This is a genomic window from Streptomyces sp. NPDC059788, from assembly GCF_042732265.1.
Lineage (GTDB): Bacteria > Actinomycetota > Actinomycetes > Streptomycetales > Streptomycetaceae > Streptomyces.
Map to the genome: position 1 here is coordinate 56,277 of NZ_JBHWHY010000035.1, position 52,420 is coordinate 108,696.

Annotated in this window: 43 protein-coding genes and 3 pseudogenes (1 of these 46 running past the window's edge); 28 read left to right on the forward strand and 18 right to left on the reverse strand. The window is 71.5% G+C overall.

From position 1 onward, the window contains the following. Together ACFV57_RS28220 and ACFV57_RS28225 are read right to left on the reverse strand one after the other, a co-directional pair. On the reverse strand, positions 1-161 hold the beginning of the coding sequence (locus tag ACFV57_RS28220) for a hypothetical protein (RefSeq protein WP_385238059.1). It extends 478 nt beyond the left edge of the window; the window shows 161 of its 639 coding nt (coding positions 1-161); its start codon is at positions 159-161; the stop codon falls past the left edge of the window. A gap of 328 nt (positions 162-489) precedes the next feature. Next, positions 490-789 carry an FG-GAP repeat domain-containing protein gene (locus ACFV57_RS28225; RefSeq protein ID WP_385238061.1) on the reverse strand — a complete coding sequence of 100 codons (300 nt, stop codon included), beginning with the start codon at positions 787-789 and terminating at the stop codon, positions 490-492. Between the two features lie 411 nt (positions 790-1,200). Here ACFV57_RS28225 and ACFV57_RS28230 point away from each other — a divergent pair, with 411 nt between their 5' ends. Then, positions 1,201-1,533, forward strand: coding sequence for a hypothetical protein (locus tag ACFV57_RS28230; protein ID WP_385238063.1), 333 nt, complete (start codon positions 1,201-1,203; stop codon positions 1,531-1,533). Between the two features lie 64 nt (positions 1,534-1,597). Here the strand turns inward: ACFV57_RS28230 and ACFV57_RS28235 are convergent. The 3 genes and pseudogenes from ACFV57_RS28235 to ACFV57_RS28245 all read right to left on the reverse strand — a co-directional run. Next, a pseudogene (locus ACFV57_RS28235) lies at positions 1,598-2,696 on the reverse strand (IS30 family transposase). A gap of 169 nt (positions 2,697-2,865) precedes the next feature. After that, complete coding sequence (locus ACFV57_RS28240) at positions 2,866-3,126, reverse strand: hypothetical protein (RefSeq protein WP_385238065.1); 261 nt, start codon at positions 3,124-3,126, stop codon at positions 2,866-2,868. A gap of 140 nt (positions 3,127-3,266) precedes the next feature. Then, positions 3,267-3,452: pseudogene (locus ACFV57_RS28245) on the reverse strand (toxin Doc); the annotation flags it as partial. Between the two features lie 555 nt (positions 3,453-4,007). Between ACFV57_RS28245 and ACFV57_RS28250 the strand changes: the two are divergent. Together ACFV57_RS28250 and ACFV57_RS28255 are read left to right on the forward strand one after the other, a co-directional pair. After that, entirely contained in the window at positions 4,008-4,574 is a 567-nt protein-coding gene (locus ACFV57_RS28250) for a VOC family protein (protein ID WP_385238067.1), read from the forward strand. Between the two features lie 1,216 nt (positions 4,575-5,790). Next, positions 5,791-5,892 (forward strand): annotated as a pseudogene (locus tag ACFV57_RS28255) (IS5/IS1182 family transposase); the annotation flags it as partial. Positions 5,893-6,053: 161 nt separating this feature from the next. On the opposite strand, the gene ACFV57_RS28260 reads toward ACFV57_RS28255, so the two are convergent. From ACFV57_RS28260 to ACFV57_RS28280, 5 genes are all read right to left on the reverse strand, one after another. Then, positions 6,054-6,371, reverse strand: coding sequence for a hypothetical protein (locus tag ACFV57_RS28260; RefSeq protein ID WP_385238068.1), 318 nt, complete (start codon positions 6,369-6,371; stop codon positions 6,054-6,056). A gap of 99 nt (positions 6,372-6,470) precedes the next feature. Continuing rightward, on the reverse strand, positions 6,471-6,827 hold the full coding sequence (locus ACFV57_RS28265; protein ID WP_385238070.1) for a toxin-antitoxin system YwqK family antitoxin: 357 nt from the start codon (positions 6,825-6,827) through the stop codon (positions 6,471-6,473). Positions 6,828-6,833: 6 nt separating this feature from the next. Next, positions 6,834-13,472 (reverse strand): toxin glutamine deamidase domain-containing protein, encoded by a 6,639-nt coding sequence (locus ACFV57_RS28270; RefSeq protein ID WP_385238072.1) that lies wholly within the window; start codon positions 13,470-13,472, stop codon positions 6,834-6,836. 352 nt (positions 13,473-13,824) lie between these two features. Continuing rightward, a complete protein-coding gene (locus tag ACFV57_RS28275) occupies positions 13,825-14,346 on the reverse strand; it encodes a hypothetical protein (RefSeq protein ID WP_385238074.1) in 522 nt (173 codons plus the stop codon). Between the two features lie 129 nt (positions 14,347-14,475). Beyond that, the gene (locus ACFV57_RS28280) at positions 14,476-14,895 is read right to left on the reverse strand and encodes a hypothetical protein (RefSeq protein ID WP_385238076.1); all 420 of its coding nucleotides are present in this window, start codon (positions 14,893-14,895) and stop codon (positions 14,476-14,478) included. Positions 14,896-15,198: 303 nt separating this feature from the next. Between ACFV57_RS28280 and ACFV57_RS28285 the strand changes: the two genes are divergently transcribed. The 11 genes from ACFV57_RS28285 (at position 15,199) to ACFV57_RS28335 (ending at position 30,983) form a co-directional block, all read left to right on the forward strand. Next, positions 15,199-16,212: a helix-turn-helix transcriptional regulator gene (locus ACFV57_RS28285; protein WP_385238078.1), complete on the forward strand. Its 1,014-nt coding sequence runs from the start codon at positions 15,199-15,201 to the stop codon at positions 16,210-16,212. Positions 16,213-16,480: 268 nt separating this feature from the next. After that, positions 16,481-17,719 (forward strand): multidrug effflux MFS transporter, encoded by a 1,239-nt coding sequence (locus ACFV57_RS28290; protein WP_385238080.1) that lies wholly within the window; start codon positions 16,481-16,483, stop codon positions 17,717-17,719. A gap of 174 nt (positions 17,720-17,893) precedes the next feature. Beyond that, the gene (locus ACFV57_RS28295) at positions 17,894-19,123 is read left to right on the forward strand and encodes a cytochrome P450 (protein WP_385238082.1); all 1,230 of its coding nucleotides are present in this window, start codon (positions 17,894-17,896) and stop codon (positions 19,121-19,123) included. A 202-nt stretch (positions 19,124-19,325) separates the two neighbouring features. Next, a complete protein-coding gene (asnB, locus tag ACFV57_RS28300) occupies positions 19,326-21,152 on the forward strand; it encodes an asparagine synthase (glutamine-hydrolyzing) (protein ID WP_385238083.1) in 1,827 nt (608 codons plus the stop codon). A gap of 164 nt (positions 21,153-21,316) precedes the next feature. Then, complete coding sequence (locus ACFV57_RS28305; protein ID WP_385238085.1) at positions 21,317-22,588, forward strand: DegT/DnrJ/EryC1/StrS family aminotransferase; 1,272 nt, start codon at positions 21,317-21,319, stop codon at positions 22,586-22,588. Positions 22,589-22,597: 9 nt separating this feature from the next. Next, entirely contained in the window at positions 22,598-23,689 is a 1,092-nt protein-coding gene (locus ACFV57_RS28310) for a ParB/RepB/Spo0J family partition protein (protein WP_385238086.1), read from the forward strand. Between the two features lie 130 nt (positions 23,690-23,819). Further along, a complete protein-coding gene (locus ACFV57_RS28315) occupies positions 23,820-24,080 on the forward strand; it encodes an acyl carrier protein (protein WP_385238088.1) in 261 nt (86 codons plus the stop codon). Beyond that, positions 24,077-25,771, forward strand: coding sequence for a (2,3-dihydroxybenzoyl)adenylate synthase (locus tag ACFV57_RS28320; protein WP_385238089.1), 1,695 nt, complete (start codon positions 24,077-24,079; stop codon positions 25,769-25,771). Before ACFV57_RS28315 ends, ACFV57_RS28320 begins: the two co-directional genes overlap by 4 nt. 133 nt (positions 25,772-25,904) lie before the next feature. After that, entirely contained in the window at positions 25,905-26,663 is a 759-nt protein-coding gene (locus ACFV57_RS28325; RefSeq protein WP_385238091.1) for a thioesterase II family protein, read from the forward strand. Positions 26,664-26,724: 61 nt separating this feature from the next. Beyond that, complete coding sequence (locus ACFV57_RS28330) at positions 26,725-27,924, forward strand: FAD-dependent oxidoreductase (protein ID WP_385238092.1); 1,200 nt, start codon at positions 26,725-26,727, stop codon at positions 27,922-27,924. Beyond that, entirely contained in the window at positions 27,921-30,983 is a 3,063-nt protein-coding gene (locus ACFV57_RS28335; protein ID WP_385238094.1) for a type I polyketide synthase, read from the forward strand. The genes ACFV57_RS28330 and ACFV57_RS28335 overlap by 4 nt, the downstream gene beginning before the upstream one ends. A 48-nt stretch (positions 30,984-31,031) precedes the next feature. Here the strand turns inward: ACFV57_RS28335 and ACFV57_RS28340 are convergent, their stop codons facing one another. After that, positions 31,032-31,568, reverse strand: a complete 537-nt coding sequence (locus ACFV57_RS28340) for a CGNR zinc finger domain-containing protein (RefSeq protein WP_385238095.1) — start codon at positions 31,566-31,568, stop codon at positions 31,032-31,034. A gap of 58 nt (positions 31,569-31,626) precedes the next feature. Between ACFV57_RS28340 and ACFV57_RS28345 the strand changes: the two genes are divergently transcribed. The 6 genes from ACFV57_RS28345 to ACFV57_RS28370 all read left to right on the forward strand — a co-directional run bounded on the left by ACFV57_RS28345 (position 31,627) and on the right by ACFV57_RS28370 (position 39,407). Continuing rightward, positions 31,627-33,009 (forward strand): MFS transporter, encoded by a 1,383-nt coding sequence (locus ACFV57_RS28345; RefSeq protein ID WP_385238097.1) that lies wholly within the window; start codon positions 31,627-31,629, stop codon positions 33,007-33,009. A 282-nt stretch (positions 33,010-33,291) separates the two neighbouring features. Then, complete coding sequence (locus tag ACFV57_RS28350) at positions 33,292-34,317, forward strand: pyridoxal-phosphate dependent enzyme (protein ID WP_385238098.1); 1,026 nt, start codon at positions 33,292-33,294, stop codon at positions 34,315-34,317. A 3-nt stretch (positions 34,318-34,320) separates the two neighbouring features. Further along, the gene (gene epsC, locus ACFV57_RS28355) at positions 34,321-34,956 is read left to right on the forward strand and encodes a serine O-acetyltransferase EpsC (protein ID WP_385238100.1); all 636 of its coding nucleotides are present in this window, start codon (positions 34,321-34,323) and stop codon (positions 34,954-34,956) included. Positions 34,957-35,246: 290 nt separating this feature from the next. Continuing rightward, positions 35,247-36,551, forward strand: a complete 1,305-nt coding sequence (locus ACFV57_RS28360) for an MFS transporter (protein ID WP_385238101.1) — start codon at positions 35,247-35,249, stop codon at positions 36,549-36,551. A 197-nt stretch (positions 36,552-36,748) separates the two neighbouring features. Continuing rightward, the gene (locus tag ACFV57_RS28365) at positions 36,749-38,110 is read left to right on the forward strand and encodes a hypothetical protein (protein WP_385238103.1); all 1,362 of its coding nucleotides are present in this window, start codon (positions 36,749-36,751) and stop codon (positions 38,108-38,110) included. A 262-nt stretch (positions 38,111-38,372) separates the two neighbouring features. Next, positions 38,373-39,407 carry a UDP-N-acetylmuramate dehydrogenase gene (locus ACFV57_RS28370; protein ID WP_385238104.1) on the forward strand — a complete coding sequence of 345 codons (1,035 nt, stop codon included), beginning with the start codon at positions 38,373-38,375 and terminating at the stop codon, positions 39,405-39,407. Here ACFV57_RS28370 and ACFV57_RS28375 read toward each other — a convergent pair. The 3 genes from ACFV57_RS28375 to ACFV57_RS28385 are packed head-to-tail and all read right to left on the reverse strand — an operon-like array spanning position 39,394 to position 42,382. Continuing rightward, positions 39,394-40,236 (reverse strand): ABC transporter ATP-binding protein, encoded by an 843-nt coding sequence (locus tag ACFV57_RS28375; protein ID WP_385238106.1) that lies wholly within the window; start codon positions 40,234-40,236, stop codon positions 39,394-39,396. The genes ACFV57_RS28370 and ACFV57_RS28375 overlap by 14 nt on opposite strands. A 35-nt stretch (positions 40,237-40,271) precedes the next feature. Further along, positions 40,272-41,375: a FecCD family ABC transporter permease gene (locus ACFV57_RS28380; RefSeq protein ID WP_385238107.1), complete on the reverse strand. Its 1,104-nt coding sequence runs from the start codon at positions 41,373-41,375 to the stop codon at positions 40,272-40,274. Continuing rightward, positions 41,375-42,382, reverse strand: a complete 1,008-nt coding sequence (locus ACFV57_RS28385; RefSeq protein WP_385238109.1) for a FecCD family ABC transporter permease — start codon at positions 42,380-42,382, stop codon at positions 41,375-41,377. The genes ACFV57_RS28380 and ACFV57_RS28385 overlap by 1 nt, the downstream gene beginning before the upstream one ends. A gap of 131 nt (positions 42,383-42,513) precedes the next feature. Here ACFV57_RS28385 and ACFV57_RS28390 point away from each other — a divergent pair, with 131 nt between their 5' ends. From ACFV57_RS28390 to ACFV57_RS28415, 6 genes are all read left to right on the forward strand, one after another. Continuing rightward, positions 42,514-43,515, forward strand: coding sequence for an ABC transporter substrate-binding protein (locus tag ACFV57_RS28390; protein WP_385238110.1), 1,002 nt, complete (start codon positions 42,514-42,516; stop codon positions 43,513-43,515). 104 nt (positions 43,516-43,619) lie between these two features. Continuing rightward, entirely contained in the window at positions 43,620-44,459 is an 840-nt protein-coding gene (locus tag ACFV57_RS28395) for a helix-turn-helix domain-containing protein (RefSeq protein WP_385238112.1), read from the forward strand. A 226-nt stretch (positions 44,460-44,685) separates the two neighbouring features. Continuing rightward, positions 44,686-44,880: a hypothetical protein gene (locus ACFV57_RS28400; RefSeq protein ID WP_385238113.1), complete on the forward strand. Its 195-nt coding sequence runs from the start codon at positions 44,686-44,688 to the stop codon at positions 44,878-44,880. A 76-nt stretch (positions 44,881-44,956) separates the two neighbouring features. Next, positions 44,957-46,072, forward strand: a complete 1,116-nt coding sequence (locus ACFV57_RS28405) for a DUF2637 domain-containing protein (protein WP_385238115.1) — start codon at positions 44,957-44,959, stop codon at positions 46,070-46,072. Positions 46,073-46,304: 232 nt separating this feature from the next. Next, positions 46,305-46,385 carry a tryptorubin family RiPP precursor gene (locus ACFV57_RS28410; protein ID WP_385238127.1) on the forward strand — a complete coding sequence of 27 codons (81 nt, stop codon included), beginning with the start codon at positions 46,305-46,307 and terminating at the stop codon, positions 46,383-46,385. 48 nt (positions 46,386-46,433) lie between these two features. Beyond that, positions 46,434-47,489 carry a cytochrome P450 gene (locus ACFV57_RS28415; RefSeq protein ID WP_385238116.1) on the forward strand — a complete coding sequence of 352 codons (1,056 nt, stop codon included), beginning with the start codon at positions 46,434-46,436 and terminating at the stop codon, positions 47,487-47,489. Between the two features lie 16 nt (positions 47,490-47,505). Here the strand turns inward: ACFV57_RS28415 and ACFV57_RS28420 are convergent, their stop codons facing one another. Both ACFV57_RS28420 and ACFV57_RS28425 read right to left on the reverse strand, forming a co-directional pair. Next, positions 47,506-48,162 (reverse strand): hypothetical protein, encoded by a 657-nt coding sequence (locus ACFV57_RS28420; protein WP_385238118.1) that lies wholly within the window; start codon positions 48,160-48,162, stop codon positions 47,506-47,508. Positions 48,163-48,311: 149 nt separating this feature from the next. Next, positions 48,312-48,554: a hypothetical protein gene (locus tag ACFV57_RS28425; protein ID WP_385238119.1), complete on the reverse strand. Its 243-nt coding sequence runs from the start codon at positions 48,552-48,554 to the stop codon at positions 48,312-48,314. A gap of 418 nt (positions 48,555-48,972) precedes the next feature. On the opposite strand from ACFV57_RS28425, the gene ACFV57_RS28430 reads away from it, so the two are divergent. Together ACFV57_RS28430 and ACFV57_RS28435 are read left to right on the forward strand one after the other, a co-directional pair. Further along, on the forward strand, positions 48,973-50,238 hold the full coding sequence (locus tag ACFV57_RS28430; RefSeq protein WP_385238121.1) for an aromatic acid exporter family protein: 1,266 nt from the start codon (positions 48,973-48,975) through the stop codon (positions 50,236-50,238). A 114-nt stretch (positions 50,239-50,352) separates the two neighbouring features. Beyond that, positions 50,353-51,327 carry an iron-containing redox enzyme family protein gene (locus ACFV57_RS28435; RefSeq protein WP_385238122.1) on the forward strand — a complete coding sequence of 325 codons (975 nt, stop codon included), beginning with the start codon at positions 50,353-50,355 and terminating at the stop codon, positions 51,325-51,327. On the opposite strand, the gene ACFV57_RS28440 is transcribed toward ACFV57_RS28435, so the two are convergent. Continuing rightward, positions 51,307-51,621 (reverse strand): CDGSH iron-sulfur domain-containing protein, encoded by a 315-nt coding sequence (locus ACFV57_RS28440; protein WP_385238124.1) that lies wholly within the window; start codon positions 51,619-51,621, stop codon positions 51,307-51,309. The two genes, ACFV57_RS28435 and ACFV57_RS28440, sit on opposite strands and share 21 nt — an antisense overlap. Next, positions 51,602-52,264 carry a HemK2/MTQ2 family protein methyltransferase gene (locus ACFV57_RS28445; RefSeq protein WP_385238125.1) on the reverse strand — a complete coding sequence of 221 codons (663 nt, stop codon included), beginning with the start codon at positions 52,262-52,264 and terminating at the stop codon, positions 51,602-51,604. Before ACFV57_RS28445 ends, ACFV57_RS28440 begins: the two co-directional genes overlap by 20 nt. Positions 52,265-52,420 lie beyond the last annotated feature (156 nt).

Sequence of the window (52,420 nt, forward strand, 5' to 3'; positions counted from 1 at the left end):
GGCTTCGCGCTCAGGTCGCCGATCCCGGACTGGCTGCCGCAGCAGTCACAGATGGCGGAGGTCGGCCAGCCGTCCTCCCAGAAGGTGTCGTCGTAACCGCACATACGGCAGAACTCCTCGGAGCCGACCGGCGCGCCCGACGTCGTCTCAGTGTCCGGCATCTTCAGCGCCACTCCTCGGGGATGTTCTGTATCTGTCGCAGAAGAGCTCGTCCTTCGGGCGGCGGTGGAGCGCTGCCCAGGGGCACTCGCCCGACCCAGTATCCGCGAAGCTCACCGGATCTCTCGCCGTAGTCCGAGCGCAGCCGTCCGAGAACTTCGACCGGCAGGCCGTCGAGCAGGCAGGCCATGCGCGGAGCGCCGTTTCCAGCGTCGAAGACGACCGGGATGTCCGCATCGCCGTCAAGCACAGCCGGACCCCGGCCTGGGGGCGCCGGCCAGCGCTGCGGTCCTTCGTGCCCGTCACGAAGGACCGCTTCAGTGCGCCCGGTCAGGAGGCGGTGGGCCACATGGCGGGCCCGGAGCCGAGGGAGCCCTTGCCGTCGCCGACGTACAGGTGGAGGCTGCGGTCGCCCCAGCGGGCGGCGATGTCGGCCTTGCCGTCGGTGTTGAAGTCGCCGCCGATGAGCTGCGTGTAGCCGCCCCAGGTGCCGTCGTGCGTCCACAGTTCCCGGCCGTACCGCAAGGTGCCGTCCGGCTTGGCGTAGAAGGCGTGCAGGTTGCCGTCGTTCATCACGGCAGCGACGTCGGTGCGGCCGTCGTTGTTGAAGTCGGCGGAGGTGTCCTGCACCGTCTGCAGGGAGAACTGGGCGCTGTGCAGACGGTCGGGGACCCACTGGTCCTTGGTGCGGCCGTAGCCGCTCGCGGTGAGTTCCTCGCCCTGGCGCAGGGCAGCGGTGCCGACCGGGGCAGGGGTGATGCCAGTGGCGGGTTTGGCGAGCTTGGCCAGGACCAGATCTCGGTCGTTGCGGGGGACCAGTGCGACTACGTCCGTGACGCTGCCGCCGTCCTTGCTCAGGTCACAAGGTCGTGCAGAGGAAAAAGGGCCCAGTCGAGGCCTGGGAGCTCGAAGACGGGAATATCAATTACCGCAACTTCAGCACGTCAGGCGGTAAGATGGACCCGACCATCGACTTCAGCGTCGACCTCCAGAAGGAATTCGGACTGAAGCGTTACCACGTAAAACACTGAGAAGACCGGAATGTCGACAGAAGATGTATACGAAGAAGAAATCGAATACCTCGTCGAGTATGCGGAAATGACCCCCGTGTACTTCATCCCGGTCCGAGATGCAGCCAAAAATATCGCAGGGAAATGCCGCACCGAAGCGCAGTTGCAAAGCATCACCCTGCAGCTGATCAGCGACATGCTCGACCGGGGGGTGCAGGTCGGTGACCTCGGCTCCCACGAGGATGAGGATTTTGTGCCCTGGACCCTTCCCCGGGACCAGGCCCTGCATAAAATTGCCTCAGAAATGAAGCAGTACGATGATCCGCTGGACTTCGTGAACATCTGCTGGTTCGCAGCCGTCTGAGCTAACAGATCACGGCGCCCCCTCCTAAGGTGGCGAATTCGAGGGGGCGTTGCAACACTTCTGGTCAGCTGGCTAGATCCAGTAGCTTAGCGAGACGCTCGGCTGGGGTTTCCCAGCCGGGCGTTGTGCGTGGGCGGCTGTTGAGTTCGGCGGCGACGGCGGCCAGGTGCTGGGTGGCGTGGGCCGACAGGTCAGTGCCTTTGGGGAAGTATTGCCGCAGCAGGCCGTTGGTGTTCTCGTTCGATCCACGCTGCCAGGGGCTCGCCGGGTTGCAGAAGTAGACCGGGATGTTGGTGGCTGTGGTGAAGTCCCGGTGAGCGGCCGTCTCTGAGCCTTGATCCCAGGTCAAAGAGCGCCAGAGGTGCGGTGGGAGACCCTGCACGGTCGTGGCCAGCGCGTCTCGGTTGGGGGTGGTGGCACTGTGGCCGTGGGGAAGGTGCACGAGCATCACCTATCGGGTGGCCCGCTCGACCAGTGTGCCGATGGCGGACCGGCCGTCCTTGCCGATGATGAGGTCCCCTCCCAGTGCCCGGGGATCGCGCGGTCCGCGGCCTTGAACGTAGTGGGCCTGGTAGATCGTCTGGTGGGGACACGTGCATCTCCGGCCGGTCGGGGAAGCGTGCCCGCAGAGCCTGGCAGATCTGCTCGGGGCCCCACCGCATCATGAGATGGCCCCGGATGAAATCCCGCAGCTCAGCGTTCTGACCGATCTTTCCCGGCTTCGGCCGCACTCGCCGTGCTTCCGCACGGCGATGGGCCTCGAAGGGCCGGTAGGCCCAGCCGCCCCTGGGCATGGGGCGGCGGTTGCGTCGTATCTCCCGGCTGACCGTGGAGGGGCTGCGGCCCAGTCCCGCCCCGATCTGGCGGATCGACGCTTTCTCTCGCAGCCGGTCGGCGATGTGGGTGCGCTCGGACTCGGTCGGATAGCGAGACGCCGGAGCCGGTTCCTCAGCGATCACAAGAGGAGGAACCGGCCTCCGGCCACCAGGCGGGGAGTGCCGGCCGTTGCGCCACCGCTCACCGGTACGCAGGTTGATACCGACCGTCCGCGCGGCTTCCCGCGTGCTGTAGCCCTGTTCCATGAGCTGGAAGTATGCGGCCCGCTTTCGGACCAGCCTCTTCCCACCCCCGGCCTCCCGGTTCTTCCGGATCTCGAAGTCCATCGCACCCCTTCATCTGGGGTGTTGCGACGACCACTGGAACTCAAGGGTTCGGGAGGGGGCGCCGCCTTCTTCTTTGCTGCACGACGGCCCTCAAGGGCAGCGGCTTCTTGGCCCAGGCCGTAGACGGTGTGGCCCGCCGCTGCTGCCAGAGCTCTCCGTCAGCTCGTGATCACCCTGAGGTGCTGTGCCGGTCAGGCCGGAAGGCGATGCTGTAGGGGACGGATTCGGCCCAGTCCAGCACCGGTTGCGGCAGGTCTTGCCGGAACGGCTCCTGGCCGTCCTGCGAGACGACGCTGAGCTGACAGGTGTCGATCTCTGCCGCGTCCAGCGGCCGCCCGCCGATGTCGGTCGGCGGGAGTTTCTGGGGCAGCCGGTCCGTCACCGCCGTGCCCAGAATCGCGGCCTCGCGTGGGTGCTGCCTCCATGGCACCGATGACGGCTTGGAAGGGAACCAGGCGGGCCTCTCGGATACGGACGCCCAGGCGAGCCGCGGTCCGGCCCCATGATCTGGGCACGCAGTCCGAGACGAGCGCAGCGTTGGGTGACGGCTGCAGCGTTCGGCAGATTCGGTCAGATGCGCCAGGTGTGCAGGCGGTCCGCCGCCGCGGGCAGCTTGACCTCTCCGTCCCGGATCTCGCGAATCAGGTCGGACAGCGCGCCGTACGGCGGGTCGATGCCCTGGCCCGACTGTCCCGTGTACTGCGCGGCGACGATCGCCGCGAACAGGCTGTGGCGGTTGGGCAGCGGTTCGAGGCGCGGGTGGTGAGCACCTGGCCGTGGGAGTGCATGACCACCCAGGACGCCATCGTCGGGGGACTGCCCGGACAGGCCGTCGAGCAGATCGCCGGGCGACTGGTCGACGCCGCGAGCGTCAGGTACCTGGGCGAACCGGCCACCGAGGACTCGGGCGTGCCAAAGCTGCAGGCCTTCGCCGAAGGCCCCGGCTCATCCGGCACATGGAGCACTGGCGCTGGCACAAGGTTCTGATCGTCCGCGTGGCCAATCCGACCATCGGCCGCAGCTGAGCGCGCGAGCAGCACCACCCGGGTCAGCCAAGCGGACGCCAGGCACCGCATGTGCAGTCACCTGTCGACAACGAACTGGACGCAGCGTCCTGCCGGGCCGCGGCGGGGGCCGCGGCCGGGGTGCCCGACCTCGCTTTGGCAGTTCGTTGGCGCTGGCACCTCACCCGCGAACATGGCCAAATTTGATTTAACGTTCAACCTGCCCTGGTGGCATGCTGCTCAGGGCGGCGCCAGCCAGCCCGGCGCCCGGCCCAACACCCCGTATACGTACAGGAGATGACCCGACATGCCGCAGACGCAGACGCAGCCCCGGCCTCACGCGCAGGCCCAGTCCCTGCCCCTCCGACTCCATCACCACGCCTGGATCACCGACGACCAGGAAGCCAACCGCCGCTTCTACGAGGACGTGATCGGCCTGCCTTTGGTGGCCACGTGGACCGAGTGCGAGGTGATGGCCGGCGTCGAGCGCGCCTACAGTCACACTCTCTACGGCCTGGCCGACGGCAGCGCGCTCGCCTTCTTCCAGTTCGCCGACCCCAAGGACCAGGCGGAATTCAGGACCAGCATCAACACAACTCCCATGCGTCACATAGCCTTCAAGGTCGAGGCCGGTGCACAAGAAGCCATCCGCGAGCGCATCGACGCAGTCGGCTCGGCGGACGCGAACCCCCATGTGATCGACCACGGCTTCTGCGTCTCGCTGTACGTCACGGACCCCAACGGGCTGATCCTGGAGTTCGCCGTCGACCACCCCGACGTGGAGAAGATCGACGCCGAGCAGCGCACCACCGCACACACCGACCTCGCCCGCTGGCTCGCCGGAGACCACACCAGCAACAACCGCTGGCGCTGATCTGCACCCTGCGGCGCCGGGGCGGGTACTGGCCTGCCGCTCAGCCCCGTGCCGCCAGTATTCGGCTCAGGCAACCGCTCCAGGTACCGCACAGGACCGGCTGTCCGAAGGCCTCCGGGACCGTCTTCGGGGACCACCCCCGCGTGCGCGGGGACCACGGCGCCGCACGGGCATGCGACGCGGATTTTCTGGGACCACCCCCGCATGCGCGGGGACCACGGCGTCGGCGCGGAGACGTTCGCGGCCCAGCAGGGACCACCCCCGCGTGCGCGGGGACCACGGGTCACCGCACTGGGCGTCCGGGCGCCGCGCGGGACCACCCCCGCATGCGCGGGGACCACACGCGCTACGCGCGACGTCCCCAGCATGGCGCGGGACCACCCCCGCATGCGCGGGGACCACAGATGCGCCAGCGACGCCTCGTCGAACAGGTCGGGACCACCCCCGCATGCGCGGGGACCACGATGTCCACTGCGCCGTTGCGGACCTCGGTGAGGGACCACCCCCGCATGCGCGGGGATCACGCGCCTCGGTCAATCGCCGCGTGCGTCACACCGGGACCACCCCCGCATGCGCGGGGACCACAGGGCGCGACCAGTGGTTTCACCCGGTGGGCTGCGGGGTTTTACTTACTTTCGAGAACTCCGGCATATCCACCCGAAGGGTTCCTTCTAGAGGGAAGCACAGTGACCTGATCACGCTACTACGCGCAGACGACCCCAGCGCCGCGTCGTCGCCGGGACAGCCGGGGGCCGAGGAGCCAGCCGACCGGACCGGTGACTGCGCTCGGCCCGCCGGGCGCTGCTTCGCCCGCCAACACGGGCACAGCATCCACCAGTTCTACGGCCGCACGGCCTCGCGGAACAGGAAGCCCATGGCGCGAAAAACATAGCTCCGCCCGCCGGGCCGCTCAGCAGCGCCACACCGGGCCCGCCGCAGCGCAGGCAAAGCACCGTCCGCCCCGCCCCCCTCCGGCCACCGGCGACGACACCCCCGGCCTTAAACAGGGCCTGCACACCGGCATCGAACAGCCACCGCCACCGCCCAGCCCGGAACCACCCGGGCCGCCAGGCCAGCTCGCCCTGTCCTCAGTAAGCTCCAGCGTGCCTCCCGGCTGAGCCTGCGCAGCCTGGGCGAAGCCACCTGGGCCATGGCCGTCACCAGCAGCGGCACCTTAGACGTTGTCCTATGTGGTGAGGCGGAGTGGTACCTCAGCATGGGTCAGGGGGCGTGGAGTTGGATCGTTCCGGACGGGCTGTGGGAGATCGCGAAGCCGTTGCTTCCGCCGTCAAGAGTGCGGCCGCAGGGTGGCGGAACGCCGGCGCTGGAGAAGGCCGGTAAGGGATCCTGAATTTCGGTTCAGCGCTGGCGCTGGTAGTGCTCGTCCTGGTTTGCGATACACGGCAGGGTGAGGGGCATCAAGGCCGCGGCATCGCAGCCTGCCGCGGTGTCGAGGAATGGTGTTGGCGTGTGGTTTTGTCAGGAATCGGTGGGGAGTTGGCTGCGGTACAGGGCGATGGCTGCTTCCGGGGGGAAGTTGGGGACGGTGGTTGTTTCGCCGGTGTCCTTGGCTACGACGATGTTGGCGCCGCCGGGCGGGGGCGGCATCGGCGGGGCTGTCGGGTCCACTGGTTCGGTGGGCGGGAAAGTGGCGTAGACGAGGTAGCCGATGTCGAATTCGTGGACGTGCATGGGGGCGGGTGAGCCGTCCGCCAGCCGTGGCTGGGCGTATCGGCTGCGGACGATGGCGAGCGCTTCCTCGGCGGTGGCCGGGGGAGTGCTCGGGGGGACAGGCATGTCCTGCGCCATGAAGGTTTCCGTCCTGTTCAGTGCGATTGCCGTACGGGCGGGCGCCCCCGGTCGCTGAAGCAGGCCGGGGGCGCCTGACATCGGTGGTCAGCCCGAGAACGTTCTGTCCTCGGTGAGGTTGCCTTCCTTGTCCCACTTCTGGCGGCTTGCTCGCCTGCCTCGCTCGTTGAACACGGTGTGTTCGGCGAGTTGGCCATTGGGATACCACTTGCGCCAGTCGCCCACGGCCAGGCCGTACCGGGTAAGTCCTTCCAGCTTCATGGTTCCGTCCGGATACCACGCGAATTGCGGACCGGACGGAACTCCCTCGTGGTAGGAGACCAGGCTGGTGATTCGGCCTTCCTGGTCGCGGGAAACGACTTCGCCTGTGACGAGGCCGTCTTCACACAGCACGCGCGCGGCATCATCCCGGTACGTGTCTTCGTATTCGATGCGTACGGTCATTCCGTGTCAGTCCGTTTCGGGGGGTAGTTCGCTGTCCCTGCGCCGGTAGTCACCAATTGTATACTGATGGCGCCCGGCGTAGCTGGGCACATCCCGGAGAATGCCGTGACAGTTCGGGCAGGCCGGCGCCGATTGGCCGGGGAGGTGAATTACGGCTCCCCTGGTCTTCTTGTTTTTCGAAATGGCCTCTTCGATCCAGCGCGGGTCGAACCGCATATCGCTCAGGGCATCACGGCTCAGCGGAGGCGGTGTGGAGCTGTCTCCGTGTTCCGCACGCCAAGCCTGCTCCAGCTGTCGCTGCCGGGCCCAGAGGAGTTCATTCACGGCCTTGACTTCGGCGTGCCGCAGCGGTTCGTCGAAATAAGCCCGACCGATGAGGGCCATCTCCTCCTTGATTACATTCCCGTTCTCGTCCCGCGCCGCCTTGCCGTCCGGACCGAGCCGGTCGCCGATACGGACCTCGTCCTCGCTCTTCATGATCGGATGCACCCAGGCGGCCATGCCGAGGTAGTTGTCCCGCAGGAGCGGGTGCAAATTCTCGGGTTCGATCAGATCGCTCGCGAGGCCATTGAGGCCCTCGGTGATCATTCCGGTGCGGCGGTCAATTGCCAGCGCGGAACAAGGTCCTTCCAGGTTGGCATCCCGCATAAGGGCATGCTGGCGTGCCCGTTCCTCGGACATTTCCTGAATGTATTCGCTGACGGATTTGCCGTCGATGCTGGTGATCAGGCCGTCTTCGTTGACCTTCACCCGGTCGGTGTCGCTGAGGTCGAGCTGCTCCACCAGCCCGCCACGGCTCTTGTCGTCCACCCCGGAATCCAGGTCACGGGTGTCAGGGGTTTCGCCGGGGTCGACGGGGTCGGGGAAATCGGGCTGGGGGTCCACGCGGACATCACCGGCCGACGGCGCTTTGAAGCGCTCGGCCGGGTCCTGTTGCTCGCTCCGGTCGTCGTCGCTGCCGTCGTGATGCTGGTCGTGGCCTTGGTCGTCGTTGCGCTGGTCGTCGTGGCCCTGGTCGGGGTCGGGCGGGTTCGGGTGCTCGCCTGCGGGGTCCGTGGGTTCGGGCAGTGGGTCGTTCTTGTTTGTGTGGTCAGGGGATTTGTGGTCGGCGCCCGCGGGTTCGACTGGGCCTTGCGGGTCGGGGGTCGTGGGGTGCAGCGGTGGTGGCACCTGCGCGGCTGTTCCGTCATCGCTTGTCTCGGCGGCGGGCCTGCCGTACATCATCGGGTTGGGGCTGTTGCGCAGGTGATCGGCGAGGTACTGCGAAATACTCGCGCCGCGATGCGCGGGCACACTTTCGCGGTTGCTCGGCGAGGAGTCCGACGTCTGCCCTTCGGATGGCGTGTGCTGCGGATTGGTTGTGTCGTCGGCGGTCGGGGAGTGGTCCGTGACGTCAGCGGTGTTGTCGGCGGAGGTGTCCGGAGTCTGGTCTGAGGACTTGTCCGGAGTGTTTTCCGGAGCCTTTTCCGCGGTCTTTTCGGCAGACGAGGTGTTGGGGTCGGTCCCGGTCGGCTCGGTAGTGGAGTCCGGCTTGCCGTCGGCCTGCTCGGAGGAAGTGCCGTCGGGCTTCTCCACGGCTTTGTCGGCGTGGAGCGGCTGACGGTCGGCGTCGAGCGGGATGTGCCAGACGTGCTCCGCATTCGAGATGTGGAGCGGGTCCGTGCTGACGGCCCCGGTCTGGGTGTCCACCCAGATGATCTTGCCGTGGTGATTGACCGCGTTGAAGGCGTGACCGCCACCGTTGTTGGGCCAGGCGACCTGCACGATGGCCGCCGCGCCGTGGCCGGCTTGCTGGAGATCGTGTGCGATCCGCGCGGCGGTGTGGGGATCGTCGCCACGACCGGTGTACGTGTGGCGGGCGCCGCTCCAGCGGATCTGGTTCTCGTTGGCGTTGTTCTCGGGGGACCAGGTGTCCGGGGCGCCGTCTGCCGTGGTGTCGGGCGTACGCGGTGCGGAGACCTGGGGGTTGCCGTACCAGGTCTCCAGGAAGGAGCGGGAGCAGTCGGCGCAGTTGTTGCCGCGACCGGAAACCTTGTTGCCGCCGTCGTTCTGCAGCTGGCCCCATGGCTCGAAGGGGTTGGCGAAACGCTGCGGCGTGCCGTCGGGGTTCCGCGGATGGGCGTCCGCCAGCAGTTGCTGGTCACTCGGGTCAGGCGGCAGGAGACCGCCGGTGTCCTGGTTGAGGTCGCCCCGGATGGCGTTCAGGGAGTTGGGGTCGGGATTGGGGTCGGGGCCAGGGTTGGGGTCGGGGTTGGGGGCGGGATGAGGGGTGGGGTCCGGGTTCGGGGCCGAATGCTCGTTTTGCGGATGCGGCTCGGTCTGCTGAGTCGGCGCCTGGTTCTGCTGTGATGTCTGCTCGGGAGTGGGCGTCTGCTGCTGGGGCGGCGTTTGCTGCTGCTGAGGGTGGGAGTTCGTAGTGGGCTGCTGCTGCTGGTGGTGGTCTGGTTGTTGTTGTGGTGTCTGCTGGTTGTGAGGGGCTGGTTGGTGTTGGTGTTGGTTTTGGTGAGGGGCGGGCTGTGGTTGTGGCTGGGTTTGTGGTGTGTGCTGCTGGTAGGGCTGGGGGGACGGGCCCGGCTGTTGCTGAGGCTGGATATATGGGTTGGGCTGTTGTTGGTGGGGTTGCGGCTGGGGGTGCTGCTGGGGGTAGGGCTGCGTCTGGTGTGGTTGTTGCTGGTATGGGCCTGGCTGGTGCGACTGGTGCGACTGGTGCGACTGGTGCGGCTGTTGGGGGTGGTGCGGGCCAGGCTGCTGGGGCTGGTAGGGCTGCTGTTGGGCGTATGGGTTCGGTTGCTGTGCGTAGGGCTGTTGGTGGTGCGGTTGCTGCTGGTACGGCCCCGGTTGCTGGGCGTACGGATTCGGCTGCTGGTACTGCTGCTGCGGGTACGGGCCCGGCTGGTGTGACTGCTGCTGGGGGTATGGCTGCTGCTGGGGCTGCTGATACGGGTTGTGTTGTTGCGGTTGCGGTTGCGGTTGCGGCTGGTGTGGTGATGGCTGGGGGGCGGGGGTCTGGGCCTGGCCAGGGACGTACGGATTGCGGTTGGCGTCGAGGGTCAGGTGCCAGACGCGGTCCGCGTGGGTGTGGATGGGCTGCTGGCTGATTTGCCCGGTCTGACTGTCAACCCAGACGACGCGGCCGTGGTGATTGACGGCATTGAAGACATGCGCGCCACCGCCTGAACCGTCGGCGTTCTTCGGCCAGGTGACGAGGACGGCAGCGCCGGCGCCGTGCCCTGCCTGGCGGAGCTCGTCGGCGATGCGGGCATAGCTGTTCTGCGCGTTGTGCCCGGAGTCGCGGAAGGGGGTGCCCGCCCAGTCCATGATGTTCTGGGCGCCGTCCCGTTCACCGCTGAACCGGTCGAGGTTGCCGTTCTGGTCCTTGTCGAAGGTGCGCGGTGCGGAGACCTGGGGGTTGCCGTACCAGGACTCCAGGAACGAGCGGGTGCAGTCCGCGCAGTTGTTGGAGCGCCCGGGCACGTTGGTGCCGCCGTCGTTCTGGTGGAAGGCCCAGGGCTGGAACGGGTCCGGGTGCAGTTGCGGGGTGCCGTCGGGGTTGCGCGGGATGACGTTCAGCAGCGCTTGTTGGTCATGGGGGAAGGGCGAGTACAGGCCGTTTGGTTGGTGGTTGAGGCTGTTTCGCACGTCCTGGTAGTTCGGGCGCGGTGGGTGCTGGGGTGGCAGTGGCTGCTGCTGTTGGTATGGCTGCTGATATGGCTGGTGCTGTTGAGCTTGAGCTTGAGCTTGGTTTTGGGCGTGGTGGGGCTGATACGGCTGCTGGTACGGCCCTTGGTGCGGCTGCTGAGGGGCTGCCTGCTGCTGGTTCGGGTAGTGCGGCTGCGGTTGTTGCGGCTGCTGGTAGGGGTTGGGCTGGTGGTTCTGCAGGGTGGGCTGGTGCGGCTGCTGATGGGGTGCGGCCTGATGGGGCTGCTGGTACGGGGGGTTGGGCTGCTGGTACGGATTGGGCTGGTGGGGGCCGGGCTGGTGCGGTTGTTGGTGAGGGTGGGGAAAGTTCGGGTGCGGTGCGGCGGGTTGTTGGGCCTCCGGCCGGGGCCGGTCACGGTCGGGGCGTGACGGTTGCGGGCCTGCCGCGTCGGGGTGTGTCCCATCGGGGTGTGGCCCGTCGGGCCGGTGGGAGCCCTGGGGCTGGGGGTTCGGCTGGGAGGCTTGGGCATGCTGACGGGCGTCCGTACGGGAGGCGTCGGAGGCTGGAGAATCGGAGTGCGGAGTGCCCCGTTCCGGGCGCGGATGACCGTGGTCCGAAGGGGTGTGGTCGTCCCGTTCCGGCTGTGTGCGGTCGGCCGGGGTGGGGCCGTCCAGGCGCGGGTTGTGCGGCGGGGCTTCGGGACGGGGCTGCTGGGTTTGGGCGTGGATGACCTGCGAGCCGTCGGGGCGGCGGTTGTCGCGCGGCGGGGTGGTGGGGGTGTCACGGCGCGGGCCGTCCGGACGCGGGGTGTACGGGGGACGATCCGGCCGGGGCTGTTGCGCGGCGTCCTGGATGGGGCGGCGGCCGTCGGGGCGTCGGTCGGCTTGCGGTGCGGTGTTGGCGTTGGAGGGTGTGCTGCTGCGGGACGGGGTGGAGTTCGCAGGGGTGGGGCCGGCCTGGGGCGGCATGGCGGTCGGCATGCCCATGGCTGGTCCCGCATTCTGCGGGGTGTTCTGCTGGGGGGCGGGTGCCGGGCCCGCATCCGGGGTGGGTGTGGGGGTGCGGGTGGGCGGCGGGGCGGTTGCGGTGTCCGCGGACTGGGTGATCAGTTCGGTGTCGTCCCGCATATGGGGCATGGGGTTGCCCGGTGCCGGGTCGCGCTGCTGTATGGGCTGGCCCGAGGACGGCGAGTGCTGTACGGGGGCGCCCTGGGGCGGTGCGCTGACGTGTGGCGTGGCGGGACGGCCGCTGCCGGTGCCGCTGGAGCCGTTGTCGTCGGGGGTGGAACTGGAGCCGTCGTTGCTCGGCGGGTTGCCGCTGATGGGGTCCGGTGCAGAGGGTGCAGAGGAGGCAGGTCCGGGGGAGGGCGTGGTGGTGGGGGTGTCGTGGCGCGGCGCGGATTGGTCCGACGTTGAACGGTCCGGGGCCGGGCCGGCGTCGGGCGCCGGAGCGGGGGCGGGTGCCGCGTCCGGATGGGTGGGGGGTGGCGGCCCCGGTGCGGGCTGAGTGGAGAGGTTGTCGGGGTTGGGGCGCGCGTGGTCCGGGGTCGTGTCCGGGGCGGGCTGGGTGGTGACGTTGTCGGAGGTGGGGCGGGCCGCCTCCGGGGTGTGGTCCGGAGCCGGTTGGGTGGTGAGGTTGTGGGGGTTGTTGTCCGGGTTCGGGCGTGCGGAATCCGGGGTGTGGTCCGGGGCCGGCTGGGTGGAGACGGCGTCCGGGGCAGGGCGGTGGGAAGCAGAGTCCGGGGCGGCGCCGGAGTCATTGCGGGCGGAGGCGGTGTCGGGGCGTGTGTCGCCTGCGTCCGGGCTGTGCCGGTCGGCTCCCTGGTAGCCGGAGTCGAAAGGCGAGCGCTGGTCCGGGGGCGGCAGTGGCTGTGCCGTGGGGCGGGAGGGCGTGCCGTCTGAGCCGTTGGCGCCGGAGTGGCCCGTTCCGGAGGACGCACCGGCACCGGACGGGTGGGAGCCACCGTCCGCACCGCTCCCACCGGGCCCGCCGGAGTCCGAGCCGGACCCGGCATGCGTACCGGACCCGGGGCCCGAGCCGCCCGCACCCGTACCCGAGCCGGGACCCGAGCCCGACCCGGAACCGGAACCCGACCCAGAACCGGAACCCGACCCGGACCCGGAACCAGCCCCCGAGCCGCCGCCGCTGCCACTACCGGAACCGGAACCGCTCCCCGAGCCGCCACCGCTCCCCGAGCCGCCACCGCTCCCCGAGCCACCGCCATCCCCCGAGCCGCCCCCGGTTCCGCCTCCGCCGCCGTCATCGCCATGGCCGGCGGCGGAGTCCAGGCCGTGGCGGGCACGGCGCCCGGCGCGGCTGCCGGCGCCGTCGCGCAGGGATTCGCCGAGGGTTTCGCCGGTGTTCTTCAGCGCGTCCTTGCCGGCCTCGACGCCCTTCTTGGTGGTGCGTCCGAGGTCATAGCCGTTCTGGGCGCCGAAGTTCTGATTGACGGTCTGCGCGATGAGGTCGGAGGCCATCGCCTCCAGCGCGGAGATGACCGGTTCCTTGGCCGCCTCCATGATGGCGTCCAGGAGTTGTTTGGCGACCTCTTTGAGGATGCGGCGCACGATCTCGCGGGTGGCCAGAGTACCGGCGGCGGCGCCGATTTCGGACAGGCCCAGGGTGAAGGGGGCGGCGGCCTGGGCGGCGATGATTTCGGCAGCCAGGATGACCAATTGGGCGATCACGGCGATTTTCATGCCGACGACCAGAGCGGCGGCGGCTTCCAGGGTGAAGGCGATGATTTCGGCGGCCTGGCGGGCGTCGTCGAAGTAGCCGGAACCGTCGGCGAACTTGTCCCAGGTCTTGCTGAAACCTTCGATGGAGTCGCCGGCGTTCTCGGACAGGACGTTGGCGGCGGCGCTGTTTCCGCGGGTCTGGTGGCCGGCGACATCAGCGGCGAACTGGCGCCAGACCTGCGCGCATTCGATGAGCTTGTCCTCGTCGGCATGCGGCCAGTTGAAGCCGAGCATGTCCAGGACCCATTCCAGCGGATCCGGCAGCATGAGAGACAAGGTGGAGCTCCCCCGTGAAAGTACGTGAAGGTACGTGAAAGTGCGGGTACGGCCGGCCGGTGAACGGTGACCGGCGGCAGTGATCGTGCTTGACGGCGATGCGGACAGCGGCGGCGACGGCGTGGCGGACAGCGGCGATGACAGCGAGGCGGACAGCGGTGAGGCGCGGGACCGTGAGCGGTGGAGGCGGTGGGGCTGCTGCCCCGCGCGGCCGAAGCTGCTGCCCCGCGCGGCCGAAGCTAGCCCGTAACCCCCGTACCACCACCCGGCCCAAGGCTCGGCCGGCCCGTGAACTCGGTCCGCCCGCGGACTCACTCGGCTCGCGAGCCTGTCCGCCTCACCCTCAGTGCGGCCTGGGCCCTTCCAGCCGCGAGACCAACTTGTCCGACCCGCCCGCCTGCGGGTTGGGCACGTGCTGCTTGATCAGCGACTCGCTGAAGTCCTCGGACTCCGCGTAGTTCTTCGACATCGAGGTCAACGCCTTGCCGATCTCCTGGAGCTTCGAGGACAGGTGCCCCATCGACTCGTACATGCCGTCGCGTACGCCCTCGTAGACGACGCCGAACTTCTCGCCGATCTCGTCGTCGCCCCACGGCGGCATGTCGGCCTTGCTGGCGAACGACGTCAGCCCGCTCGTGAACTGCTCGCCGAAGGACTTGTCCGGCTCCTTCTGCCCGCCCGCCGGCGGCGTGCCCGGCGGACCCGCGCCCAGGGCGCTCAGCCCGTCCATCAGCCGCTTGACCGAGTTCTGAAAGTCCTCGCCCAGCTTCACGAAGCTGGTGCCCTCGGCCTTCAGCGACTCCGTATCCGTCTGGAAACCACCCGCGCCGCCCATGACGTCCCCCGTCGTAGTGCTCGTCTGCATTCGGTACTCGATGTGTTCTGCCCGGCCGAGCCTACGGGGGCGTGTCGACAACCCGCCATGGACCGTCCGACTCCGCGACGGCGAAGACAGCCGCGAAGGCCGGGCCGAGGCTTATCGTGCCGGGATGAATCAGGGCGTACCCGGGCGCTGCAACCGGTGATAGAACTCCACGGCGGAGTCACGCGGGTAGTTGGGCAGGAACGTCACTTCGCCATCGGCCTTGGAAATGACGACATTGCTGCCTCCGGGACAGGGCGGCGGACTGTTCGGGTCGTCGTGGACCGGGTATCCGGCGTAGATGAGATAGCCGATGTCGAATTCGTGCACATATAGCCCGACCGGCCCGTTGGGGGAACCGACCGGGGGGAAATGCGTGCGTCCGATCTCCAGGGCGTGGTCGGCGTCGGCCGGGACGACCGGTGGCGGGGACGGGGGGAGGGGCGGAGGGTAGGGCGGCGGCGCGGCGAGTGGCTGGGAATGTGCGTCACCGGCCGGGACCCCCGCGGTATCCCCCACAGGGTTTTCGCCCGAGTTGTTCGGGTCCGTCATAGAACTTTCTCCCCCTTGCGCGAGCGTCACGACGACTGAACGGATGCCTGAGTTCAACTTAACGGACGCGGATGAGCCAGCTGTGGTTTCAGGGACCGCCGGCCGACGGTACCCGGCAGTGTCGGCCCGGCGGCCCGGCGGCCCGGCGGCCCGGCGCCCGGCGGCCCGAGGGCAGAGGGCGGAAGCGCCCGCGCATCCCTGGCGCGAGGGAAAGGAGGCCGTACGGCATCGGGAACACCCAGCCGCGCCCCCATCCACCGCCAAGACATGTGCAAGGCGGCAAGGTATGGCTAACCTGATCATGTGACCCGGTTTCACCAGCTGGCCGGCGCGGCCGGTCCCAGTGCATTCGAGGCTACGCATGAGGCGTACTTCGCGTCGATCGCGCAGGTCGACGAATGCCGCGACGGCACCGTGCGGCATCGGCTGCGGCCCGAGGTCGGGGACGGGACGATCGAGGTGACGTCGCTGCGGAGCGGGTTTCACATCGTGCGGTACGACGTCGCGTTCGCGGGCGGGCACCAGGTCGGGTTCGCCTTTCCCGGGGACCACTTCGAGCTGGAGCACTGCGTCGACGGGCGGATGCACATCAGCGAGAGCAGCACCGGTGCCGGGGATCTGCAGGCCCGGTCGGTGTCGTTGAGCCCGCGGTGTGCCACCGACGGTGTGGTCGAGCACGGTGACGGGGAGCGGTACCGGGCGGTGTCGGTCACGGGGACCTGGACCGGGCTGGAGTCCTATCTCGGGGGGCTCGGGGCGGGGGAGCTGCCGGCCATCGGGCCGGAGCGGGTGGCGCGTGAGCGGTATCTGGGCCGGTCCACCGCGTTGCGTCCGGTGGCCGGACCGCTGGAGGAGATCTTCCTGCACCGGCGGACGTCTCCGGGGCGCCTGCTGTTCATGGAGTCCCGGCTGGTGGCCGCGCTGGGGGCGCTGATCGACGGGCTCACGGCCACCGTGCCGTCCGAGGAGGGCGGGGACCTCGCGCTGGACGATCACGAGGTGGTCGCGTTGCGCCGGGTCCCCGAGATGCTCTGGCGGGAACGGCACGCGCCGCCGACGCTGGCCGAGGTGGCCCGTGCGTCGTCGATGTCGGTGCGGCGTCTGGCGACCGGGTTCCGCGCGCTGTACGGGATGTCGGTGATGGAGTATCACCGGCGCCGCTGTCTCGACCGGGCGGCTTCGCTGCTCGTCGAGACCGACTGGCCGGTGGCCCGGATCGGGCACGAGGTCGGGTACGCCTCGCCCAGCAACTTCGGTTACGCCTTCCGGCGGGACCGGGGGATCAGCCCCGCCCGGTTCAGGCGGGCGCACTCCTGAGAGAGGGAGCGGCCGGACGGGCCCGTGGGCGGACGGCCGGCGGTTGCCGGGAGGGCGTCGCGCTCCACATTTCCGGGGGCTTTGCTCCACACCGTGATACGGGCCCGGCGCCGACGATGGGGTGAGCAGCGGTCGCACCGGCCGTCGTTGCCGTCGTCAGGATCGCACTCGATGCCCCTGTCGGCGCAGCCATGCCGTCAGCAGAAAAAGTAAGGGTAGCCTTGCCTAACTCGGCCGGTATCCCTCAGGAATCCTCGGATGGAGACCGATGACCGTCAGTATCGAATCCGCGCCCCCGCGGACCGGAACGGGGCGACTGATCATCGTCCTCGGCGGACTCTCGGCGGTGTCGCCGTTCGCCATCGACATGTACGCGCCCGGCTTCCCCGAGATCGTCACCGCGTTCGGCACCTCGAAATCGGCCGTGCAGATCTCCCTGACGGCCTGTCTCATCGGGCTCGCCGTCGGGCAGCTGCTGCTCGGCCCGATCAGCGACGCGATGGGACGCCGGCGGCTGCTCCTGGCCGGCTCCGGCATGTTCGCCGTGTTCTCCCTGGTCTGCGCGGTCGCCCCGTCGATCGCCGTGTTCGACGTGGCCCGACTGCTCCAGGGGATCGCGGGCAGCGCGGGGATCGTCCTCGGGCGGGCGGTCGTCAGCGACCGGTTCACCGGCACCCACGCGGCCCGCCAGCTCACCACGCTGAGCGTGATCGGGTCCACGGCGCCGGTGCTGGCACCGGTCATCGGCGGCCTCATTCTCGGCGTCGGCTCCTGGCGCCTGGTGTTCGTGGCGCTGGCCGCGACCGGGCTGCTGCTGATGATCGCGATCCGGGCGTGGGTCCCGGAGTCGCTGCCCGTCGAGCGGCGCCGCACCGGCGGCCTGCGGACCGTGTTCGCCGCGATGGGCGGACTGCTCCGGCGCCGCGAACTGGTCGGCTACCTCCTCGCCATGGGGTGCGGCCTGGGCGCCCTGTTCGCCTACATCACCGGCTCGCCGTTCGTCTTCGAAGGCGGCTACGGCCTGTCGCCGACGGCGTACAGCCTCGTCTTCGCCACGAACGCGGTGGGCACCGTGGTGGCCGGCGCGATCTTCGGGCGGCTGGCCGGGCGGGTACGCCTGAACCTGCTGCTCGTCATCGGAGTGGTCATCACCGTGGTCTCCCTGGCCACACTGGTGACTCTGCTCTCCGTCGGTGTCGACACGTTCCCCACCACGTGGGCCTGCCTGTTCGGCCTGACGTCCGGGTTCGGGCTGCTGCTGCCCGCGTCGATCACCATCATCCTCGCGGTCGGCAGCGATGCGCCCGGAGCGGCCTCCGGCCTGCTCGGCGGCGCCCAGTTCGTGCTCGGCGCCGCGGCCGCGCCGCTGCCCGGTGTGCTGGGCAACACCACCGCCATGTCGACGGCCGTCGTGGTGCTGGGCTGTGTGCTCGTCTCCGCGGTGGCCCTGCTCACCCTCGCCCGGCCGTGGCAGGGGCATGGCGAGCCGGCCGGTCAGTCGTCCTGAGGGCGACGTATGCGGGGTATCCCGGGGCCTGTGACGCGGATGCGTCCGGATGCCCGGTGACGCGGACGTACCCGGTGCCCTGTGACGTACCCGGTGTCCCGCGGCGAGTCCGGTGCCCCGCGACATATCCGGAGTTCCGTGACGTACCGCGACGTACCTGAGAAGGGAAAGCCCGTGACCCGTACGGAAAGTCAGCTGACCGCCACTACGGCGCCCGTCGAGGAATTGGAGATAGCCCGCGGCTGTCCCTACGCACCGAACGCGCAGCACGTCGGATTCCAGCAGCAGGGCCGGCCCGTCAAGGTCTCCTTGGCGAATCTGGCGCCCGGTGCGCCGGTGTGGGCGGTGAGCAGCCACGCCGACATCCGTACGATGCTCATCGACAGCCGGTTCAGCGCCGACCGGCAGAAGCAGGGATTTCCGTTCCAGGTCGACGGGCAGCCGGGGAATTTCCGCCGGACGATGATCTCCATGGACGGGCCGGAACACCGGGACGTCCGGCGTTCGGTGACCGCCGAATTCACCCTGAAGCGCATGAAGGCGTTGCAGCCGCGTATTCAGCAGATCGTGGACGGCTGCCTCGACGCGATGCTGGCCGGGCCGAAACCAGCGGATCTGGTCAGCGCGCTCTCCCTGCCCGTTCCCTCGCTGGTGATCTGCGGGCAGCTCGGGGTGCCCTACGAAGACCACGACTTCTTCCAGGCCCGTTCCAACAAGCTGCTGCTGCGCGGCGCGTCCGCCGAGGAGCGGCTGCGCGCGCTCGACGAACTCCTGGAGTTCCTCGGCGGCCTCATCGCGGAGAAAGAGACCGCGCCGACCGACGACCTGCTCGGGCGGCAGATCGTGCGACTGCGTGAAGAGGGGACGTACCGGCGCGAGGATCTGGCCCGGATGGCGTTCCTCCTCCTGGTCGCCGGGCACGAGACCACCGCGAACATGATCTCGCTCGGTGCCATGGTCCTGATGGACCGGCCGGAGGACGCGGACGCCCTGCGTGCGGACCCGGGCAAGATCCCGGTCGCCGTGGAGGAACTGCTGCGCTACTTCACCATCGCCGAGTTCATTCCCACCCGCGTGGCCACCGAGGACGTCGAACTCGGCGGGTCCCTGATCAAAGCGGGGGACGTCCTGGTCGCGCTCTGCAACGTGGCCAACCGCGATCCCGAGGTGTTCCCCGGCGGCGACGAGCTGGACATGCAGCGCGGCGCGCGCCACCAACTCGCTTTCGGTTTCGGCGCGCACCAGTGTCTCGGGCAGAACCTCGCCCGTATGGAACTGGAGATCGTCTACTCGACGCTGCTGCGCCGTATCCCCACCCTGCGCTCCGCGATACCGACCGATGAGCTGCCGTTCAAACACGATGCGGACATCTACGGAATTCATGAATTCCCGGTTGTCTGGTGACGGGGTGAAGTGGTGGCGGGGAGGCGTAGTGACGTAGTGGCAGGGTGGCGGCGGACTGTCGAGGACCTGTCGCTCTACGTCGCTCGCTGCACGTCGCTCATTTGACGCCGAGCGCTTGCATCGCGCCGAGCGCTCTCAACGATGCACAGAACATGTCCACTGACTCAGACTGAATCAACGCGTCCGAGGAGATGAAGATTTCATGTGCGGCATAACGGGATGGGTGGACTTCGAACGTGACATGAGCGGCGCGCGGGACGTGCTGCGGGACATGGCCGATCCGATGGCCTGCCGGGGCCCGGACGCGCAGGGATACTGGACGGACACCCACGTCGGGTTCGGTCACCGGCGCCTCGCGGTCATCGACATCGAGGGCGGGGCCCAGCCCATGACCGTCGAACAGGACGGCCGGGAGCTGGTGGCCGTCACATACAGCGGCGAGGTGTACAACTACCGCGAACTGCGGGCCGAGTTGCGGACGCTCGGGCACCGTTTTCGCACCGAGAGCGATACCGAGGTCGTCCTGCACGCCTATCTGCAATGGGGCGCGGCCATGGTGGACAAGCTGAACGGAATGTTCGCCTTCGCGCTCTGGGACGCCCGCAGCGAGGAACTGGTCCTCGTACGCGACCGGCTCGGCATCAAACCGCTGTACTACTACCCGACGGGCCGGGGAATCCTGTTCGGCTCCGAGGCCAAGACGATTCTCGCGCATCCCGAAGTGCGTCCGGTCGTGGACCAGGACGGGCTGTGCGAACTGCTGGCGAGCGTGAAGACCCCGGAGCACGCGATTTTCCAGGGCATGTACGAACTCCGCCCCGGCCATCTGCTCCGCTTCGGCCGCACGGGGCTGCGTATCCACCGCTATTGGGCCCTTGAAGCACGCGAGCACACCGATGATCTGGACACCACCGTGCGGACGGTGCGCGAGCTGCTCGAAGACATCGTCGAGCGCCAGCTCATCGCCGACGTCCCGCTGTGCACCCTGCTTTCCGGCGGGATGGACTCCAGCGTGGTGACCGCCCTCGCCGCCCGTTCGCTCGCCGCGCGCGGAGCCGGCCCGGTCCGCTCGTTCTCCGTCGACTTCGCGGACAACGACCGGGATTTCACCGCGAACGTGGTGCACAGTTCCCCGGACGCCCCGTTCGCCGCCGAAATGGCCGCCCACGTGGCGGCCGATCACACCAATCTGGTGATCAGCCTGGAGGAACTCGCCGATCCGCGGACCCGTGCCGTGGTGCCGAAGGCGCATGACGCGCCGGCCGCGATGCTCGGTGACGGCTGCGCCTCGCTGTATCTGCTGTTCCGGGCGATTCGCGAACGCTCGACGGTGGCCCTGTCCGGAGAGGCGGCCGACGAACTCTTCGGCGGCTACGGATGGTTCCACGCGCCCGAGCTGCGCGACGCCGAGACCTTTCCCTGGGTGGCCGCCGGATACGACCTGATGCCGGTGCTCTCCGGGCTGCTGGACCCCGAATTGATCGCCGAGCTGGACATCGAGGGCTATCGCGCCCGGCGTTACGCGGAAGCGCTGGCCGAGATTCCGGTACTGCCCGGTGAGGACGCGGCGCAGCGGCGCATCCGGGAGGTGAGCTATCTCGCCATCACCCGCTTCGTGCCGTTCCTGCTCGACCGAAAGGACCGGATGAGCATGGCGGTCGGACTCGAAGTACGCGTACCGTTCTGCGATCACCGGCTCGTCGAATACGCCTTCAACGTGCCGTGGTCGATGAAGTTCTTCGACGGCAAGGAGAAGAGCCTGCTGCGGGCGGCGACCCGCGACCTGCTCCCGGTCAGCATCGCGGAACGCAAGAAGAGCGCGTATCCGATCAGCCACGATCCCCGCTACGACGCCTCGCTGCGGGACGAGTTCGACCGGCTGGCGTCCGACCCCGGCGCACCGGTGCACTCCCTGATCGACCGCGGCGGCATCCGCCGGAAGCGGGCGGACGGCTGGCCGGCCCGCGCCGGGCTGGAATTCATGGTCCAGCTCAACAGCTGGCTGAAGACCCACGAACTGAAACTCTGACGCCCGGCCCGGGCCGCTCGTACCCGGGTGCCCGCGCGAATCCCGATGCCGGCCCCGGTCAGCCGGTGGTCAGCATCGGGGCTGACCATTCTGACTGTGTCCTGACCCAGCTGACCGCCGTCGGCCCTTGGGGGCGTACGCGGCGCACGGCTTTGATGGGACGCATGTTGGACAGGAGCTATGTAGTGCCCTGTGCGAAACGGGGCAGTGTACTGGGAGAGACCGAGGCCACCGCGCTCACCGAGCTGCTGCGGGGCGAGTCCCCGCTGTCGATGGGCGTCTGGCGCGAGCGCTTCGAGCGGGCCTTCGCCCAACTGGTCGGCGCACGGCACGCGATGACGGCCACCAGCGGCACCGTCGCGTTGGAGCTGGCGATCCAGCTCCTGGACCTGCAGCCCGGCGACGAGGTCATCGCCACCCCCCAGACCTATCAGGCCACCGTCATGCCACTGCTGGACCGCGAGGTGACGGTCCGCTTCTGTGACATCGACCCGACGACGCTCGCCATCGACCCGGCCGCCGCCGAAGCGCTGATCACCCCCCGTACCAAGGCCCTGCTGCTGGTCCACTACGGCGGCTGCCCGGCCGAGATGGACGAGATCATGGCGATCGCCCGCCGGCACGGCGTCCTCGTCGTCGAGGACTGCGCGCACGCGCTGGGCGCCGACTACCGGGGCCGCACCCCGGGCTCACTGGCCGACATCGGCTGCTTCAGCTTCCAGAACGCCAAGAACATCACCACGCTCGGCGAGGGCGGCATGGTCACCTTCGACCGTGACGAGTGGGCCCTGCGCCTGGAACGGCTGCGCGGCAACGACGTCGACGCGCACATCGAGCCGGAGCAGCGCATCGACCCCGACGAGCCGCTCGTCCTGCCGTGGATGAAGTACTCCGCCGCGGTCTACAGCGACCGCGTCACCCGCATCCGGCGGGCCGGCACCAACGCCACGATGTCCGAGGCCGCGGCGGCCGTCGGTCTGGCGCAGCTCGGCCGCCTGGACGACCTCCAGTCGACCCGGCGCTCGATCGCGACCCGGCTCGACGCGGTGCTGCGCCGCTACCCGTGGATGCGGCCCCAGCAGGCCCCCGCGCACAGCACACACGCGTACCACCTCTACACCTGCTTCGCGGCCCGCCGCGAGCTGCGCGACCAGCTCCTGCTGGCCCTGGACCGGCGGGGGGTGGAGATCCAGCTGCGCTACTTCCCGCTGCACCTGACCCCGGAGTGGCGGCACCGCGGGCACGGCCGCGGCGAGTGCCCGGTCGCCGAGGGCATGTGGTTCGACCAGCACCTCAACCTGCCCTGCCACCCCGGGCTGCGGCCCTCGCAGGTGAACTATCTCGTCGAGGCGCTGGACGAGTCGCTGGCCGAGGTCCAGGCCATGGCCGAGGGAACGGCGGCGGCCACGCTGGGCGTCGCCATGGCGGCCGGCTGACATCCAGGGATGAACGTGAGTGAGGGGATGACCGTCGAGGCGGCCTTACGGGGACCGGAGGCCGCCCCCGGGCCCGGCGTCGTACGACCCGGCCGGGCCGTCACGGTGCCGATCAGCGCTCTGGACGTCTCCTGTCCGCTGCGCAGCGGCGGGCAGGACCCGGAACACGTCAGGACGCTGGCCATGCTGGACGCCTCGCTGCTGCCGCCGATCCTGGTGCACCACCCGACGATGCGGGTGCTCGACGGGGCGCACCGGGTGCAGGCCGAACTCCTGCGCGGCGGCTCGCAGGTCCGGGTGGAGTACGTCGAGGGCACGGAGGAGGAGTGCTTCGTGCTGGCGGTGCGCTCCAACGTCGGACACGGGCTGCCGCTGTCGCTGGCCGACCGCAAGACGGCCGCCGCCCGCATCCTGCGCGCCTTCCCGCAGTGGTCGGACCGGTCGATCGGCGAGGCGTCGGGGCTGTCCCCGAAGACCGTCGGCGTCATCCGGCGCCGTTCAGCCGAGGAAGATCCTCGACTGAACGGTGTGGGCAGGCTGGGCCGGGACGGCCGCGCGCACCCGTCCAGCGTGGCCGAAGGGCGGCTGTACGCCAGCAAGCTGATCGGCGAACGCCCGCACGCCTCGCTGCGGGAGATCGCCAGCTCCGCGGGGATATCCCTGGGCACCGCACAGGACGTGCGCAAACGGCTGGAGAACGGCCTGCATCCGGTGCCCCCTCCCCGCGGCGGGGTCAACCGGGTGGTCGATACCGCCCACCGCCCGCCGGTCGTCTCCTGGCGCATCGACGGCGAGGCGGGCGGCAAGGCCGACGGCGGGGACGGGGCCGGGGAACAGCGCGCCGGGCCGGACGTACGGCCCCCGTCGCTGCCGCAACGGTTACGGCCCCTGAAGCACGACCCGGCGTTGCGCTCCACCGACATGGGGCGGGCACTGCTCCGGCTGCTCAGCTCTCACGAGATACCGCTCGCCCACTGGCAGGCACTCGTCGACGGGGTGCCCCCGCACTGCGCCAGGGCGGTGGCCGACATCGCGGGCCAGTGCGCGCGCGTGTGGCAGGAGTTCGCGCGGGAGATGGCCGGACGCGCCCCGGAGAGCTGACCCGGGCAGGCCGGACGGTCGCACCCGGGACGGCCCCGCTTCGGGCCGCCTCGCCCCGTACTTCGTGACCCCTTGAAACCCTCGGGCGCCCCGCGCCCTCGACGACAACGGATGTGGAAGGGAATTCCCCTTGTCGACCCAAGAGACAGCCGGTCCGCTGGGCGCGGTCACCGAGACCCTGGCCGAGATCGGACTCGACGAAGCGGACCTGGCGGAGGCCGGCGCTGACTGGACGCTCCGTACCGAGCTGGGGCTCAGCTCGGTGGAGACGACGGAGCTGCAGCTCGTGCTCAAGCAGCGGTTCGGTGTGACGGTCGACCTGTGGGACCAGGACGACTACACGCTGGGCCGGCTGGCCGAGCTGATCGCCGAGCAGCGGAGCGCGTCATGACGGCGCCGGTGCGCGAGCGCGCCGTACTGGACCCGGACGTACCCGTCATCGACGCCGACCGCGCCGCGGCCTACCGCGAAGCGGGGCTGTGGCGGCCGGAGCTGGTGATCGACCTCGTGCTCGACCGGTGCCGCGCCCAGCCCGACCGGTGCGCGGTCGTCGACGGCGACCGCCGGGTGACGTACGGGGAACTGGCGGCGGCGGTGTACGAGGCGGCCGCCCGGCTGCGCGCCCAGGGCATCGGCCCCGGCGACCGGGTCTGCGTACAGCTGCCCAACTGCCTGGAGTACGTCGTCCTGGTGCTGGCGCTGCTGCACGTGGGGGCGCCGCCGGTGCTGATCCTCCCGGCGTTCCGCGAGCACGAGCTGAACCACATCGTGTCGGTCACCCGGCCCGTCGCCCTCGCCGTGGACAGCGGAACCCGCCGCGCCGACCGGCTCGGACTGGCCCGTACGCTGCGCGACCGGCACCCCTGCCTGCGCAAGCTGCTCGTACGGGGCGCGGAACAGCTCGCCGAGGACGAGACGGACCTGACGCGGCTGTGCCGGCCCGCGCCGGACGACGCGGCGCCGCGCGGCCCCCGGGCCGACCCCGCCGCGCCCGGCGCCACGCCGCGGGACGCCGCCGTCTTCCTGCTGTCCGGCGGCACCACCGGCCTGCCGAAGGCGATCCCGCGGGCCCACGAGGGCTACGGCTACATGATCCGTACGGCCATGGGCATCGCGGGCGTCACCCCGCAGACGGTCAACCTGGTGGTCATGCCCGCGGCCCACGGCTTCGTCATGAACTGCCCCGGCGTGCTCGGCACGCTGATCGCGGGCGGCCGGGTGGTCCTCGCCAACCCCAACAGCCCCCGTGCCGCCTTCGAGCTGATCGCGCGGGAGCGGGTGACCCACTGCACGCTCGTACCGACCCTGATGCTCCAGTGGCTGGCCGCCGCGCCGGGCTCCGGAGCCGACCTGAGCAGCCTGGAGGTGATCCAGGTCGGCGGCGCCCGGCCCGGCGCCGAGGCGGCCGCCCGGGTCCGCACGGATCTGGGCGCCACGCTCCAGCAGTGCTACGGCATGAGCGAGGGCCTGCTGTGCTTCACCCGCCTCGACGCGGCCGACGAGGTCGTGCACACCACCCAGGGCAGCCCGGCCGGCCCGGCGGACGAGATCCGGGTCGTCGACGCGGACGGACGGCCGGTGGCCCAGGGAGAGATGGGTGAGCTGCTGACCCGCGGCCCCTACACCGTGGCCGGCTACTACCGGAACCCCGAGGCCACCGCCTCGGCCTTCACCGACGACGGGTTCTACCGCACCGGCGACCTGGTCCGCGTGGACCGCGAAGGCAACGTCGTGCTGGAAGGGCGGGTACGGGACTCCATCAACCGGGGCGGCGAGAAGATCTCCGCGGAGGAACTGGAGAGCATGGCCCACCGCCACCCGCGCATCGCCCAGGCGGCCGGGGTGGCCATGCCGCACGAACTCTACGGCGAGGCGGTGTGCCTCTACGCAGTCCTCGACGGTCAGGGGACGGTCGGGCTGCGCGAACTGCGCCGGTTCCTGGAGCAACAGGGCCTGGCCGCCTTCAAGTTCCCCGAGCGGCTGGAGATCGTGGACGCGCTGCCGCTGACCGGCATCGGGAAGATCGACAAGAAGGCCCTGCGGGAGGACATCGCCGGCCGGCTCGCGGCCGAGAAGCACTGATCCAGCCGAAGCCGCCGGCCCCCGCCGGTCCGGCCGGTCCCGCCGTCCGCACCGGCCCCGGGTTCCCCGCCCGGCGCCACGCGCCCGTACCACCGCCTCTTCGCACCCCCGCACACCGTCACGAGGTGAATCCATGTATCTGGGGCGAACGTCTCCGCTGATCAAACACGCCGCCGGTGCCGCACCGCCTCGCCACCAGCTCGTCTGCTTCCCGTACGCCGGCGGGGGCGCCTCCTGCTACCGCTCCTGGCGGGACGGGCTCCCCGCGGACGTCGACCTGCTGGCGGTGCAGTACCCCGGCCGCGAGGAACGCATCGACGATCCGCTGGTCGACGACATCGACGAGCTCGCCGACCTGCTCGCCGCCCAGCTCGCCCCCTGCCTGGACCTGCCGTTCACGTTCTTCGGCCACAGCATGGGGGCCGCGGTCGGGTACGAGATCGCCCGCCGGTGGGAGGCGGCGGGCTTCCCGACGCCGGACCGGCTGATCGTCTCCGCCCAGTTCGCGCCGCCCCGTATCCACGCCGGAGACCTCCTGCGGTACGACGACAGGGGGGTCCTCGACGAACTGGTCCGGCTGGGCGGCATCCCCGCGAGCGTCCACGACAGCACGGAGCTGGCGCGGCTGATCGTGTCGGTGGTGCGCGCCGACTACCAGGTGGTGGACTCCTGCCGGTTCGGCGCCGACGCCCCGGCCCTGGACCTGCCCATCACCGCGTTCTGCGGCGCCGACGACCCGGCGGTGACCCCGCGGGACATCCGCGAGTGGTCCGCCTTCACCCGCGCCTCATTCACGGACCGGATCTTCGACGGCGGACATTTCTACCTCCGTGAACGGCACGCCGAGACCGTGGCCGCGGTCGCCGAGCTGCTCGCACTGCCCGTCCGCTGACACCCCAGCCGCCCGCCGGACCCCGAGCCGGCCCCTTCCCGTGGAGAAAAGAGACAGACCCATGAGCGACAGCAACCGGCACTACGACCTCATCGTGATAGGCGGCGGGCCGATCGGCCTGGCCACGGCCTGGCAGGCCGCCCGGCGCGGCGGACGCAAGGTACTCGTCCTGGAGCGGTACGGCTTCATGAACGAGCGGGGCGGCACGAGCGGCGCCGAGCGGCACTGGCGGCTGCAGTACACCGAGCGGGACATCTTCGCGCTGACCCTTGAGGCGCTGCCGATGTGGCGGGAGCTGGAGTCGCTGACCGGCCGCAAACTCCTCCACGAGGTGGGCAGCCTGTGGTTCGGCGACACCGAGGTGGAGACCAACGAGGGCCAGATCTCCGGGACCGCGCGCGCCATGGAAGAGATGGACGTGCCGTACGAGTGGCTGACGAACACGGAGATCGAGCGCCGCTACGGCTTCACCGGCCTCCCCGCCCACTACGAGGGCTTCCTCCAGCGCGACGGCGGCGCCATCGACGTACGCGGCACGCTCGGCGCGGTCTTCCAGCTCTCCCAGCAGCACGGCGCGGTGCTGCGCGGCAACGAGCGCGTGCTGGCGGTGGACCCGGACCGCGACGGCGTCACCGTACGGACCGAGGAGCACACCTACCGCTCGGACAAGGTCGTCCTCACGAACGGCGGCCACGCCAACGACATCCTGGGCGCGTGGGGCGCGCGGCTGGGCGTGGGCCTGTACGAACTGCCGCTGGTCACCCTCCACCAGCGCCGCGCCGAGCCCGGCAGGCCGTTCTGGTTCGCCTTCCAGCAACCCACGCAGGAGGACACCAACCTCTTCTACGGCTTCCCGCCCAACCCCTGGTCCACCAGCTACGACATCCGGCTCGGCCCGGTCTTCGAGACCGACGCGATGGAGCACGCCGACGACGCCAAGGGGCTGCCCGCCCAGCGGCCGGTGGAGCGGGTGACCGACTGGGCCACCGCGCACATGCCCTGGGCCGACCCGCGCCCGGCGGAGCTGTCCACCTGCCTGGCGATGCTGCCCACCGACCCCGCCCGGCAGTTCTTCCTCGGCGACGCCGGGGCGCTGGTGGACGGCGGCGAGAACGTCGTGGTGTCCGTGGCGGGCTGGGGCTTCAAGTTCACCCCCCTCTGGGGGAAGATCTGCGCCGACCTCGCCCTCGACGGGAGCACCGCGTACGACATCAGCCGGCACGCCCTCACCCCCGCCGGCCCGTCCGGGATCACCGAATGACGCTGCGCGACGACCGCACCACGCACCCCGACGGCGGCGGCATCGCCGTCGTCGGGATGGCCGGGCGCTTCCCCGGGGCCGACGACGTCGACGCCTACTGGCGCAACCTGCGGGACGGCGTCGAATCCCTCACCCGCCTGACGGAGGAGGAACTGCTCGCCGAGGGCATCGCCCGGACGGAGTTCGAGCATCCCGACTACGTACGGGCCGCTCCGCTCCTGGACGGCGTGGACCTCTTCGACGCACGGTTCTTCGGCTTCAGCGCACGGGAGGCGGCCCTCCTGGACCCGCAGCAGCGGCTGTTCCTGGAGTGCGCGTGGCACGCCATGGAGCACGCCGGCATCGACCCGGCGGCGGTCCGCTCCGGCGGGGTCTTCGCGGGCGCGAACATGCCCGCGTACCTGATGTCGAACCTCCTGGGCGGCCGCCGGATCGTCCTCGACTCGGCCGTCTTCGAACTGCAGATCCACAACGACAAGGACTACCTGGCGACCCGCACCGCCCACCAGCTCGGCTTCACCGGACCCGCGCTGTCGGTGCAGACGGCCTGCTCCACCTCGCTGGTCGCGGTGCACCAGGCCGCCCAGTCGCTGCGCACCGGGGACTGCGACGTCGCCCTGGCCGGCGGCGTGTGCGTACGGGTGCCGCACCGGGTGGGCTACCGCTACGAGCGCGGCCTGATCTACTCGCCGGACGGGCACTGCCGCCCCTTCGACGCCGAGGCCCGGGGCACCGTCTTCGGCAGTGGCGCGGGCGTGGTGGTGCTCAAGCGGCTGGCCGACGCGCTGGACGACGGCGACCGGGTGCTGGCCGTGCTCAAGGGCTCCGCGGTCAACAACGACGGCGCGGACAAGGTCGGTTACACCTCGCCCGGCGTCACCGGGCAGGAGCGGGTGATCCGGCAGGCGCTGCGCGCGGCCGGCGTGGACGCCCGGACCGTCACCGCCGTCGAGGCGCACGGCACCGCCACCCCCATCGGCGACCCCATCGAGATCAACGCGCTGACCCGCGCCCACCGGCACTTCACCGGGGACACCGGCTACTGTGCCCTCGGCTCGGTGAAGGCCAACATCGGGCACCTGGAGTCCGCCGCCGGCATCGCGAGCCTGATCAAGGCCGTACTCCAGCTACAGCACCGCGAGTTGGCGCCCAGCCCGCACTTCCGTACGCCCAATCCGCGGATCGACTTCGGCGCGACACCGTTCCGGGTGAACACCGAACGGGTGGCCTGGGAGCCGGACGGCGGCCCGCGCCGCATCGGCGTCAGCTCCTTCGGCATCGGCGGCACCAACGCCCACGCGATCCTCGAAGAGGCCCCGGCCGCGCCCCCGGCGGGCCGCCGCGCCACGGACCGGCCGCAGCTCCTGCTGCTCTCCGCCAAGACGCCGTCGGCACTCCAGGCGGCGACGGACCGGCTGGCCGAGCGGTTCGACGGGCCGGACGCCCCCGACGTCGCCGACGCCGCGTACACCCTGCAGACCGGCAGGCGGCCGATGCGCCACCGCCGGGCGGTCCTGGTGCCGCCCGGCCCGGCGCGGGTGCAGTCGCTCCTCGGCGGCGCGGACCCCGGCCGCGCGCGCCAGGGCGACTCGGGCACCGGGCCGCCGCGCACGGTGTTCCTGTTCCCCGGCCAGGGAACGCAGTTCCCCGGGATGGGCCACGGCCTGTACACGGCGGACCCGGGCTTCGCCGCCGACATCGACCGCACGGCCGGGCTGCTGCGGGCCGACCTCGGCCTCGACCTCCGCGACGTGCTGTACGGCACGGACGCCGGGGCCGGGCGGCTCACTTCGACGGAGGTGGCCCAGCCCGCACTGTTCGCCACCGAGTACGCGCTCGCGCGGCTGCTGATGCGCTGGGGCGTGACGCCGGACGACATGGTGGGCCACAGCGTCGGCGAACTCACCGCCGCATGTGTGGCCGGGGTGCTGCCGCTGGAGGACGCGCTGCACCTGGTCGCGCTGCGCGGGAAGCTGATGCGCGAGCAGCCGCCGGGGGCGATGCTGTCGGTCGAGGCCGCCGAGGAGGCGGTGCTCCCGCTGCTGCCGGCGGGAGTGACCGTCGCCGCCGTCAACGCACCGGCCCTGTGCGTGGCCGCCGGACCCGGGGAAGGCGTGGCCGCGCTGGAGCGGCTGCTGGCCGAAGAGGGGGTGTCCGCGCGGCGTCTGCACACCTCGCACGCCTTCCACTCGGCGATGATGGACCCGGTGGTCGGCCCGCTGACCGAGGCCGTGCGCGGCGCCGCCCTCGCTCCGTACGAGCGGCCCTTCGTCTCCGGGGTGACGGGGGAGCCGATCACCCCCGAGCAGGCCACCGACCCCGCGTACTGGGGCGGCCACGCACGACAGCCGGTGCGCTTCGCCGACGCGGTCCGTACGGCGGCCTCCAAGGGCCGTACCGTCCTGGTCGAAGTCGGGCCCGGCACCACGCTGTCCACCCTGGCCAGGGCGACCCTGGCCGGACGGCGGGGGATCTCCGCCGTCCGGACGATGCGCCGCCCCGGCGAGACGGGCGACGACATGGAGACGCTGCTGCTCGGGATCGGGGACCTGTGGCTGGCGGGCGGCGAGGTGCGGTGGCGCGCGCTGCACGACGGGCCACGGCACCGGGCCACGCTGCCCGGCTACCCGTTCGAGCGGGAGCGCCACTGGATCGGGCCGAGCGGGGAGCAGGGCACCGGGGCCGCCGGAACGCCCGCGCAGTCCGCCGACGTACGGCCCGCGCCTTCGGAACCGAAGGAAGGCCCGGCCCAGGAGCGCCCGGCGCGGCCCGCCGGACTGCGGTCCGCCTACGCCGCCCCGCGCGACGAGACCGAGAAGCGGATCGTGGCGCTGTGGGAGGAGTTCCTCGGCTTCGAGGGCATCGGAGTCGACGACGACTTCTACGAGCTGGGCGGGCACTCACTGCTGGGCACCCAGGTGGTGAACCGGATGCGCGACGAGCTGGGGGCGACGGTGTCCCTGCGTGAGCTGCTGTCCCACCCGACACCGGCGAAGCTCGCCGGGGTGGTCACGGCCGCCGCGGCGGACCCGGAGACAGAGGCGGCCGAGTCGCCGTAGAGCCACTGCGATGACCCGTGAGGCCGGCGGTCCCCCCTCCCGCCGGCCTCACGGCTGCTGTGCCTGCTGTGTCTGCCGGGCGCGGAACCGGCGTACGGCGTCGCGGTTCGCGCAGGCGTGGGAGCAGTAGCGCTGCCGGCCGCCGCGGGTGAAGTCGCCGTACGCGCGGCCGCATTCGGCCAGGGCGCAGCGGCCGAGCCGGTCCATGCCGCGGCCGGTCAGGTGCAGGGCGGTGCCCACGCTGACCACGGCCCGCACCACGCCGGCCAGGCCGAGGCCGTCGGCGCGGTAGTGGATGTGCCAGCCGCCGTCGGCGTGGTCGGTCAGCCGGGGGTGCGCGGAGGACGACGTCAGCAGCTCGTTGAGCAGGACGGCCCGCCGTTCGGGGGTGTCGGCGTCGACGACCGCGAGCCAGCGCGGGATGAAGTCCAGGATCTCCGCCAGGTCCTCGTCGGTCACCGGGCGGTCGATCGCCATACCGGCGGCGACGCAGCGTTCGGCGAATTCCCCGGGGGTCAGGGGCGGCCGGTCCGCGAGGTCCAGGACGAGCCGAACGGGATCTTCTCCGTAAGGGTTCTGTTGCACAAGGGTATTACAGCAGCATGATCCCGGAAGGCTTCAGGCCCCGGAAGGATGCACATCCATGCGCAAATGGCTGCCGCTGGTCGCCACCTGCTCGGGAACGTTCATGCTACTCGTCTACTCGACGATCGTGACGGTGGCGCTCCCCAGCATGGCCCACGACCTGCACGCGGGCTTCGGCTCCCTGCAATGGATCGTCGACGTCTACACCCTCGCGCTGGCCGGACTGCTGCTCGGCATGGGATCACTCGGCGACAACCTGGGCCGCAAGCGCCTCTACCTCGCCGGCCTGGGCACCTTCGGCGTCGCCACGCTCGTCTGCGGGCTGGCCGGCGACGTCGGCGTACTGATCGCCGCGCGGGCGGTGCAGGGCCTGGCCGGTGCCGCGATGTTCTCGACCCTGCTGCCCCTGATCGGAATCACCTACACCGGACGCGACAAGGGCGTGGCCTTCGCCGTCTGGGGCGCGGTGGCCGGCGCGGCCGCCGGGATCGGCAACGTCGCGGGCGGGGTCCTGACGCAGTTCCTCTCCTGGCAGTGGATCTTCTTCGGCGGGGTGCCGGTCTGCGCGCTGACGCTGGCGCTGTCCGCCAAGGTCCTCATCGACGACGCCAGCACCTCGACCCGCATCGACTACCTGGGCATCGTCACCTTCACCCTGTCGGCGATCGGCATCACCTTCGGCATCATCCGCGGCGGCGAGCAGGGCTGGGGAGCCACCTCGGCGGTGCTCGGCTTCGCGCTCGGCGTGGTGATGCTCATCGCGTTCGTCCTCGTCGAACGGTCCGGCAGCAAGCCGATGATCTCGCTGTCCCTCTTCCGCAAGCGGGAGTTCAACGGAACCCTGGTCGCGGCCATGGGCTACTACCTCGCCGCGTTCGGCGCGCTGCCGGTCATCTCGATCTGGCTGCAGGACAGCATGGGGCTCACCTCGCTGCCCACCGCCCTGGTCATCACGGTGCAGCCGGTCGCGTTCTTCGCCACCTCCGCCGTGGTCGGCAGCGCCCTGCACCGGCTCCCCGCGCACTGGACGCTCGGCGGCGGCACGGTCGCCGTGGGCGTCGGCAACGTCCTCATGCTGACGGTCGACGCGGGATCGTCGTGGACGGCACTGGTACCGGGACTGATCCTCACCGGAGTCGGCGCGGGCATCGTCTCCCCCGTACTGCCCGCCATCGCCATGTCCGCCGCGCCCGCCGCGCAGAGCGGCGTCGCCGCCGCGGCGGCCAACTGCGCGCGCCAGCTCGGGCTGGCGCTGGGCATCGCCGTGCTCGGCTCCGTGTTCCACCAGTTCTCGGCCGGCCACGGAGGCGTCGACCTGCACGCGGAGTACGCCGAGGGGCTGTTCGCGGTGTTCGCGGTCGCCGCCGTGGTCGGGCTGGGGAGCGGGCTGCTGGCGCTGTGGCTCCTCAAGGCGCGCAGCCCGGCCGTCCAGCCGGCTTAGGGGGACGGAGCCCTCGTTCACCCCGCCCGGGGCCGAACGGCGGGGGAGGGGCGGCCCGCTCGCCCGGCGTCCCTCCGGGCCGCCGTCACCCGGCCCGGGGCCGCCGAACCGGCCTGTTCCGTACGGCTGTTGTACCCGCATGCTTGAACACCTGGGTTTCGTTGACACCTCTCACGGGCTCACTGACCATCTACCACGGCCGAACATTTGCGCGCGCAGAGCGCGAATGCAGCGTGGATCCGGCCGCGCAGGCCGCGAATTGGCGAAGGGACCGTGAGCCCGATGGCGACACAACCGCCCCAGATCGACCTCTCCGTAACCGAACCCCTGGATACGGCCGTCGACGAGACCACCGCGCTCGCCCAGTATCCGGGGCTGCGTGAATTCCGGGCCACCCTGGGCGGCACGCCGCTCGTCGAGGTGCCCGGACCGCCCGGCGGGGCGAAGATCATGGCCAAGTACGAGCTCCGGAACCCGTCCGGCTCCGCCAAGGACCGTCCCGCGTACTCCATGCTCTGCCGCGCCATCAACGAACACGCGGGCAAGAGCGGCCCGTTGAAGGTCATCGACTGCTCGGGCGGCAACATGGCCCGTGCGCTGACGGGCCTGAACAAGGTCACCGGAATCCCCGTACGGGCCGTGATGCCGGACTCCGTTCCGCAGAGCCTGCTGACCCACCTGGCCGACGGCGGAACCGCCATCGACCTGGTGCCGGCGTCCGAGTTCCCGCTCGCCATCATGCAGCGCGCCTCGGAGATCGCCGCCGAGGACCCCAGCTGGACGCTGCTGGCGCAGCACCGCAACATGGCGAACGTCGCCGCGCACCAGTTCTTCACCGGCCGCGAGATCGTGGGCCAGCTCGACGGCGCCCGCCCCGCCGCCGTGGTCGCCGCGGTGGGCAGCGGAGGCATGCTCGCCGGTGTGGCCAGGGCGCTGCGGGGCATCTCCCCCGAGCTCGCCGTCATCGGCGTGACCCCCGCCGAGCTGCCGTACGGCACCCCCGAACCCCCGAACGCCGAGCCGAAGTTCGCCGGCGCCGGCGGGCTGACCTACGGGATGCGCCAGCCGTTCGTGGACAAGCTGCTCCCGGAGTTCGAGAGCGCCCAGGTCTCGCACCGCGAGGCGCTCACGGCGATGCGCGAGTTCTTCCAGGAGACCGGCACCAGGATCGGTTCGTCGGCCGGGGCGAGCTGGCTGATCGCACGCGAGAAGGCGAAGAACCTGGGCCCCGACGACATCGTCGTCACGGTCTTCGCCGACTCCGGCTCCAAGGAGGACTGGGAGAGGGCAGAAAGCGTGGGGGCCTGAGCCATGCTCCAGTCGCAGCCCGACCGGAAACCGAAGACGGGCGCCGTGCCGTTCGGCGGCCGGCGCTCCGGGGACGGTCCACTGGCCAGGATGCTGGAGGACATCGACACGACGCTGGCCCGTGACCCCTCCATCGCCTCCCGGGTGGAAGCGGTGTTCCACTCCACGCTGCCCGCGCTGTGGATCCACCGGATCGCGCACCGCCTGTACGGCCGGCGGCACCGGATCGCCGCCCGTGTACTGACCAGCTGCGCACGGGTGCTGACCGGCATCGAGATCCACCCGGGCGCGCGGATCGGCCGCCGGCTGTTCATCGACCACGGCACCGGCGTGGTGATCGGCGAGACCGCGGTACTGGGGGACGACGTCACCATCTACCAGCAGGTGACGCTGGGCGCCGTGGGGTGGTGGCGGGACAAGCTGCGGCCGAGCGGCGACCGGCGGCATCCGATGGTCGGCGACCGGGTCACGCTCGGCGTGAACGCGACCGTCCTCGGGCCGCTGGCCATCGGCGACGACGCGCTCATCGGCGCGCACGCCCTGGTGCTCGGTGATGTGGCGCCGGGGTGCCGGATCATGGGCGAACCCACCGTCGCCCGGCCCCGGAAGATGGCGGACCACCGGGCCGACCGGGCCTGAGCGGTGTCCGGCCGCCCGTACTTCAGTGAGAGAACGCTGCCGGAGCCGGAGCCGGAGCCGGAGGAGCCGGCTCTGCCGCTCCCGTCGTGCCCGCACGCGCCCTGGCCGGGGCGCGCGGCGCCTTCTCGCGCGGCACCCTCTCACTGAAGTACCGGGGCGGCCGGCCGATGGCCGGTAAGAATCCTTCCCCGTCAGGGGCGGCGCACGTGTGTGGTTAGCGTGGATCTTGATCGGAGTCACCGGACGGCACGGTGGCGCCCCCAGCCCCGACGAAGGGTCGGCCACCTTCCATGACACCCCCCGGGCGCGCCCGCTGGGCCATCGGCTCGCTGCTGGCGGGCGGCATCCTCGTGAACTTCTTCGACCGTACGGTGCTGTCGGTGGCCAGTACCCCGCTCGCCGAGGAGTTCGGGCTGAGTCTGAGCCAACTCGGCGTGGTGCTGGCCGCGTTCAGCTGGTCGTACTGCCTGGTGCAGCTGCCCTCCGGCCTGCTGGTCGACCGGATCGGCGTGAAGTGGCTGAACCGGATCGCCGTCCCCTTGTGGGCCCTGGCGAGCCTGCTGACGGCCGTGGCGTCCGGCCTGGGGCTCGTCATGCTGGCCCGGGTGCTGCTGGGCGTGTCCGAGGGGCCCTCGATGATCGGCGCGGCCAAGGCGACCGCGGCGTGGTTCCCCACGGTGGAACGGGGGCGGGCCACCGCGCTGTTCGACGGCGCGACGAAGTTCGCCAACGTGCTGGCCTTTCCCGTACTGGCGTGGGTGATCAGCACGTGGGGCTGGCGCTCCGGGTTCCTGTTCACCACCGTGCTCAGCGTGCTGTTCGCCGCCGTGTGGTGGTGGGGCTACCGCGACCCGGACGAGCGCCCCCGGTCCTCCGGTACGCAGCGCGACGTGCCGGGCGGTACGGCGGGCGCCGACGCGCCGGGCGATATGACGGGCGCCGACGCGGCGGGCGGGCTGCGCGGCGTGCTCGGCTCCCGCCGGATCTGGGCCATGTCCCTGGGCTTCGCCTGCTACGGCTACACCATCAACGTGGTGCTCACCTGGATGCCGGTCTTCTTCCAGCGGCAGTTCGGCGTGGCGCTGGGCTCGGCCGGCCTGTACGCCATGGTGCCGTGGCTGGTGGCGACCGCGGCCGAACTCGTCTGCGGGGGATGGCTGGTCGACCGCCTGGTGCGCAGCGGCGGGGACCCCGTGGGCCGCCGCAGACCGGTGCTCCTTTGCGGGCTCGCGCTGGGCGCGACCATCGGCTGCGCGGGCTGGGCCTCGTCGCCGCTCGGCGCGGTCTTCTGGATGTCGCTGTCCCTCGGCGGCCTCGCCGTGGCCGCGCCCGTGGCGTGGAGCCTGCCGGGACTGCTGGCCCCGCCCGGCGCGGTGGGCGCGGCCGGCGGGCTGATGAACTTCGCCAATACGGCGGCCACCACCGGCGGGGTGTTGCTGACCGGCTGGCTGGCCGAAGTGACCGGATCGTTCGTCGCGCCCTTTGTATTCGCCGTTGTGGTGCTGGCGGCCGGCGGCTTGCTCTACTGGCCGGTACTGCGGACGGAACGCGCGCCCTTTGTCGGAACCGCCAAAACAAGTAAGGCGTTCAAGTAAAATCTGCGGCAGTTCCGGGATGCTTTTCGGCCGTCATCGTCGGTCTTCGTGCGTCGCCGCCCGGGGTGTGTCTCGCGTCACCCTGGCAATGTGGTCCAGGCATATTCCGTTTGGGTATCGGCCTCATGGATAGCACGGTGGGCCGGAGTTCTCCAGCAACGAAGGCTGTTCGAAACGAAACGGGGCGGCGTAAGCGGATGAACAACACCTCGGTATTAGCCGCGTGCCTGCGCCGGCTCTCCTGGTCACCGGACCGGCTGGCCCGGGAGATCAACAGGGTCTGCGGCGCGGGAACCATCAGCGCCAAGGCGCCGTACAACTGGCTGAACGGATCGTGTCCGCGCCGCGACCTGCCCCGTGTGGTCTCCGAAATCCTCGCCGAACGGCTGGGCGAGCCGGTCCCGCTCCACTCGCTGTGGCCCGACAAGTTCCCGCCCCCGGCGACGGCCGGGCAGGGCCGGACGCCGGCCGCGCCGCAGCCCCCCTGCGGCCTCGGCTGGACGCTGCCGCCGGCGCAGCGCACCCCGGCCCCGCCGCTCGTCGCGACCGGCGAACAGGACCTGATCACCGCGGCCGTGGACTGGCTGCTCAACACCGACACCCCGCCCCCCGGGCAGCGGCGCGGCGAGGAGATCGACCCCGCGGCGCTGGGCCTGATCAGCGAGCGCATCAACCAGTTCCGCCTGCTCGACGACGACCGCGGCGGCAGGCTGCTGCTGGACTGGGCCGTCCAGGACCTGCGGTGGGCCGTCATGCTCGTCGACACCTGCTCCTACGACCAGGACACCGGCATCCGGCTGCACCGGCTGGTGGCCGAACTCGGCCAGATCGTCGGCTGGATGGCCGGCGACCTCGGCGACGAGGCCCACGCCAGGTGCTACCTGCTCCACGCCCTGCGCTCCGCGCGCCTGGCGGGCGACCGCGGACTGGCCGCGCACATCATCTCCTGCCTCAGCTACCAGGCCACCTGGCACGGCCGCGGCGAGGAGGCGCTGCGGCTGATCCGGATCGCCCGCAAGGGCACCGCAGGCCAGGCCCCGAGCCCTGGTCAGGCACTGCTGGCCAGCCGTCAGGCCAGGGCCCACGCCAGCCTCAAGGACCTGGCCGGCTGCGAACGCGCGCTGGAGGAGACCGCCGCCATCCGCGAGGCCATGGGCGACGCGCCGGGCGCGGCCGGGCTCCGCGGCCAGGAGCCGTGGGCCTACTGGGTCACCCCCGCCGTGCTGGTGGGCGACGCCGGCCGGGCCCGGCTGGACGTCGGCAGGCCCGGCCAGGCCGCCCTCGACCTGGCCCGCGGCCTGGAGCTGTTCGACGGCAGCCAGCCCCGCAACCGCCTGCTGCACCAGACCTCGCTGGCCGAGGCGCGGCTGTTGCTGGGCGAGATCGACGGCGCCGCCGAGGCGGCCGGGGCGGCCCTGGACCTCGCCGGCCAGTCGGCCTCGGCGCGCGGCCGTGCCCGCCTGACCGGCCTGCGCCGGCAACTCCAGCGCCATGACGCGGCCGACGCACGCCGCATCGTCCAGCGCACCGACGACGTCCTGGGCCGCGCCCGGCGCTGAGCCGCGGCCGATCCGGTGCGGGCGGCCGATCCGGTGCGGGCGGCCGGGCCGGTGCGGGCGGCCCGGCCCCGAAGGGACCGGCAGGCCGCCGCCTTCGGGGAGCGGCGCGGGCAACCGCTCCGCTCCGGTCGCTGAACAATCATGGAGCGGGCGATACTGACGGCGACACGGGGAGCCCGCCGCGAGATGGACGAATACGGGCTTTCGGTGCCGGATCAGCTCTCTTTCATGATATTCGGGACTGTTTATGAGGAGCCCATTTATGCGCGTCAGTTACGGGGTACCGCTCGCCCCGTTGACGACTCTCCGCATCGGCGGACAGGCCACGTCCCTGGTCGAATTCCAGGAGCTCGCCGATTTCCCCGACTTCGTCGAGGAGATGCGCCACAGTCCGGCCCCTCCGGTATGCCTGGGAGAAGGCAGCAATGTTCTCGTCGGCGACCAGGGGTGTGCGACCCCGGTCCTGCGAATGGCCACCCGTGGTTTACGGGTACGGGAAACGGACGACCGGGACCGGGTGCTGGTGGAGGTACAGGCCGGACATCCGCTGCGGGACCTGGTGGAGACGCTGATATCCGAGGGACTGGTCGGCATGGAAATGCTGGCGGGCATTCCCGGAACCACCGGCGCGACACCGGTGCAGAACGTCGGGGCGTACGGGCAGGAGGTGTCCGACACCCTGCGCAGCGTCCAGGCGTGGGACTGGGAACTGGGCCGCCGGGTCACCCTGAACGCGTCCGAGTGCGGCCTGGGCCACCGCACCAGCATCTTCAAGAGATCCCGGCGCTGGACCGTACTGTCCCTCCTCTTCTCCCTCAGACGCGCCGAGTTGAGCACCCCGGTGACCTACCGCAGCGTGGCCGAGGAACTGGATGTGCCGCTGGGCAGCAGCGTGCCACCCGCGCAGGTCGCCCAGGCGGTCCTGACGGTGCGCCGCAGGAAGGGCATGGTGCTGGACTCCAGCGAGAAGGACCGGCGGTCCATCGGCAGTGTCTTCTTCAGTCCGGAGGTCGGCGGTCCGACGGCCGCGCGGCTGCGCGACCTCGGCGCGCCGGTGGCGCGTTTCCCGGACGGCTCGACGCGGGTGAGCGCGAGCTGGCTCATCCGGCAGGCGGGCTTCGATCTGAATCATCCCCTCACGCACGGCGTCCGGATCTCCTCCGTGCACCACACACTCGTGGCCGACGAGGGAGCCAGCGCGGCCGCCTTCTGCCAGGCCGTCGACATCGTGCTGCGGCAGGTCCTCGACCGCACCGGCGTCCTCCTCACCCCGGAGATCGACTTCATCGGGGACTGACCGCCCCGGACGCCGGACCGGCGCTCGTGGCCGTGCAGTAGTGGCGTCCGATGGGCACGATCAGCGGTGTGTCCGAGACCGGATCGGGAATGATCCGGCAGTCCATGCCGAAGACCGTCCGCATCAGGTCCTCGGTCACGATCCGCGACGGCGCGCCCTCGGCGACGATCGCGCCGTCGTTCATCACCACGATGTGACCGGCGTAGCGGCAGGCGAGGTTGAGGTCGTGCAGCACCGCGACGACGGTGGTGCCGTCCTTGCGGTTGAGGTCGGTCAGCAGGTCCAGCACCTCGACCTGGTGCGGGACGTCGAGGAAGGTCGTCGGCTCGTCCAGCAGCAGCAGACCGGTGCGCTGGGCGAGTGCCATCGCGATCCACACCCGCTGCCGCTGCCCGCCGGACAGTTCGTCCACCGGGCGCTCGGCGAGCTCCAGGGTGTCGGTGGCGAGCAGCGCCTGCGCGACCGCGTCGTCGTCCTCGGCGCCCCACCGCCGCAGCCACCCCTGGTGCGGATGGCGGCCCTGGCCCACCAGTTCGCCGACGCGGATGCCGTCCGGCGCGACGGGGGACTGCGGCAGGATGCCGAGGACGGCGGCGACCTGCCGGGTCGACATCGTGTGGATGTTCTGTCCGTCCAGGCACACCGTGCCCGAAGCGGGGCGCAGCAGCCGCGCCAGCGCACGCAGCAAGGTGGACTTGCCGCAGCCGTTCGGGCCCACGACCATCGTGACCTCGCCCGGGGGCACCTCGAACGTCAGGCCGTCGACGACCTGCCGCCCGTCGTAACCCAGCCGGACCTCCTCGGCCCGCAGCACGTGCGTCGCGGTCATCGGTCCTCGTCCTTCGTCTCGTTCCCGGGCCGTGGTCATCCGCCACGTCCCGAGCGGTTGGTGCGTGCCAGCATGAACAGCAGGTACGGGGCTCCCACGGCACCGGTCACCACACCCACCGGCAGCTCCGTGGCGGCGAACAGATGCCGGCCGACGAAGTCCGACACGGGCATCAGCACCGCGCCCACCAGCGCCGCCGCCGTCAGCGCCGGTCCGCGCCCGCGCAGCAGCCCCCGCGCGACGGGCGCGCCGACCAGGGCCACGAACGGGACCGGGCCGGCCGCCGCGGTCGCCACCGCGGCCAGCGCCACCGCCACCGTCAGCAGCGCGAGCCGGCGGGACGTCACCCGCACCCCGAGCCCGGTCGCCGTGTCGTCGCCGAACTGCAGCGCCGCCAGCGGGCGCGCCAGGACCGCCGTGGCGGGCAGCAGCGGGGCCAGACACAGCGCGAGGGTGCCGGCGTGCAGCCAGGTGCGGCCGTCCAGGTTTCCGGTCAGCCACTCCAGTGCCCGCTGCGCGTCGACGATCCGCGCGGTGGTCATCAGGTAGGAGATCAGGCTGGAGAGCACCGCCGCGATCCCGATGCCGACGAGGACGAGGCGGTAGCCGCTGACGCCGCTGCGCCAGGCGAGCACGTAGATGAGGGTGGCCGTGACCAGCGCCCCCACCAGCGCGCCGAACGAGACCGCCAGCCCGCCCAGCCCGAGGACCAGGACGCACACGACGGCGGCGGCGCTCGCGCCCGAGGTGATGCCGATGACGTCCGGGCTGGCCAGCGGGTTGCGGATCAGGCTCTGGAAGAGCGCGCCGGACAGTCCGAACGCCGCTCCGGCCAGCATGGCCGTCAGCACCCGCGGCAGCCGTACGTCGAAGACGAAGAAGTCGCTCTCCCAGGAGGCCTTGCCGAAGAGCGGTCCGGTGAGCGACCGGATCACCTCCGTCAGCGGCAGGTGGAACTCGCCCAGTGTCAGCGCGGCGGTGAACGCCGCGAGTACGACGAGTGCCAGGGCGCCGGTCACGGCGTAGGTGCGTCTTCTGCCGCGGCGGCGTACCTCGACCACGATCGCTCGTGCGGCTTCCCCGGTCGCCGTGCCGGGCTGTGCCGCCTCGGCCCGTCGGGCCGTGCCGTGGCTGCTCATCACAACTCCGCCAGCTTGCGTCGGCGTACCAGCAGGACGAACACCGGGGCTCCCAGGAGCGGCGTCATCAGCCCGACCTGGAGCTCGGAGGGCCGGATCGCCAGCCGGCCCACGATGTCGGCCGCGAGCACCAGCAGGGGGGCCAGCAGCAGCGAATACGGCAGTATCCAGCGGTAGTCGGGGCCGGTGATCAGACGGGCGAGGTGCGGAACGGCCAGGCCGACGAAGGCGATCGGGCCGCACATCGCGGTGGCCGCCCCGCACAGCAGGACCACGGACAGCGCCGCCGCGGCACGGTCCCGGTGGACGCGCCGGCCCAGGGAGCGCGCGGTGTCCTCGCCGAGCGCGAGCGCGTTGAGCATCCGCCCGGAGGCGAGGGCCAGTACGGCACCCACGGCCAGGAAGGGCAGCGCCTGCCCGACAACGGTGCCGTCCCGGCCGGACAGCGAACCCACCTGCCAGAACCTGAACTGGTCGAAGGCGTTCGCGTCGAGCAGCAGGACCGCGGTGGTCAGCGAGGTCAGCGCGGCACTCACCGCGGCTCCGGAGAGCGCGAGCTTGACGGGCGTGGCGCCACCGCGGCCCAGCGAACTCACCGCGTACACAAGGCAGGCCGCCAGCGCGGCGCCGACGAGGCCGAACCACACATAGCCGTTGAGCGCGGTGATGCCGAAGATGTCGATGCCGACGACGATGAAGAGCGCGGCGCCGGCGTTCACCCCCAGAATCCCGGGGTCGGCCAGCGGGTTGCGGGTGACACCCTGCATCACCGCGCCGGCCATCCCCAGCGCCGCTCCCGCGAGCAGCCCGAGGGCGGTGCGCGGGAGCCGTAACTCCCATATGGCCAGGTGGTCCACGTCATGCGGATCGAAGTGGAGCAGTGACTCGGCGACCGTGCTCAGCGGGACGGTCCGTGCGCCCAGGCCCATGCTCACGGCCACGGCCACCGCCAGGGCGCACAGCGCGACGCCTAAGCCGGACAGCAGCTTCCCGCGGCTGCTTCTCACTCTGACTTCCCCGTTCTTGCTGACTGTTCAGCACGACGTGCGTGGCGGCTTCAACTTCTGTAAGGCTAACCTTACTTATCTCTCGTGTCGATATTCGCCCCCCGAACATCCCTGTGACCCTGAGGAGAAACATGCCGCCCCTGCCCGGCCGACGACGGTTTCTGGCCACCGGTGCCCTCGGGCTCTTCGCGCTCGGCGCGGCGGGCTGCTCGCCCCCGGAGGCCGGCCGCAGGCAGACCGTCCGCGGCCGGGCCCCCTGGAGCTTCACCGACGACGCCGGACACACGGCCCGGCTCGACGCCCGCCCGCGCCGCATCGTGGCGCACGCCACCGCCGCCGCGGTCCTGTGGGACTACGGAATCCGGCCGGTCGGCGTCTACGGCTCCTTACAGAAGCAGGGCGGCGGCAAGGACCTCAGCGTGATCGGCGAGGTCGACCTCGACCAGGTGACCGTGGTCGGCGGCACCTGGGGCCACGTCAGCGTCGAACGGATGGGAAAACTGCGCCCGGACCTCGTCGTCGACCCCATCCAGTACGGCGCGCACCAACTCGTCCCGGCGGGCCTGGAACTCGTGCAGCGGCTGGCCCCCATGGTGTCCGTCGAGGTCTACGGGGCCGAGGTCGACACCGCCGTACGGCGCTACGCCGAGCTGGCCGCCGCCCTCGGAGCGGACTTCACCACCCCGGAGCTGCGGCGCGGGAAGGCGGCCTACCTCGCCGTCCGCGACCAGGTGCGCCGGGACATCGGCGGCAGGCCGGGACTGCGGGTCATGTTCGCCTCCGCCGACCAGGACGGCATCCGGGTCAGCAAGACGGGCTGGTCCTCCATCCGCGACCTGGAGGGCCTCGGTCTCGACGTCGTCAAACCCACCGGCGGCAACCTCTACGTCGAAAAGCTCTCCTGGGAACTCGTCGACCGCTACCCGGCCGATCTCATCCTCCTCGACGTACGCGCCAGCAGCCTCCAGCCCGAGGATCTGGAGAACAACGGCCTGTGGCGCGGCCTCCCCGCCATCCGCGCCGGCCGGCTCGGCCCGTGGTACCCGGAGCCGAGCCTCAGCCATCACGGGATGACCAAGGTCTACGAGCTGTTCCGGAAGTCGCTCGCGGGGGCGCGGGGACGTATCGCCTGAGGGGGAGCGCGCTCTCGCGCCCCAGGTCGCGTCGCGTGTCATGACCCGTGTCATGACCCCGCAGGTCATGGCCGGTCCGTGCGGCCCTCGGTAGGGTCGCCCGTATGGGTGTCGATCAACTTCCGGGAGCGGGTGTGCTGTTGCGCGAATGGCGGCAGCGGCGCAAGCTCAGCCAGCTGGAGCTGGCCCTGCGCGCCGACACCTCGCCGCGTCACCTGTCCTGCGTGGAGACCGGGCGGGCCCGGCCCAGCCGGCAGATGGTGCTGCGCCTGGCCCACCACCTGGACGTACCGCTGCGCGAGCGCAACAGCCTGCTGATGGCCGCCGGTTACGCGCCCGTCTACCGCGAACGCCCCCTGGAAGGCGAGGGCATGCGCGCGGTGCGCTCGGCCGTGGACATGCTGCTGGAGGGGCACGAACCGTATCCGGCGGTCGTCGTCGACCGGCTGTGGAACGTGGTGCGCGCCAACCGGGCCATGGACGTCCTGCTCGACGTGGCCCCGGCGGAACTGCGGTCGCCCGCGCCCAACGCGATGCGGCTGGCCCTGCACCCCGAGGGGCTCCCGGCGCACGCGGTCGATTACGGCGAGGTGCGCGCGCACCTGCTCGGCGGGCTGGCGCAGCAGGTGCGCACCACCGGCGACGCCGCGCTGGGCGCGCTGTACGACGAGGTGAGCGCCTACGAGGTGCCCGCGCACGAGGCGCCGGCCCCGTCGCAGGAGCGCGGCCCGCGCGAAGCGGTGGTGCCCATGCGGTTTCGCACCCCGCACGGCGAACTGGCGATGTTCAGCACCATCGCCACCTTCGGCGCGCCCGCCGACGTCACCCTCTCGGAGCTGGCGATCGAGCTGTTCTTCCCGATGGACCGGCCGACCGCGCACGTCCTGCGGGAGCGCGCCGGGGGACAGGCGGAGAAAGAGCGCCGGAGTTGCCGGGAGTCCTGACGCTTTGTCCGTAACTCTCCCTTTATGGTGTTGTCGCTGGTCAGTGTCGCACGGCCCGGCGGCGGCCCGATGTCAGGGCCGTACGGCGCGGCGTCTGCTCCACTCGTGCCGGTGCGGCTGCTTCCGGTTCCACCACCGAAGCACCGTTATGAGGAATTAGTTATCTTAATTCTCATTCGCCCGTATGCCGCAGTCACCCGCTGTGCGGCGCATTCGTTGACGACGTATGACTGAGACGATCGTTTCCCCCACCCGCCGGCTCGGCTCCTGGCAGCTGAGCTCGACGGTGCCCCGCAGCACGCCCGACGTCCGTCCCGACGTCCACCTGCTGCGCCCCGGGCAGCGCGTACGGCTGGAGTACACCGGCGATCTGCTGGAACAGCTGCTGGCCGCCCTCGACGGCATCGACGACGCCCGGTAACGGCTCCTCCGGCGCCCGCCGCCCCGCCGGGCGGCGCGTCGGCCGGCCCCTTCCCCACCGGCCACCACCGATTCCTGTGAGAGCTGTTGTGAACGACATCCCGCGGGTCCCCGTGCCTCCCGGTAGCGGCCGGCACCGGCTGCCGCGCCAGATCGCGGAGGAGTCCGTCCCCTTCCCCGACGGCGGCGTCCCGTTCCCGTACGGCGGGCTTACGGGCCAGGAGATGGCCTACCACGGCCAGGAGATGGCCTACGACGGCTGGGACGCCGCCGTCGTGCAGGAACTCGGTCCCGAGCTGGCGGAGCTGTGGGACACCGCCGAACAGCCCCCCGTGGCCGGCGGCCCGGAGTGCGCCTTCCCGGCCGGTGACGCCGCGTTCCCCTCCGCCGGAACCGTCTTCCCTCCCGACGAGGCCGTCTTCCCCTCCGGTGACCCCCCCTTCCCGGTCGGCGAGGCCGTCTTCTATCCCTCCCAGGCCGCCTTCCACTCCTCCGGGACCGTCTTCCACGACCCCGACTCCGGCCTCGTCTTCCAGGACTCCGGAACCGACCGTCATCCGTCGGAGGCCGGGCTCCATCCGTCAGGGGCCGGGCTCCATCCGCCGGAGGCCGGGCCTCACCCGTCCGAGCCCCGACTCCGCGCCGGCGAGGCCGAGTTCGGCCCGGACGAACCCGATGGCGACCGCCCTCCGCGAACGGCGGGCCCCTGCCCGGCCGCCGGCCCCGAGCCCGGCGGCTGGTCCTGGCGGCGCCTGCTGAGCGCGGCCTCCGTCCTGATGACGGCGGTCATCGCGATCGCCGTCGCCGGGCTGGGCGCGGTGGCCTCGTACCCGTCGCTGCGCGCCATCGCGGACGGCGTCGCCCCCTCGGACGTCGCGGCGCTGTGGCCCCTGCTGATCTACGGCCCCTGGGTCGTGGCCACCCTGTCCATCCTGCGCGCCCGCGCCTACCGGCGCCGCACCCTGCACTCCTGGGCCGTCGTCATCTTCTTCGCCGTCGTGGCGATGCTGCTGTGCATCGCCCGCGTGCACCCCTCCCCGGCGGGCATCGCGGTGGCGGGCCTGCCGCCGCTGACCGTCCTGCTCTGCTTCCACCAGTTCGTACGCCAACTCGACCTCGCCATCACCCCCCAGCCCGCGGCCCGGCACGCGCAGAGCAGCCGGGGGCAGCATCGCCACCGGTCCGGTGGGTGAGCGCACCGCCGGGGACTGGCCGTTGCGGCATCCACCACAGCGAACGAAACCCGTAATACCGGGTTTTTACGGTGATCCACACCACATTGACGCGCCTTTCGTGCTCCGCTTCACTTTCCGGTGACGCTGAGCGGAACGCCGGATTCTGTGACGGTGGTGGGCAATTCGCCGTCCCGGCCCGCGGAGTGGAGCACGGTTTTCGTCAGTTCGCCATCCCCTCGGAGGTGCTGTCATGAAGCTCGTCAACTCGCTCAAGAAGAAGTTCAAGGCGGAGAAGAGCCTGAAGGCGTACGCCTGGTACATCTGGTACTGATCGGCGCGTGACCCGGTAGTTCCCCAACCAGGCTCTCGGAGGCCGCCGATGCGTACGTACGGCACGGACCGGAGCGACCGGGTCACGGTCTTCACGCCGCGGCTCGGCCGGCTCCTCGAAGAGCACCGCGGTGCGCAGGCGTTCCGGCTGGAGGCCGACACCGTCGGCGTCGCCGGGCCCGACCTGATCGACGCCGTGCTGCGCAGCAGGCCGGCCAACGCGGCCGAACGGCCGACCTTCAAACCCCTGCAGGGCCGGGCCATCAGCCGCCCGGAATCCTCCGCCGTCATGCGGGCCGTTTCCCAGGACGTCCGCGCGGCGCTCGGAAACACGGAAAACCCCGCCGGAAAAGCGGCCGACCTCTCCGGGGAATGGCCGCGGGCGGGGCATCGCTATCTGCGGGACCTGGTTTTCGGCTCCGATCCGTACCGGCTCCGGGTGCTCGTCGACCGTAAGCTGGAATGGACGCCCAAACTGACCTGGACGGTGATCGCCGCGGGAGCGGCCCTGCCGGGGCGCCCCCGGGCCGGTGCGCCGGCATCCCGGCTGGCGGGCCTCACGGCTGCCGCGGCGGGCTACGACGACCGGCGCTACGCCATGGGTCTGTACCGGCGGGCGGCGGCACCGGTGTGTTTCACCGTCTCCACGCTCGTCGCCAACGCGCTCTGGCTCGGGTCGCCGTTCGACGACAGCGTGCCGAACCGTCACCTCCTGTACGAGTCCATGCGGTTGCTGCCGCCCTCGTGGAACCTGCTGCGCGTGGCGTCACCGGAGTTCGCCGCCCTCGACGACCGGATCGGCGCGACCGACGACGTCCTGCTGCTGCCGCTGCTCAGCCACCGCGACCCGGCGCTCTGGGACGCGCCGGACGAGTTCCGCCCCGAGCGGTGGGAGTCGCTGGACCCCGAGGACCACCCCGGATACCTCCCCTTCGGGCACGCGAACGAGCGGTGCTGGGGGCGGCACATGGTCATGCCGCTGGCCGAACGCCTCCTGGACATGGTGCGGGAGCAGGGCCTGGTGGTGAGTCCCGGGCAGACTTCGGCCCAGGTGCCGCTGGCCGGTCTGCTCGGGGTGTCGCGGGTACGGGTCGTACGGCGCTGACCCGTCGGCCACGACGTCAGGCCGCCTCCGTGTCCACGAGGTCGGTGACGAACTTGCGCACCCGGCCGCGGAGCACCGGCGTGACGCCGTGGATGACCTGCGCGCCGTACGCGACGGCCACACCGGGCCCGGCGTCGGTCAGCCACCGGCTCTTGCGCGGCGCGCTCAGCCACTGCGGTGTCTCCTCGTGGACCGCGGGGCCGTGCGGCAGGCTGCGGCTCATCGGCGTGCCGGGCTCGTACCCGTCGGCCGCGCCCAGCATCGTGTCCGTCCAGGGCGCGGAGTCCGACATCGTCTCGATGTAGAACCGGCCGCCCTCCGCCGCGTCCACGATCGTCACGCCGATCCGGCCGATGCGCCGGGGCGGGGTGCGCGGGCTGCTGATGCCGTCGAGGTGGGTGGGCACGCCCTGGCCCACGGCCAGTTCGGTGTAGCCCCAGTGGCCGCAACCGGCGATGGACGGCATACTGCGCCGGATTGCGGGCAGCGCCCGCAGCGTGGCGTCCGCGAGGACCTCATGGGCGGTCGCCGGTGCCCTGAGCACCTCGGCCTGGTGGCGGGGCCGCCAGCCGGCCGCCTCACTGTCCATGATCTTGACGAGCCGGGATATCTCCTCCGTGGTGAGGAACTCCTCGACCGTCTGCAGCATGAGCGTCTCGCTGATGTGGATCACTTCGCTCTCCTCGTCGAAGGACCGGCGTACCGGGCTCGTACTCCACACGGTGACGCCGGGGCGAGGGGGCGGACAGGCGCAGACGGGGGCGCACACGCGCGTGGTGGCTCGTACGTGTGTGCGTCCTGCGGCCGCCGGGCGGGTCGGCGTCACTTCCCGGTGAGCGAGGCGCCCTTCTCCATGTTGAGCGGCCGGGCGAGCGTCTCGACGGTGCCCAGGACCGCCTTGACGTTGGACTCGCTCAGCGGGATGCGCAGGAGCCCCACGACCTCGGACTCGGTGAGGGAGGAGATCGCGGGGCTCGACGCCGGGTTCGCGGCGGCGGGCTGCGGGGCCAGGGCGGCCGCGCCGGCCGCGGCGAGGGCTGTGACGACTGCGGAACGGATACGCATGAGGACCAGGACTTCCACGGAATCGGGGATGGGAGGAGCGGAGCGGTACGGGGACGGAGCGGTACGGGGACGGGGCGCGCACCCAGTCAAGGTGGCGGTGGCCGCTTCCGAAGCGCCCCGGCGTGGACGGCCACCCCTACGGGTGCCCGGGATCACCCGTGCGGCCCAGGGAGCGGCGGGCGTGTTCGAAGCGGGCGCCGCCCCGCCCCGTACGACGGCGCCGGACCGCCACGGCTCGTGCGGACGCGCCGGACCGCCGTGGCCCCGTGCGCACGCGCCGGACCGCCGCCGCGCTCCACGGCTGCGCCGGACGGCCGCGGGCCGCGACTAGCCCGGACGATCATGGGTACCCACCGCGCCGGGCCGCCGGCCGGCACGGCGGCACCGACCCGCACAGGAGCGAGCCCGGGAGGCGGAGTTGGCGGAGGCGAGCGGCACGGCCGGGTGGCGGTGGCTGTGGTGGGAGGTGGCCGCGGTCGCCCGCACGGTGCGCAGCGCGGTGCGGGAGCCCGGACCGGAGCGGGACACCGTCGTCCAGTCGCTGAAGGCGGCCGGCGCCGCGGTCATGGCCTGGGCGCTGACGGGCTGGTGGCTGAACGCGCCGCTGGCCCTGATGGCCCCCTGGACCGCGGTGGCGCTGGTCGACGCCACCGTCTACCGCTCGCTGCGCTCCGGGCTCCAGCAGCTCGTGGTGATCGTGCTCGGCGCCGTGCTGGCGTCCGCGGTGATGGCCGCCACCGGCGGCAGCAAGCTGGGGTCCATGCTGATCGTGCTGCCGGTGATGACGCTGGTCGGCACCCACCGCAGACTGGGCGCCCAGGGCATCTACGGCGCGACCACCGCCCTGTTCGTCATCACCTACGGCGCCTACTCGCTGATCGAGGTCGAGCACCGGCTCGTGGAGACCATGATCGGTGCGGTCATCGGCATCGCCGTCAACGCCTTCGTCCTCCCGCCGGTACACCTGCGCAACGTGCACGAACAGCTGAGCCGGCTGCCCCGGGAGAGCGCCGAACTGCTGCGGACGATGGCCGAGGGCCTGCGCGGCGAGGAGTGGAGCGCCACCGACGCGGCCGGCTGGCACGACCGCGCGCGCCGCCTCGGCCAGGTGCTGCGGGCGCTGGCCAGCGCCCGGGAGTGGAACACCGAGAGCTCCCGCTTCAACCCCGGCTTCCGGCTGCGCCGTACCGGACCGCCGCCGCCCCCGCCCGAGAAGGCCGACGCCGTGTGGGAACGGGCCGCCGCCCATCTCGCGGCCATCACCCGCACACTGGCGGGCACCGTCGGGGAACAGGCGCGGCTGACCGTGCCGGGCGCCGCGTTTCTGCGGCGGTACGCCGACCTCGCGGACGAGGCCGCCACGCTGTGCAAGGCGGAGGCGGACCTGATCACGGACGACGACGGGACGGACGCGGAGGAGCGCTACCGCGCGGCCCGGGAGCGGGCCCAGGAGCTGTACGACGGACTCGCCGACGACTTCCGGGCGCAGCGCGACCCGCCGGCCGCCGCGGCCAGCGGCGAACTGCTCGTCGAGATGCAGCAGCTGCTGCACGAACTGACCCACTTCGCGGAATCGGAGGCGCCGCAGACCGAGAAGAAGCGGGGCAGGCGGAGCAGGGCGCGCAACCGGGACGGTCCCGAAGGCCCCGCCGGCGCGTCCGCCCGGCCGCCGGACGGCGGCTGACCAGCGCCTGCCCGTACGCACCCGGGCGGCCCCACGTTTTCCCCAGGCCGCCCCGGGCACCCGTGAGCCACCCGGCACACCGTGCCCCGGCCGGGTGAAGGGAAGGACCGCGACGTGAAACGCCCCCCGGCCCGCGGAGACCTGTCCGCGGCGGTCGTCTCCGCGCTGGAGGAGCCGCCCGGCACCGTATCCCTGCCGGACCACCGTGCCGCGGCCGCCGCGGACCCGTACGGCGACGACCTGCAACTCGCCCTGGCCCTCTGCTACGAGCTGCACTACCGCGGCTTCGACGCCGTACCCGACACCTGGGAGTGGGACCCGGAGCTGCTGCGCTTCCGCGCCGCCCTGGAGCACGCCTTCCTCGGCGCGCTACAGGCCGACGCTCCGGCGCAGGACGACCCGGACGTGCTGCTCGACGGGCTGCTGGTGGAGCCGGACGGCGGCGGCGTCTCGCACTTTCTGCGCGACGAGGGCGAGTACTGGCAGCTGCGCGAGTACGCGGCCCAGCGTTCCCTGTACCACCTCAAGGAGGCCGACCCCCACCTGTGGGTGGTGCCCCGCCTGTGGGGCCCGGCCAAGGCCGCGATGATGGCGGTGGAGTACGACGAACTCGGGGCCGGCCGCGCGGAGCGGGTGCACGCGCGGCTCTTCGCCGACCTCATGGCCGACCTCGGCCTGGACCCCGCGTACGGCCGCTACCTGGGCGCCTGCGCACGGCAGATGCTCGCCGTCAACAACCTGATGTCCCTCTTCGGCCTGCACCGCGTGCACCGGGGCGCCCTCGTCGGGCACTTCGCCTGGGTGGAGGTCACCTCGTCCCCCGGATCGCGCCGCCTCGCGCAGGCGATGGAGCGGCTGGAGGCCGGCCCGGCGGCCGTGCACTTCTACTCCGAGCACGTCGAGGCGGACGCCGTGCACGAACAGGTCGTGCGCCACCAGGTCGTGAAGGGGCTGCTGCGGGAGGAGCCGGCGCTCGCCCCGGACGTCGCGTTCGGCATCGCGGCCACCGGCCTGCTGGAGGACCGGCTGGGCGAGCGGCTGCTCAGCGCCTGGCGGGCGGGGGAGTCCTCACTCTTCGCCCCGCTGTGAGTCCGGGGCCCGCGCGCCGCGCTCCGCGTCCCCGGCGGCCCGGCGCGCGGCCGGGGACCGCCCGCGGCCGCGGTGGCTGGTGTCGCACCACGGAAAGGTCCGGCTGCGGCGGCACCTGCACAGCGCGACGAGCGGCCGGTCGGAACGGGCCGTCGTCCCGTCGCCGAGCCGCACCTCGACCGGGCCCTCGACGAGCACCGGCCCCGCCGGGTCCTGGACGACCCGGCGCGCCTCCCCGCGCACGCGGTACGCGCCCCGCGGTACGGACTCCTGCTCACGCGGACCGCTGGGCACGGACGATCACCAACTCCTCCTTGTCCTGGCCCGGGGCGATCAGCCCCTGGGCCTCCAGCCAAGGGGCCCGCCGCCGCATCACGGGCCCGAAAGGAATGTACTGCCGGTCGGTGACAGCGGCCCGCAGCCCGGCGCCCGTCAGCAGGGCCAGTGTGCGGGCGGGGTCGCAGACCGCCGAGTGGACGAGCAGCAGCACGCCGTCCGGGGCGAGCAGCGCGGGCGCCCCGGCACACAGCCGGTCCACCACGGCCCGGCCGTCCGGCCCGGCGTCCCACGCCCGCGCCCGGCCGCCGCGCGGTGGCACGGGCGCCGGACAGGGCACGTACGGCGGATTCGCCAGGACCAGGTCGAAGCGGCGCCCGGCCACGGGCCGCAGCAGGTCGCCCCGGTGCGCGCGCACCCGGCCGCGGTGCCCGGCGAAACGGGCGTTGAGCCGGGTGGTGAGCACGGCGGCGTACGCGGCGTCGACCGCGGTGACCCGCCCGGCGCCGTGCCGGGCCGCGGCGACCGCGAGGGCACCGCTGCCCGTGCCCACGTCCAGCACCTCGGCGCCGGGCCGCAGGCTCTCGCGCCGGAGGGCCGCGGCCAGCATCCCGGTGTCTTCCTGCGGCGCGTACACGCCGGGGGGTTTGATGAAGAACACCCATCACGGGTACCCCGCAGGCACCATTCATTCCGCGCCCGGCGAGAGATCGCCGGTCAGCCGGCTGCCGACGTGGGGGGGGCGGGGGGGGGGCCCCCCGGCCCCCCCCCCCCCCCCCCCCGGCCCCGGCCCCCCCCGGGGGGCGCCCCGCCCCCC

What these genes read in the sequence shown, in the direction of transcription:
- ACFV57_RS28230 (WP_385238063.1), top strand. Translation starts at nt 1,201, where the DNA reads ATGTCGACAGAAGATGTATACGAAGAAGAAATCGAATACCTCGTCGAG.
- ACFV57_RS28250 (WP_385238067.1), top strand. Translation starts at nt 4,008, where the DNA reads ATGCCGCAGACGCAGACGCAGCCCCGGCCTCACGCGCAGGCCCAGTCC.
- ACFV57_RS28260 (WP_385238068.1), bottom strand. Translation starts at nt 6,371, where the DNA reads ATGCCTGTCCCCCCGAGCACTCCCCCGGCCACCGCCGAGGAAGCGCTC.
- ACFV57_RS28265 (WP_385238070.1), bottom strand. Translation starts at nt 6,827, where the DNA reads ATGACCGTACGCATCGAATACGAAGACACGTACCGGGATGATGCCGCG.
- ACFV57_RS28270 (WP_385238072.1), bottom strand. Translation starts at nt 13,472, where the DNA reads ATGCTGCCGGATCCGCTGGAATGGGTCCTGGACATGCTCGGCTTCAAC.
- ACFV57_RS28275 (WP_385238074.1), bottom strand. Translation starts at nt 14,346, where the DNA reads ATGCAGACGAGCACTACGACGGGGGACGTCATGGGCGGCGCGGGTGGT.
- ACFV57_RS28280 (WP_385238076.1), bottom strand. Translation starts at nt 14,895, where the DNA reads ATGACGGACCCGAACAACTCGGGCGAAAACCCTGTGGGGGATACCGCG.
- ACFV57_RS28290 (WP_385238080.1), top strand. Translation starts at nt 16,481, where the DNA reads ATGACCGTCAGTATCGAATCCGCGCCCCCGCGGACCGGAACGGGGCGA.
- asnB (WP_385238083.1), top strand. Translation starts at nt 19,326, where the DNA reads ATGTGCGGCATAACGGGATGGGTGGACTTCGAACGTGACATGAGCGGC.
- ACFV57_RS28305 (WP_385238085.1), top strand. Translation starts at nt 21,317, where the DNA reads ATGTTGGACAGGAGCTATGTAGTGCCCTGTGCGAAACGGGGCAGTGTA.
- ACFV57_RS28310 (WP_385238086.1), top strand. Translation starts at nt 22,598, where the DNA reads ATGAACGTGAGTGAGGGGATGACCGTCGAGGCGGCCTTACGGGGACCG.
- ACFV57_RS28320 (WP_385238089.1), top strand. Translation starts at nt 24,077, where the DNA reads ATGACGGCGCCGGTGCGCGAGCGCGCCGTACTGGACCCGGACGTACCC.
- ACFV57_RS28325 (WP_385238091.1), top strand. Translation starts at nt 25,905, where the DNA reads ATGTATCTGGGGCGAACGTCTCCGCTGATCAAACACGCCGCCGGTGCC.
- ACFV57_RS28330 (WP_385238092.1), top strand. Translation starts at nt 26,725, where the DNA reads ATGAGCGACAGCAACCGGCACTACGACCTCATCGTGATAGGCGGCGGG.
- ACFV57_RS28335 (WP_385238094.1), top strand. Translation starts at nt 27,921, where the DNA reads ATGACGCTGCGCGACGACCGCACCACGCACCCCGACGGCGGCGGCATC.
- ACFV57_RS28345 (WP_385238097.1), top strand. Translation starts at nt 31,627, where the DNA reads ATGCGCAAATGGCTGCCGCTGGTCGCCACCTGCTCGGGAACGTTCATG.
- ACFV57_RS28350 (WP_385238098.1), top strand. Translation starts at nt 33,292, where the DNA reads ATGGCGACACAACCGCCCCAGATCGACCTCTCCGTAACCGAACCCCTG.
- epsC (WP_385238100.1), top strand. Translation starts at nt 34,321, where the DNA reads ATGCTCCAGTCGCAGCCCGACCGGAAACCGAAGACGGGCGCCGTGCCG.
- ACFV57_RS28360 (WP_385238101.1), top strand. Translation starts at nt 35,247, where the DNA reads ATGACACCCCCCGGGCGCGCCCGCTGGGCCATCGGCTCGCTGCTGGCG.
- ACFV57_RS28365 (WP_385238103.1), top strand. Translation starts at nt 36,749, where the DNA reads ATGAACAACACCTCGGTATTAGCCGCGTGCCTGCGCCGGCTCTCCTGG.
- ACFV57_RS28370 (WP_385238104.1), top strand. Translation starts at nt 38,373, where the DNA reads ATGCGCGTCAGTTACGGGGTACCGCTCGCCCCGTTGACGACTCTCCGC.
- ACFV57_RS28375 (WP_385238106.1), bottom strand. Translation starts at nt 40,236, where the DNA reads ATGACCGCGACGCACGTGCTGCGGGCCGAGGAGGTCCGGCTGGGTTAC.
- ACFV57_RS28380 (WP_385238107.1), bottom strand. Translation starts at nt 41,375, where the DNA reads ATGAGCAGCCACGGCACGGCCCGACGGGCCGAGGCGGCACAGCCCGGC.
- ACFV57_RS28390 (WP_385238110.1), top strand. Translation starts at nt 42,514, where the DNA reads ATGCCGCCCCTGCCCGGCCGACGACGGTTTCTGGCCACCGGTGCCCTC.
- ACFV57_RS28395 (WP_385238112.1), top strand. Translation starts at nt 43,620, where the DNA reads ATGGGTGTCGATCAACTTCCGGGAGCGGGTGTGCTGTTGCGCGAATGG.
- ACFV57_RS28400 (WP_385238113.1), top strand. Translation starts at nt 44,686, where the DNA reads ATGACTGAGACGATCGTTTCCCCCACCCGCCGGCTCGGCTCCTGGCAG.
- ACFV57_RS28410 (WP_385238127.1), top strand. Translation starts at nt 46,305, where the DNA reads ATGAAGCTCGTCAACTCGCTCAAGAAGAAGTTCAAGGCGGAGAAGAGC.
- ACFV57_RS28415 (WP_385238116.1), top strand. Translation starts at nt 46,434, where the DNA reads ATGCGTACGTACGGCACGGACCGGAGCGACCGGGTCACGGTCTTCACG.
- ACFV57_RS28425 (WP_385238119.1), bottom strand. Translation starts at nt 48,554, where the DNA reads ATGCGTATCCGTTCCGCAGTCGTCACAGCCCTCGCCGCGGCCGGCGCG.